Annotated in this window: 47 protein-coding genes, 1 tRNA gene and 1 pseudogene (2 of these 49 cut by a window edge); 12 read left to right on the top strand and 37 right to left on the bottom strand. The window is 65.7% G+C overall.

All coding sequences use genetic code 11. The annotated features are described in order from the left end of the window. The 10 genes from ACV17W_RS17800 to ACV17W_RS17755 form a co-directional block, all read right to left on the bottom strand. A protein-coding gene (locus ACV17W_RS17800; protein ID WP_462593680.1) for a fimbrial protein crosses the window boundary here: on the bottom strand, nt 1–462 show its beginning. Its footprint begins 651 nt before the window's first position; 462 of the gene's 1,113 nt are visible here — the first part of the coding sequence; it begins with the start codon at nt 460–462; its stop codon lies off the left edge, out of view. After that, complete coding sequence (locus tag ACV17W_RS17795; protein WP_462593679.1) at nt 449–3,058, bottom strand: fimbria/pilus outer membrane usher protein; 2,610 nt, start codon at nt 3,056–3,058, stop codon at nt 449–451. Before ACV17W_RS17795 ends, ACV17W_RS17800 begins: the two co-directional genes overlap by 14 nt. Continuing rightward, on the bottom strand, nt 3,031–3,831 hold the full coding sequence (locus ACV17W_RS17790; protein ID WP_462593678.1) for a fimbrial biogenesis chaperone: 801 nt from the start codon (nt 3,829–3,831) through the stop codon (nt 3,031–3,033). The genes ACV17W_RS17795 and ACV17W_RS17790 overlap by 28 nt, the downstream gene beginning before the upstream one ends. Before the next feature lie 70 nt (nt 3,832–3,901). Continuing rightward, nucleotides 3,902–4,444 (bottom strand): fimbrial protein, encoded by a 543-nt coding sequence (locus ACV17W_RS17785; protein ID WP_462593677.1) that lies wholly within the window; start codon nt 4,442–4,444, stop codon nt 3,902–3,904. A gap of 345 nt (nt 4,445–4,789) precedes the next feature. After that, complete coding sequence (locus tag ACV17W_RS17780; RefSeq protein WP_462593676.1) at nt 4,790–7,135, bottom strand: molybdopterin guanine dinucleotide-containing S/N-oxide reductase; 2,346 nt, start codon at nt 7,133–7,135, stop codon at nt 4,790–4,792. Nucleotides 7,136–7,192: 57 nt separating this feature from the next. Further along, nucleotides 7,193–8,185, bottom strand: coding sequence for a Bug family tripartite tricarboxylate transporter substrate binding protein (locus ACV17W_RS17775; RefSeq protein ID WP_462593675.1), 993 nt, complete (start codon nt 8,183–8,185; stop codon nt 7,193–7,195). A 66-nt stretch (nt 8,186–8,251) separates the two neighbouring features. Then, nucleotides 8,252–9,286 carry a M14 family metallopeptidase gene (locus ACV17W_RS17770; RefSeq protein WP_462593674.1) on the bottom strand — a complete coding sequence of 345 codons (1,035 nt, stop codon included), beginning with the start codon at nt 9,284–9,286 and terminating at the stop codon, nt 8,252–8,254. A gap of 16 nt (nt 9,287–9,302) precedes the next feature. Beyond that, entirely contained in the window at nt 9,303–10,508 is a 1,206-nt protein-coding gene (gene metC / locus ACV17W_RS17765) for a cystathionine beta-lyase (protein ID WP_462593673.1), read from the bottom strand. Between the two features lie 30 nt (nt 10,509–10,538). After that, nucleotides 10,539–12,122, bottom strand: coding sequence for a rhodanese-like domain-containing protein (locus ACV17W_RS17760; protein ID WP_462593672.1), 1,584 nt, complete (start codon nt 12,120–12,122; stop codon nt 10,539–10,541). 43 nt (nt 12,123–12,165) lie between these two features. Next, on the bottom strand, nt 12,166–12,753 hold the full coding sequence (locus ACV17W_RS17755; RefSeq protein WP_462593671.1) for a cysteine dioxygenase family protein: 588 nt from the start codon (nt 12,751–12,753) through the stop codon (nt 12,166–12,168). Nucleotides 12,754–12,856: 103 nt separating this feature from the next. Between ACV17W_RS17755 and ACV17W_RS17750 the strand changes: the two genes are divergently transcribed. Further along, entirely contained in the window at nt 12,857–13,738 is an 882-nt protein-coding gene (locus ACV17W_RS17750; RefSeq protein ID WP_462593670.1) for a LysR substrate-binding domain-containing protein, read from the top strand. A 40-nt stretch (nt 13,739–13,778) separates the two neighbouring features. Here ACV17W_RS17750 and ACV17W_RS17745 read toward each other — a convergent pair whose 3' ends face one another. Together ACV17W_RS17745 and ACV17W_RS17740 are read right to left on the bottom strand one after the other, a co-directional pair. Beyond that, nucleotides 13,779–14,963: an MFS transporter gene (locus tag ACV17W_RS17745; protein WP_462593669.1), complete on the bottom strand. Its 1,185-nt coding sequence runs from the start codon at nt 14,961–14,963 to the stop codon at nt 13,779–13,781. A 185-nt stretch (nt 14,964–15,148) separates the two neighbouring features. Then, nucleotides 15,149–16,066 carry a LysR family transcriptional regulator gene (locus tag ACV17W_RS17740; protein WP_462593668.1) on the bottom strand — a complete coding sequence of 306 codons (918 nt, stop codon included), beginning with the start codon at nt 16,064–16,066 and terminating at the stop codon, nt 15,149–15,151. A gap of 134 nt (nt 16,067–16,200) precedes the next feature. Here ACV17W_RS17740 and ACV17W_RS17735 point away from each other — a divergent pair, with 134 nt between their 5' ends. Beyond that, nucleotides 16,201–17,208: an NAD-dependent epimerase/dehydratase family protein gene (locus tag ACV17W_RS17735; protein WP_462593667.1), complete on the top strand. Its 1,008-nt coding sequence runs from the start codon at nt 16,201–16,203 to the stop codon at nt 17,206–17,208. On the opposite strand, the gene ACV17W_RS17730 is transcribed toward ACV17W_RS17735, so the two are convergent. From ACV17W_RS17730 to ACV17W_RS17710, 5 genes are all read right to left on the bottom strand, one after another. Beyond that, a complete protein-coding gene (locus ACV17W_RS17730; protein ID WP_462593666.1) occupies nt 17,193–17,960 on the bottom strand; it encodes an SDR family NAD(P)-dependent oxidoreductase in 768 nt (255 codons plus the stop codon). The genes ACV17W_RS17735 and ACV17W_RS17730 overlap by 16 nt on opposite strands. A 13-nt stretch (nt 17,961–17,973) precedes the next feature. After that, on the bottom strand, nt 17,974–18,738 hold the full coding sequence (locus ACV17W_RS17725) for a fumarylacetoacetate hydrolase family protein (protein ID WP_462593665.1): 765 nt from the start codon (nt 18,736–18,738) through the stop codon (nt 17,974–17,976). Nucleotides 18,739–18,749: 11 nt separating this feature from the next. After that, a complete protein-coding gene (locus tag ACV17W_RS17720; protein WP_462593664.1) occupies nt 18,750–19,169 on the bottom strand; it encodes a nuclear transport factor 2 family protein in 420 nt (139 codons plus the stop codon). Further along, nucleotides 19,144–20,346, bottom strand: coding sequence for an alpha-hydroxy acid oxidase (locus ACV17W_RS17715; protein ID WP_462593662.1), 1,203 nt, complete (start codon nt 20,344–20,346; stop codon nt 19,144–19,146). The genes ACV17W_RS17720 and ACV17W_RS17715 overlap by 26 nt, the downstream gene beginning before the upstream one ends. A gap of 73 nt (nt 20,347–20,419) precedes the next feature. Continuing rightward, entirely contained in the window at nt 20,420–21,295 is an 876-nt protein-coding gene (locus ACV17W_RS17710) for a TauD/TfdA dioxygenase family protein (RefSeq protein WP_462593660.1), read from the bottom strand. A 245-nt stretch (nt 21,296–21,540) separates the two neighbouring features. On the opposite strand from ACV17W_RS17710, the gene ACV17W_RS17705 reads away from it, so the two are divergent. Next, nucleotides 21,541–22,467 (top strand): LysR family transcriptional regulator, encoded by a 927-nt coding sequence (locus ACV17W_RS17705; protein ID WP_462593659.1) that lies wholly within the window; start codon nt 21,541–21,543, stop codon nt 22,465–22,467. Between the two features lie 46 nt (nt 22,468–22,513). On the opposite strand, the gene ACV17W_RS17700 is transcribed toward ACV17W_RS17705, so the two are convergent. The 10 genes from ACV17W_RS17700 to ychF form a co-directional block, all read right to left on the bottom strand. Further along, nucleotides 22,514–23,893 (bottom strand): amidase, encoded by a 1,380-nt coding sequence (locus ACV17W_RS17700; protein WP_462593657.1) that lies wholly within the window; start codon nt 23,891–23,893, stop codon nt 22,514–22,516. After that, a complete protein-coding gene (locus tag ACV17W_RS17695) occupies nt 23,886–24,092 on the bottom strand; it encodes a hypothetical protein (RefSeq protein WP_462593656.1) in 207 nt (68 codons plus the stop codon). Before ACV17W_RS17695 ends, ACV17W_RS17700 begins: the two co-directional genes overlap by 8 nt. A gap of 13 nt (nt 24,093–24,105) precedes the next feature. Further along, nucleotides 24,106–24,720: a nitrile hydratase subunit beta gene (nthB, locus tag ACV17W_RS17690; RefSeq protein ID WP_462593655.1), complete on the bottom strand. Its 615-nt coding sequence runs from the start codon at nt 24,718–24,720 to the stop codon at nt 24,106–24,108. 9 nt (nt 24,721–24,729) lie between these two features. Beyond that, entirely contained in the window at nt 24,730–25,353 is a 624-nt protein-coding gene (locus tag ACV17W_RS17685; protein ID WP_462593654.1) for a nitrile hydratase subunit alpha, read from the bottom strand. 84 nt (nt 25,354–25,437) lie between these two features. Further along, nucleotides 25,438–26,148 (bottom strand): ABC transporter ATP-binding protein, encoded by a 711-nt coding sequence (locus ACV17W_RS17680; RefSeq protein ID WP_462593653.1) that lies wholly within the window; start codon nt 26,146–26,148, stop codon nt 25,438–25,440. Then, nucleotides 26,145–26,894 carry an ABC transporter ATP-binding protein gene (locus tag ACV17W_RS17675; protein ID WP_462593652.1) on the bottom strand — a complete coding sequence of 250 codons (750 nt, stop codon included), beginning with the start codon at nt 26,892–26,894 and terminating at the stop codon, nt 26,145–26,147. Before ACV17W_RS17675 ends, ACV17W_RS17680 begins: the two co-directional genes overlap by 4 nt. Further along, the gene (locus ACV17W_RS17670) at nt 26,887–27,870 is read right to left on the bottom strand and encodes a branched-chain amino acid ABC transporter permease (RefSeq protein ID WP_462593651.1); all 984 of its coding nucleotides are present in this window, start codon (nt 27,868–27,870) and stop codon (nt 26,887–26,889) included. The genes ACV17W_RS17675 and ACV17W_RS17670 overlap by 8 nt, the downstream gene beginning before the upstream one ends. A 5-nt stretch (nt 27,871–27,875) precedes the next feature. Next, complete coding sequence (locus tag ACV17W_RS17665) at nt 27,876–28,778, bottom strand: branched-chain amino acid ABC transporter permease (protein ID WP_462593650.1); 903 nt, start codon at nt 28,776–28,778, stop codon at nt 27,876–27,878. 75 nt (nt 28,779–28,853) lie between these two features. Further along, entirely contained in the window at nt 28,854–30,092 is a 1,239-nt protein-coding gene (locus tag ACV17W_RS17660; RefSeq protein ID WP_462593649.1) for an ABC transporter substrate-binding protein, read from the bottom strand. Nucleotides 30,093–30,526: 434 nt separating this feature from the next. After that, entirely contained in the window at nt 30,527–31,618 is a 1,092-nt protein-coding gene (gene ychF / locus ACV17W_RS17655; protein ID WP_462593648.1) for a redox-regulated ATPase YchF, read from the bottom strand. A 577-nt stretch (nt 31,619–32,195) separates the two neighbouring features. On the opposite strand from ychF, the gene ACV17W_RS17650 reads away from it, so the two are divergent. From ACV17W_RS17650 to ACV17W_RS17635, 4 genes are all read left to right on the top strand, one after another. Further along, nucleotides 32,196–33,164: a Bug family tripartite tricarboxylate transporter substrate binding protein gene (locus ACV17W_RS17650; RefSeq protein ID WP_462593647.1), complete on the top strand. Its 969-nt coding sequence runs from the start codon at nt 32,196–32,198 to the stop codon at nt 33,162–33,164. Further along, nucleotides 33,165–33,836, top strand: a complete 672-nt coding sequence (locus ACV17W_RS17645) for a 3-oxoacid CoA-transferase subunit A (RefSeq protein WP_462593646.1) — start codon at nt 33,165–33,167, stop codon at nt 33,834–33,836. It begins immediately after the preceding gene. Further along, complete coding sequence (locus ACV17W_RS17640) at nt 33,829–34,527, top strand: 3-oxoacid CoA-transferase subunit B (protein WP_462593645.1); 699 nt, start codon at nt 33,829–33,831, stop codon at nt 34,525–34,527. Before ACV17W_RS17645 ends, ACV17W_RS17640 begins: the two co-directional genes overlap by 8 nt. Nucleotides 34,528–34,601: 74 nt before the next feature. Further along, entirely contained in the window at nt 34,602–35,573 is a 972-nt protein-coding gene (locus ACV17W_RS17635) for a Bug family tripartite tricarboxylate transporter substrate binding protein (protein ID WP_462593644.1), read from the top strand. A 33-nt stretch (nt 35,574–35,606) separates the two neighbouring features. Here ACV17W_RS17635 and ACV17W_RS17630 read toward each other — a convergent pair whose 3' ends face one another. From ACV17W_RS17630 to ACV17W_RS17585, 10 genes and pseudogenes are all read right to left on the bottom strand, one after another. Further along, complete coding sequence (locus tag ACV17W_RS17630; protein WP_462593643.1) at nt 35,607–42,491, bottom strand: hypothetical protein; 6,885 nt, start codon at nt 42,489–42,491, stop codon at nt 35,607–35,609. A 167-nt stretch (nt 42,492–42,658) separates the two neighbouring features. After that, nucleotides 42,659–46,159: a BTAD domain-containing putative transcriptional regulator gene (locus ACV17W_RS17625; RefSeq protein ID WP_462593642.1), complete on the bottom strand. Its 3,501-nt coding sequence runs from the start codon at nt 46,157–46,159 to the stop codon at nt 42,659–42,661. A gap of 167 nt (nt 46,160–46,326) precedes the next feature. Further along, complete coding sequence (locus ACV17W_RS17620; protein WP_462593641.1) at nt 46,327–47,100, bottom strand: CPBP family glutamic-type intramembrane protease; 774 nt, start codon at nt 47,098–47,100, stop codon at nt 46,327–46,329. 6 nt (nt 47,101–47,106) lie between these two features. Further along, the gene (gene pth, locus ACV17W_RS17615) at nt 47,107–47,703 is read right to left on the bottom strand and encodes an aminoacyl-tRNA hydrolase (protein WP_462593640.1); all 597 of its coding nucleotides are present in this window, start codon (nt 47,701–47,703) and stop codon (nt 47,107–47,109) included. Nucleotides 47,704–47,808: 105 nt separating this feature from the next. After that, complete coding sequence (locus ACV17W_RS17610) at nt 47,809–48,420, bottom strand: 50S ribosomal protein L25/general stress protein Ctc (RefSeq protein WP_462593639.1); 612 nt, start codon at nt 48,418–48,420, stop codon at nt 47,809–47,811. 139 nt (nt 48,421–48,559) lie between these two features. Continuing rightward, the gene (locus tag ACV17W_RS17605) at nt 48,560–49,510 is read right to left on the bottom strand and encodes a ribose-phosphate pyrophosphokinase (protein WP_462593638.1); all 951 of its coding nucleotides are present in this window, start codon (nt 49,508–49,510) and stop codon (nt 48,560–48,562) included. Between the two features lie 135 nt (nt 49,511–49,645). Beyond that, nucleotides 49,646–49,722, bottom strand: a tRNA-Gln gene (locus tag ACV17W_RS17600). Nucleotide 49,723: 1 nt separating this feature from the next. Next, nucleotides 49,724–50,662 (bottom strand): 4-(cytidine 5'-diphospho)-2-C-methyl-D-erythritol kinase, encoded by a 939-nt coding sequence (gene ispE / locus ACV17W_RS17595; protein ID WP_462593637.1) that lies wholly within the window; start codon nt 50,660–50,662, stop codon nt 49,724–49,726. A 9-nt stretch (nt 50,663–50,671) separates the two neighbouring features. Beyond that, nucleotides 50,672–51,229 (bottom strand): lipoprotein insertase outer membrane protein LolB, encoded by a 558-nt coding sequence (gene lolB / locus ACV17W_RS17590; protein WP_462596579.1) that lies wholly within the window; start codon nt 51,227–51,229, stop codon nt 50,672–50,674. A gap of 41 nt (nt 51,230–51,270) precedes the next feature. Then, nucleotides 51,271–53,156 (bottom strand): annotated as a pseudogene (locus ACV17W_RS17585) (tetratricopeptide repeat protein). On the opposite strand from ACV17W_RS17585, the gene mutM reads away from it, so the two are divergent. The 5 genes from mutM to ACV17W_RS17560 all read left to right on the top strand — a co-directional run. Then, the gene (gene mutM, locus ACV17W_RS17580; RefSeq protein ID WP_462593636.1) at nt 53,155–53,982 is read left to right on the top strand and encodes a bifunctional DNA-formamidopyrimidine glycosylase/DNA-(apurinic or apyrimidinic site) lyase; all 828 of its coding nucleotides are present in this window, start codon (nt 53,155–53,157) and stop codon (nt 53,980–53,982) included. The pseudogene ACV17W_RS17585 and the gene mutM overlap by 2 nt on opposite strands. Before the next feature lie 253 nt (nt 53,983–54,235). Continuing rightward, nucleotides 54,236–55,189 carry an MBL fold metallo-hydrolase gene (locus tag ACV17W_RS17575; protein WP_462593635.1) on the top strand — a complete coding sequence of 318 codons (954 nt, stop codon included), beginning with the start codon at nt 54,236–54,238 and terminating at the stop codon, nt 55,187–55,189. A gap of 95 nt (nt 55,190–55,284) precedes the next feature. Further along, nucleotides 55,285–56,961 carry an FAD-dependent oxidoreductase gene (locus ACV17W_RS17570; protein ID WP_462593634.1) on the top strand — a complete coding sequence of 559 codons (1,677 nt, stop codon included), beginning with the start codon at nt 55,285–55,287 and terminating at the stop codon, nt 56,959–56,961. Nucleotides 56,962–56,974: 13 nt separating this feature from the next. Then, nucleotides 56,975–57,184 (top strand): DUF2783 domain-containing protein, encoded by a 210-nt coding sequence (locus tag ACV17W_RS17565; RefSeq protein ID WP_462593633.1) that lies wholly within the window; start codon nt 56,975–56,977, stop codon nt 57,182–57,184. 311 nt (nt 57,185–57,495) lie between these two features. Further along, nucleotides 57,496–57,671, top strand: the 5' end (the start) of a protein-coding gene (locus ACV17W_RS17560) for a methyl-accepting chemotaxis protein (protein WP_462593632.1). 1,810 nt of this gene lie beyond the right edge of the window; only the first 176 of its 1,986 coding nucleotides appear in the window; its start codon is at nt 57,496–57,498; its stop codon lies off the right edge, out of view.

The following is a 57,671-nucleotide window of genomic DNA, read 5'->3' as shown; positions in this document are numbered from 1 at the left end:
CTGCCCGCCCGTGTGAATGGTCAATGGCTGCCAGTCGGACGCCTGGCCGTTCACCGTGTAGCGCCAGCGTGCGATGTAGGCGACCCTGAGGTTGTTCGTCTGGTAGACGCCGTAGGTCTGGCCGTCTACGTCCATGGCGCCGTCGCGCGCGTAGGGCGGATACCCCTGTACGACAAGCTGCACCGAACCGGCTTCGCGCAGCGCGGTGGTGGGTGTGCAACGCCACGCCGCCGGGTTGGCCGCCGTCAGCCAGGGGCCCATCACATCGCCGGCCTGACTGTCGCGCCCGACGAACACTGTCGCCGGCTCCACATATTGATAGTAAACGTGCCCGGATGCACTGGCATCGCGCTGGCAATCGGCCCAGCGGCCATCGGCTTGCGCCGCGCCCCCGAACAATGCCATCGCGAGCCAGGGGCCGCGACGCAGCAGTCTGCGCATTAGCGAATCAGGACGCAACATGTACCCCGGCTCCGTTCAGTATGCAGGACACGTCCAGTACGCGAAAACCCGCAGCCTGGCGCTCACCGCCCTGGCTGAGGTCGTAACTGGCCCGGCATGCATCGGCCGCGCCTTCGCCCCATCTGACCTGCAGCTCACCGGCCTGATCGGGCAGACGCAACAAAGCCTGCCCGGCCTGCGCGACATAGCCCAGCTGGCGGCCCTGCCCGTCGGATACCGTGGCGCCGAAAGGCAGCGCCTGCGCGGCGGGGTCGGTGAACGTCATCAATACCGAGTGGCCCTCCTCCGTGTCGAAATGCAGCAGCGCCACCGCCCCCGCGGTGGGCGCCAGGCGCCTGGCGGTCTGCTGAATGGCGACATCAGTGCTGACGCCCTTGGGATCGATTTCGACCAGATTCTGGCGATAGGGACTCAGATAAGGCACGATGGCTCGACCGCGGCCGTCTAGCCGCAACCCGCGGAAATGAGCCACCCGTGCGCCTTGCGCGCCCGGCGCTTCCACCAATGCGGTGGTTTCGCCCAACGTGGGGCCCAGCACCAGCCCGCCGCCATAGGCCACCATGCCGCCCGACAGGCTGGCGCTGTACTGCCTGTAGGCTTTGCCAGCCGACACGCTTGCACCCAGGTTCGCCGATGGCGCGAGCCACAAACCCGACGCGCCGGCCGTACTGGCGCGCGGCGCTGGCCCGCCCTGCGTCGTGCTCGTATACACGTTGTAGCCCAGCTGGTGGTCGTCTCCCGCCACGCCCGACAGCGCCGCCTGGGCGCTGCGCGCATTCCGGTCCCGGGCGACGGTGGTGCCCAGGCTGGGCGCCTTCACGCCCGACCCCATGGGCACCGACAGCGTCAGCAAGACCTGGTCGTTCCATTGCCCGGTTTCGAGCAGGCGGGTTCGCCCCGCGCTAATGCCGTAGCTCAGCCTGCCGGCGTGGTTGTTGTACTGAACCTGAAACTCGGTGTCGGCCCCGCCGCCGCGCCAATAGTCTTGCCGGGAGGCATTGGCGCTGAGCGTGCCCCAGTTGCCGGGCAGGTTCTGCGCCAGGCTTAGCTGAAAACGGTTGCGGCGGTTCGCCGCGGTGCCGGCGGCCCAGGGCGTGCCGCCGCTGGCGGAGTGACGCAGCATGAAAGCGTCGCTGGCGTCGTAAAAACCGGCACTGGCATAACGGTAAGTGGCCACCGTGACATGAGTCTGCGTCACGGGCAGCACCTTGGCGTAGCCCACCCGCACACTGCTGCCGGTGTGCCGGGCGCCCTGGCCCAGCTCGGTTCGGGCATAGGTGATGTCTGAAGACAGCGCGCCCCAGGCGGTGTTCAGGCCTGCGCCACCGGCCACGGCCTGATACCCCTGCGCCCCCAGTCCGCCCGTGTACGCGGTCAACTGGTTCGAGATACCGTGGCGCAGCGTGGCCATGAACAAGGCAGGCGTATCAGCCACTACGCTGTTGCGATACTGCCCTGCCGTCACGCTGTAACGCGTGACGCCGGGGCGCAGCAGTTCGGGCATGGCGGCATAGGCCACCGAAAACGTGTTCATGCTGCCATCGGCTTCCGTTACGGTTACCTGCAAGTCACCGCCCGCGCCCGAGGGATGGAGGTCATCGATGAGGAATGGCCCCGGCGGCACAGCCGTTTCGTAAATGACGCTGCCTTGCTGCTTGATGCTGACTCGCGCATTGCTGTTGGCGATGCCGCGTATCACCGGCGCGTAGCCGCGCTGCGAATCGGGATACATGCGGTCTTCGGACGCCAGCTGCACGCCGCGGAAACCCAGGCTGTTGAACACCTGGCCATCGGTGACGGCATCGCCCAGCGTCACCCGGCTGCGCCATCCCGTGATGCCGCGTTCAGCATACGCCGATATGCCCCGATATGACGTGGCGCGCCCTGCCTCGCCGTTGAGCGTACTGCGATAGCGCAGCCGCCACTTGCCCACGTTCAGGCCTGTGCGCAGGCCCAGATAGTGACTGGTGTCGCCGCCTGCGGCGCTCGCGGACTGATGTGCGTGGTAGGCCAGGTAATCGTATTGCAGCGTGGCCGCGGTGATGCCGTCGTCCCACAAGGCCGGGTCGACATAGCCGCGGGCCTGCCGGTTCATCAACGATTGCGGCACGGTGACGTCCAGCCGCAGCTGGCTGCTGTCAAAGCGCGCCTGTGCACCGGGCACGATGGCGCTCAGCGGTTCGCATACAGGCCCCTGCAACAAGGCAGCACGCATGGCGGGCGCGTAGGCTTCGTCAGCCAGGCCCAGGCCGCCCAGCAAAGCTGCGTCGAAACAGGGTTGGGCGCCGCGGGCGCCTGATGGCACAGCACGAAACCCGACCCGGTACCGGCCCTTCCAGGCGTCGTTCACGGCGATGTCGATACGATGCTCGCCCTCGGGCATGACCGTACCCTGGTTGAACGCGCGTATGTCCACCGGCGAGCGCAGAAACGCCTCGTCGAACTGGACCTCGTCCTGCGCGGCCACCGGCATGGCGTCGTCGATCCGCGCCCCCCCGATGGCGTACACGGTCATGGCGCAAGCCCACAACGTGAAAGCCACGCCGACGCGCAGCGGCCGGGTCGAAATCAGTGCGCGAGTGTTTCTGCCTGGCATGAAACCGCACTCTTGCGTTGGCCCGACGTAGCGCCGCCCTGGTCATTGATCACGGTGTAGCTCACACTCAAGGGCGTCGCCGCCCCGGCGGCCGGCATGGAGAAACTCCGTGCACTGGCCGGCGCCACCATGCCGTCTGCTCTGGCGGTCCAGGCGCCCGCCACGCGGCCGTCTGCGCGCTGCACCGACAGACCGCGGAACGTAATGTGAAAGGGCGTCGGGTTGCCGACCCGCAGTTGACCCGATTCGGGCTCATAGTCGAAACAAAGGCGTTCGTGAGCGCGGTCGGCCGAACCCGCCAGCGCCTGCGGCCGGTAGAACACCTTGATGCGCGTGCGGAACGAGAACAACAACATGTTGTCGCCCGCGGGCGGCGCCGCTTCGCCGCTGGCCTTGGACTTGGCGTTGGGCTTGGGAGGCACTTCGACGATATTCAGCCAATACAGGCTTTCACGCGCGTCGTGCGCAATGTCGCCGGCGCGGATCAGGCGCAAGGCCTGGCCCTGCCCCGCGTCGATGCGCGCCACGGGCGGCGTCAGCACAAACGGCGAACCGGCCTGCGTGGGCTCGGCCTTCGCGTCGCCCTGATCGATCCACGCTTGCACCAGCACCGGCTGATTGCCGCTATTGCGCAAGTGCACGGTGGCCTCGCCCGTTGCCGCGTCAACCACCACGCGCGTACCGTTGACCACCACCGCCGCCATGGGATCGCTCAAGGCGCAGCAACACAGCAGGGCCAGCGCGGTGCGCCGCAGATTCATACGAGCCTTCATCGTGGTTCTCCGGGTGGTTTGCGCGAGAGCCGGCCAGGCTGGCGCGTCGCGCCGAGGCAGGGTCAGGCGCTTACTGGTACTGAATGGTGTAGTCGATGCGAGACACAACGGTGCCGGGGCTGACGGGTGCGCCATGGGCGTAATACCGCGCGTAATAGCCCAGCGTGGCGCCGCCCGAGCCTATGTCCACCGGCACATCGCCCTGAGTGACTGCGCCCAGCCGCAACGGCGCCTGCGCGGCATTCAGCACTTCGATCTGTACCCCGCCCGCTGTACCCGCATGGTTGTCGAGCCGGCCGGTCGCGCCGTCTACCGACGGACCCATTTCAAAGTGCGCGCTGGCGGAATTCAGCGTGGCTCCCGAACATCCGGACAGGGTGATGGTGAACGGCGTAGTACCCGCGGTGGCGCCCGGCGCGTCCAGCACATCGGCCCCGATGGCGGGCAGGAACACCGTGCCATTGTTCGTGCCGGCGTTCACCGCCACGGCGCACGTAGTATCGGTGATCACGCCCTGGAATTCGATGGTGCCATCCGCGGCATGCGCGGTGGTGGCGAGCAGGGCCATGGCAGCGGTAACAGCAGCCGGGATAATGCAGGAGTGGAACTTCATCAAGGCTCTCCGGTGGACTCTAAGAGGCCCCCGGGCGCGCTGATACTTCGAATTCTGCTGGGCCCAGGGGTGGCGTGTCGTACGGGGAATCGAGAAAAGCCTGACTCGGATTCAAACGCTCGCATTCCGCCTGTACAGCCTCAGAATACGTAGCGGCATGGATGTGGGATTTGCGTCAAATCAAACGTTTGTTTGAATTCGGCTTGTGCGGATTTACAGAATCGAATATCGGAATAATTCGTCAGAGAATCGGGATATTGATTCAGTGCGTATACGCAATCGCGCCGGCCGAGGGCAACGCAGGTTGCGGAAATACCACCGTCAGCGGCCTGGGCGGGGCCGCCCCTAGGCGGACGGTGCTCCGACGATCGGCGGCGGCTGGTGCGCGCGCACTGCGGGCAGCGGCCCCTCGTGACGCACCAGTTGCACGGCCGTCAGTTGCCCGGTGCAACCCTGCGCCAACGATGAGGTCCCCACGTCGCGAGTCAATACATTCGGGTTGCCATGCACACACAAGGGCCGCTCGGCTGCGGGGTCCAGGGGGTCATACCAGGCGCCGGTGGGCAGTTGCACCACGCCCCGCATGACATCTACGGTGACGCACGCCGAGGCCAGGCAGGCCCCGCGCGCGTTGAAGAGCCGCACCACGTCGCCGTCGGCGATTCCGCGTGCAGCCGCGTCGTGAGGATGCACGCGGCACACTTCCCGCCCATTTCGCTTGGCGGCCGCGCTATGCGCCCCGAAATCCAGCTGGCTATGCAGGCGCGTGGCCGGCTGGTTGGCGACAAGGTAAAGCGGATGCTGGGCATCCGGAGCATCGGTCGGCGTCAGCCACGCGGGATGGCCCGGACAATCGGCGTAGCCGAAGCCAGCCACCACCGGCGAACTGATCTGCACCTTGCCGCTGGGCGTTGGCAGAGGTTGGGCTGCGGGATCATCGCGATAGGCGCGCAGCATGCCGCCGTCGTCTTCGGCCTGCGGCAGGCGTAGCTCGCCGCGCGCCCAGAAAGTGTCGAAATCGGGTGCGTCATGGCCCTGCCGAGCAAGCGCCACGCGCGTGGTTTCGTAAATGTGCGCCAGCCACTCGCGGCTGCTGCGGCCCTCGGTGAAGGCGTCCCGGCGCCCCAGGCGCTCGGCGAGGTCGGCGAAAATTTCGTAGTCATCGCGTGCCTGGCCAACCGGCGGAGCAATGCGCCGCATGGCCACCATGAGCGGATCGGTGGGCGTGGCGCCGATATCTTCGCGTTCCAGCGTCATGGTGCTGGGCAGCACGATATCGGCATGCCGTGCAGTGGCGGTCCAGACGCTTTCATGCACGACCAGTGTATCGAGCCGGCAGAAGGCCGCGCGCAAGCGCCCGAGGTCCTGATGATGATGAAATGGATTGCCGCCTGCCCAATACGCCAGGCGCACATGCGGGTAATGCAGGCGCTGGCCGTTGTAGTCGAAGGCCTGCCCGGGCTTGAGCAGCATGTCGGCGATGCGCGCCACCGGAATGTACGCGTCTACGCCATTGCGGCCCTGCGGCAGGGCCCCGATGGGCACGGCATTGTTGCGCTTGCCGTAATGCGCCAGGGTACCCAGCGCGTAGTTGTACCCGCCGCCGGGCAAACCGATCTGCCCCAGCGCGGCCGCCAGCACGACCCCCAGCCAGACCGGTTGTTCACCGTGCTCGGCGCGCTGCAATGAATGCGAAACCACGACCAGTACCCGCCGCGCGGGCAGCATGCGGGCCAACCGCAGGATCTCCGCTTCCTCGACGCCGGTAATGCCGGCGGCCCAGGCGGCGCTCTTCGGCTGCCCATCCACATGACCCATCAGGTAGGCGTGAAAGTCGTCCCAGCCGTCGCAATAGCGGGCCAGAAACTCACTGTCGTGCAGGCCTTCCGACACCAGGACATGCAGCAGGCCCAGCATGAACGCAGCATCGGTACCGGGCCGCACCGGCAGCCATTGCGCCCGCGCCTCGGCGGGAAGATCACCGCGAAGGGGGCTGATGCAGATGAAACGGCAGCCGCGCTGCGCGGCCTGCCCCATGGCATCGCGCTCGATGTGGCGACTGATGCCGCCGCTGGCAACCTGGGTATTGCGCAAGGCCATGCCGCCGAATGCCAGCACCACGTCGCTGTGCGAGACGATCTGGTCCCAAGTCACATTACGCCGCGCCACGGCGTCCAGCGGGCCCAGCACATGCGGCATGATGACCGCCGAAGCCCCTGCGCTGTAGTTATTGACGGAGCGCACATAGCCGCCCAGCGTGGTATTCAGGAAGCGATGCACCTGGCTCTGCGCATGATGGAAGCGCCCCGCGCTGGACCACCCGTACGACCCGCCAAAGATGCCTTCCGCGCCGTGCGCATCGCGCATCCGGCGCAGCTCGCCCGCGACCCTGTCCAGCGCCTCATTCCAGGACACCTGCACATACGTGTCGTCACCCCGCCTGGCATCCGGACCCGGCCCCCCGGCCAGCCATCCTCGCCTGATCATGGGCGCCGTCACCCTGGCGGGGTGGCGCAACGCGTTGGTGAAATTGCCGATCAGCGGACTGGGCTCGGGGTCGTCCGGATGCGGCCGCACGCTCACGGCCTGCCCGTCGAATGCGGCGTAGAAAACGCCCCAGTGCGAGCTATGCAGGCCTGCGCCTCGGCCGGGCGCGTCAGGCGGCTGCGGTTCTTCGGATAAGGAGCTCATGACGCGGGCCTGCACAATGAGAACAAGAAAGCGGGCCGGACGCCGGCCCGCGCGGGGTCATTCGGCGCGCATACCCACCTGCTGGATCAGCTTGCCCCATTTCGCGCGTTCGTTGGCCATCAGTTGCCCGAAGCCCTCCGGCGTGCTGGAAGTGGCCTGCATTCCCGCAGCGGCCAGGCGGGCCTGGATTTCAGGCAAGGCCATGGCCTCGACGAGCGCCCCGTTCAATTTCTGCACCACCGCGGGCGCGGTGCCGGCCGGCGCCACGATGCCATACCAGTTCATCAGATCGTACCCGGGAACACCCGCCTCATCCATCGTGGGCGTATCCGGGAACAGCGGCGAGCGTTTCGACGTGGTGACCGCCAGCAGGCGCAGCTTGCCTGAATCGATCATTCCCTTGGCCGACGGATCGCAGAACGTGAGCGGCACCAGTCCCGCCATCACATCGGTCAGCGCAGGCGTCGTACCCTTGTACGGCACGTGCGTCATCGTCAGGCCGGCCATCTGCTTGAATTGCTCGCCCGCGATCTGGCCGATGGTCGCCACGCCGCCCGAGGCGTAATCGATTTGCGAGTTTGGCTTCTTGGCCGCCTCGATCAGGTCTTGCACCGACTGATAGGGCGCATTGGGTGACACCACCAGCAAGTTGGGCATGGTGACCAGGGTGCTGATCGGCGCGAAATCCTTGCTGGGGTCGTAGTTCAGGGTGCGCAGGTTGGGCCAGATGGTGAATGAGCCCGGCGTGGCGATATACAACGTATAGCCATCGGGCGCCGATTTGGCCACGAACTCGGTGGCGGTCAGCCCGCCGGCGCCCGGCCGATTCTCCACAATGACATTGGCACCCAGCTTTTCAGCCAGTGCGGGCGCCACCGACCGTGCCAGCACGTCGGCCCCGCCGCCCGGCGGAAAGCCGACCACAATGCGCAGCGGACGGCCCTGCGCGGGAAAGTCCGCGGCGTGGGCCACCGACCCGACAGCGCCCAGCGAGGCCGAGAGCATGGTTGCGGCCAGCACGGCGCGCCGTGCGAACTTCAGGATCTTCATTGGTGTGTTCCCCGTGTTTATGGTGTGGCGCGATAACGCGGACCGCGCCCGATTGAAGTGCGCCATTCAGCGCCAGGATGGGGCCGGGGTAGGCAGGTCTTGCCATTCCCAGGCAACAAAAGCCAGGCGTTCGCCGGTATGGACCACCGGGTCTGAACGCAAGCCGATGAGAATGCCGTCGTGCGCCATGGGCTCGACTTCCGTGACGCTGCCGTCCAGCGCGATGATCTCACCCAGCGACGCGCCTTGCGGCACAAGATCGCCCGCACAGTAACGAGGCACGAACAGTCCGCCCTCGTCGGCGGTGATCCAGCCGCGCCGCGAGACCTGTCGCAACGTCGGCGCAAGATCTTCGGCCGCCGGCGCCCCGGGCAGAATGCCCATGCTGCGCGCCAAGGTGCGAAAGCCCATTTCGGCACGTTCGATGTTCTCCGGCTGGAAGCGATTGCCGGCCCCCAGCTCGAGCATGAACGCATTGATGCCCGCCGCCAGGCATTGATAATCCAGGGCGCCGGCGATATTGCCCGGCAGCTCTCCTTTGCCGCTCACATCCTGGCGGCATGCCAGAACGGGAAAGAAGGCGGCCATCGCGGCCATCAGGTCGTCTTCGCGCACCTGGCCGTTCGGCGGCGTCTTGTACACGCAGTAGGGCCGCGAATCGAACAGCGGATTCATGGTGTGCAGATTGATCAGCAGGTCGGCGACGCCGCGCACTTCCTGCATCAGCGTGTGCGCGACGCGCTCGCTGATCATGCCGCCGGCCTTGCCCGGGTAGGTCTGGTCCAGATCGAGTTCGTCGTAGGGATTGCGCTTGCGCCGCGCATCCAGCGCCTGCGGATTGCCGGTCGGAGTGACCACCAGATTGCCCGACATGTCGGCCGGGTCCAGGCTGTTTGCAAAACGCAGCGCGGCCACCATGCCGTTGATCTCATCCCCATGCACCTGCCCGTGCAGCCACAATGTGCGCCCAGGCCGGGCGCCGCGCAGCGCCACGTAGGGCAGCGCCACCTCCACGCCCGACGCCATGGACCCCACGCGCAGCTTGCCGCTGCAGCGCGCAGCGCCCTCTTCCTGCTTTAGCCACTGACCAATACTGCTCACGTTGTGCTCCTTGCTATCAGGGGTGCCGCCGGGCCGGATCGATGGCGGCGAACGCCTCATCCAGGTCGGCGATAAGATCGTCGGGGTTTTCAAGGCCGATATGCAGGCGCACGATGACGCCGCGTGTCGACCAGTCGGTCACACTGCGCGCGCCGGGCAAGTCGGCCAGCGTGACCAGGCTTTCGTAGCCTCCCCAAGAGGCCCCCAGTCCGAACAGCGCCAGGCTGTCTATCCACTGTTCAGCCTGAGTCCGATCGAACTCCGGCCGAAACTCGAACGACAACAGGCCGTTGGTACCGTCGCAATCGCGCTTCCAGATCTCGTGGCCCGGGTGCCCGGGCAGCGCCGGGCAGAACACCGTACGCACTTCGGGGCGGCCCTGCAGATAAGCGGCAACGCGCAATGCGTGGCGCTCGTGCATCTGCAATCGCGCCGCCAGGCTGCGCATGCCGCGCAATACCAGATAAGCATCGTCCGGGCTGACCGTCATGCCGAAGGCGTCGGACCGCTCGGACAGCGGCGCCCAGGCCGCCTGCGTAGTCGCCGCCGTGCCCATCATCACGTCGGAATGCCCGCTCAGGTATTTGGTGGCGGCCATGACGGAAATGTCGGCCCCCAGCGCCAGCGGCCGGTACTGGCGGCCCGAGCCCCAGGTGTTGTCGCAGGCCAGCAGCGCTCCGTGCCGGTGCGCGATCTCGGCCAGGTGCGGCAGGTCGCACATTTCATAGACCAGCGACCCGGGACATTCCGCATAAATCATGCGTGTGTGCGCTTCAATCTTGGCTTCGATATCCGAACCGTCGGCCGCGAAGAACGTGCAGCGGATCTGATAAGGAGCCAGGAACGTCTGCGCCAACTTGCGTGCCGGCTCGTACACCGCGTCCGACATCAACACGTGGTCGCCCGGCTTCAAGTAAGACAGCAAGGTCATGGCGATGGCCGCCAGGCCGGTGGGAAACAGCTTGGTGCGATAGGCGCCTTCCAGTTCACTGACCGCGTCTTCCAGCGCGAACGCGGTCGGGTTGCCGCGTGCGCCATACGTGAACAGCCGTTCGCCAGACCGCCGCGCGCGCAGGTCGCGCTGCTGCGCGACGCTATCGAACAAGACCGTGCTGGCGCGCACCACAGGCGGGTTGACGGCCTTGCCGCCGTCGTAAGCCGGCGCCTTGCCTGCCTGCAGCAGGCCGGTCTGCCAATGACGCTGCTTGGACGATTCTTTCATGGGTGGCTCGAATGCAGGAATGGGCGGGGCTCAGGTGCCGGCGGGGTGCGCAGGAAGACGGAAGTCGTTGCGCTCGAGCTCATCGAGTTGCGCCACGAGATTGACTTCCCATTCCAGATAACGGCGCGCCGCCTCTTTATTGCCGCTGTGCCTGTCATGCACGAAGAACAGATAGTCGATGCACTCGGCATCGGTCGGAACATCCGGGCTGGCCTGCACCGGCAGGCCGGCGTCCACCCATGCCTGCAGGCCGCCGGACAGCAGCTGCACGGGCACGCCCAGGTCGGCCAACTCGATCGCCGCGCACGCTGCCACGCCCGGCTCGTCGGCCACCAGCACCACGGGTTGCTGAGCTCCGCCCAGTGTCGTCGCCAGGCGCGGCCGGACAGACCAGCGCGAACCCGGAATGTGGCGCTGACGAAACCGCATGCTGGAGCCCACGTCGATGACCACGGGCGGCGCATCGCTGCGCAGCACATCGGCCAATGCCGCGGCGTCGATCTGCGGCGGCAGCGGCAATTCATGCCAGGACGGCGGGGCCGGCATCCGGCCCTGCCCGGCGGCCAGTCCCCCCTTCAGCACATAGGCCTCGTGCCCCATCTGCCTCAGCCAGCCAGCAACGACCGGCGCGCGCACGCCATCGTCGTCAAAGACCACCAGCCGGGCGCGACGCACGCCCACGTACTGGTCCGTGGCCTGCACCAGCTGGCCACCCGGCGTGTGCTGGGCGCCGGCCAGCGTGCCGGCCGCGTATTCCTCGGGGGTGCGCACATCGCACAGGAACAGCGTGCGTTGCGAATCATGTACCCAGCCTGCCACCTCGGCGGCATCCACCACCGGGACCTCGCAACGCTCTGCCCAGGCTTGCGCGGCCTGCCGCATCGGTCCCAGGTCTTGAGCCGGCTCAGCGTAGCGGCGCTCGGCTCCGTGCTCCAGCTGCAAGTCCGCCAGCATCCACCCCTGCGTGCCGCTTTGCAAAGCCACCACCGGGTTCGGCAGCCCAAGGTTGATGAGCGTCTGCGCTCCGATGATGCTGCGCGTGCGGCCCGCACAATTGATCACGATGCGCGTACGGTCGCTCGGCACCAGGCGGCGCACACGATAGGCCAGCTCGCCATTGGGGCAATTGGTGGCCGTGGGAATGGCCATCTTGCGGAACTCAGGGAACGGCCGTCCGTCCAGCACCACCACGTCCTCGCCCGCTTGCAGCATGGCGTTGAGTTCGGTCGCCGTGACGTGAGGCGTGTCGTAGATATGCTCGACCAGTTCACCAAAGGTCTTGGACGGCACGTTCACGCCGGCGTATAGCTGGTACCCCGCTGCGGCCCAGGCCTCTGTGCCCCCTTCCAGCATATGCACATTCGAGTAGCCCAGCGCTTCGAGGCGCTGCGCGGCAGCCGGGGCAACACCATTCGCTTCGTCGTACACCACCAGGCGCACCTGGCGGCGCGGCGCCAGCCGGGGCGCGTCGAGCTCGATGCGGCTGTAAGGCAGCGAGATGCCATAGAAAAGATGGGACTCGCCGTATTGCCCGTGCTCCCGCACGTCGAACAGCGCGATTTCGGCGCCGTCATGCAACCAGGATTTCAGGGTATGCGCGTTGATCAGATGCATTTGCCGCAATGGTGATGAATTGGAATAAAGACTTCTGGGGCCATCAACGGCGCGTCTGCACGCCGATCGACATGATTTCGCAGGACCCTTTCTCCAGGTCGTACGCCATGCGTTCAGTCAGTGTCTCCAGCGCGCGCCCATACATGTGCAGGTGCCGGATGACCTGCCCCGGAAGAATCTCCACCGAATGAATGTCGTCGGCCATCAGGGCAATGCCGGTGCCTGGTTCGACCATGACGCGACGCGTCTCGCGCAGTTGCGCCCGGCCGGGCTCGCTTCCGTCGTCCACGCGCTCGTAGACGCGATTGAGCTCGGCCCCCTCCACGGCGCTGATGCAGGCCCAGGTGGTGTGGTTGTGCGGCACGATGCGCTTGCCGGGGCGCATCACATTCAGATAGAGCGCGTAGCTCTGATCCGGGTCTTCGGAAATCAGGTAGCGGGCCTGCAACTCGCCTTCTTCGGGCGCGGCGAATTCCTGTTCGCTCCACAGCGCTTTCTGCGCAGCCAGCTGGTTCACCTGCGCCAGGATCTCCTCGAGTGAGCCGCGGGTGAGTTCCCCGGCCTGGGCAATCTGCTTGATGCGCCGTATGGTCTGCTGCACCGCCTCGGCGCGTTGTGTTGCTGTGCTCATGTCTGCCTCTTCCGTTTCCGTGCTTGAACCGTTTGCAATATAGGCACTGGGGGCGGACGAAACAATCTAGAATCGCGTCATAAACGATTAGCAAAACTGATATATGGAAACCTTGGACCTCGACGCGCTCAGGACTCTGACGGTGATCCAGGAGAAAGACGGATTCGCCGCGGCGGCGGTCCACCTGGGCAAGACACAGTCGGCCGTGACGCAGCAGATGCAGCGACTTGAAAGCCAGCTGGGCCGCGCCATCTTCGAACGCCGGGGCCGCCAGAAGCGCCTGACGCCGCAGGGACAGCGTTTGCTCGACTATGCCCGCCACCTGCTGGCGGTTAACGACGAAGCCCTGCGCAGCCTGCAACAAGGCAGCCTTGAAGGCGTGCTGCGCATCGGGGCGCCGCACGATGTGGCCGACAACATGCTTCCGCCCCTGCTGGCCCAGGTGGCTCGCGTGTCGCCATTACTGCAGATCGACATCCACGTCGGCCGCAGTCCTTTCCTGATGGAATCCCTGCATCGCGGCGAGATCGACATGACGATCTCGAACCGACACGATCCCACCCTGGAAGGTGTGGTGCTGCGCACCTCGCCCACGGTCTGGGTCTGCTCGGCGAGTTATGTGCACGACAGCCGCAAACCCATTCCGCTGGTGTTGGCCGATGGCCCCAGCCTGTTCCGGCGGCTGGCGCAGGAAGCGCTGGACGACGCAGGCGTGCGCTGGACGCCCAGCTACACATCATCGAGCCTGATAGGAATCAAGGCCGCCCTGAGGGCCGGCCTAGGAGTCACGGCGCGCGGCATCGAAGTCGTGAACACCGACCTGCGAGTGCTGGGCGAAAACGACGGCATGCCGCGCCTGCCCGACGTCGTCTACTACCTGTTCGTTCGCAACAACGTGGTGCGGCCGCTGACGCGGCGCGTATTCGATATGCTGAAAAGCAATATGCGCCTGCTGCGCAGCGCCGGCGGCGCCAGCGCGAGCTGAGCGGGCCCCGCGCGGCGCGGCCCGCCTGGTCCCGGCACGCTCAGCCGGCCGAGGCCGGGCCCGGACGTTTTTTCTGGCTATGACCCAGCCAGAACAGGCCCGCGCAGATCATCAGCAGCGGCAGAAGCGACCCCAGGTTCAGGATGTACCAGCCCTGGGTGGTGACCAACATGCCCGAGCTCAACGAAGTCAGGGCCATGACCGCGAACACGCAGAAGTTGATGGCCGCTTGCGCACGGTCTTTTTCTTCCGGCGCATAGGTGGTCAAGGCCAGCGTCGTGGCTCCCGTGAACAGGAAGTTCCAGCCCACGCCCAGCAAGAAGAGCGACAGGGTGAAGTGATGCAGGTCAGTGCCCGAGAGCGCGACCGCGATGCACAGCAGATTGAGCAACGCGCCCCATCCCATGATGGACAGCACGCCGAACCGCTTGATCAGGTGGCCGGTGAAAAAACCCGGTGCGAACATGCCGATGACGTGCCATTCCAGCACGAACGCCGCATCCGAGAACGGCAGGCCATGGTGCTGCATGGCCAGCGGCGTGCCGGCCATCAACAGGTTCATGATGCCGTAGCTGAGCGCCCCGGAGCCCGCCGCCACCAGGAAAGCCGGTTGCCGGGCGATCAGGGACATCGGACGCCCGCCTTTGCTGGCTGCCTTGCGCACCGGCTTGGGCGGGAACTGCACCAGGGCCAGCACCCCCATGGCCACCAGCGCCACGACGACCAGCGCCAGGTAGGCGGCCACGAAAGGCGTGGGCAGCAGCCCCTGTGTGTACGACGCCAGATTGGGCCCCAGCACCGCGCCCAGCAGGCCCCCTGCCATCACCAGCGAAACGGCCTTCTCTCGGGCCTGCGGCGCGGCCAGGTCGGCCGAGGCGAACCGGTAGAGCTGGCCGTTGGCCGAGTAATAACCCGCCAGGGTGGTCGCCGTACACAGCAGCCAGAAGTCCTGGATGTAGGCGGCAAAGGCGCACAGCAGCGCCGACCCGACTGCCACTGCCAGCCCCAGCATGAAACTCGTCTTGCGCCCATAGCGCGTCTGCGTCCAGGCCACCGGCGCGGTGCACAAGGCCCCGCCGACCACATAGCCCATGACCGGCAGCGTGGCCAGCCATCCGTACGGCGCCAGATCGAAACCCACCAGGCCGTTGATGGCGATGAAGGTGACGTTATTCGTCAGAAACAGGCCCTGCAGCACAGCCAACAGCCAAAGATCGCGGTTCATTCTGTTCAGATCGTCAAAGAGGGCCCGTGCATGCGGCTGCACGCCATGGCATATGCATATTACCAAAGGCGATTTGGGCGCAGCGGCACCCGCCGGCATGGAATCGCCGGCGGGAAACCGGACGACGTCCCCGCGCGTGCCGCCGAAACAGCGTCGCCTCGACGCGCGAGGCGGCCGGGCGATGATCAGTCGTGGTCGCCGCCGTGCTCGCGGCGGGATTCCACAACACGCGTCAGCCCCAGCAGGAAGGCCTCGGCCACGGGCGAAAGACTGCGGTCCTTGCGTCGCAATACACCGATGGAGCGCACGGTCGATGCATCGTCAATGACCCGGTATTTCAGGTCTTTCAGGCTGAGACGCGATAGCGACAGTCGCGACAGTATGGCAATGCCCAGGCGTTCCTGCACCAGGCGCAAGGCCGTCGACATGTGACTCACCTCGAAAATCGACGTCGCAGCGCCCAGCCGGTCCCGGACCGCATTATCGAACAGCGCGCGAGGCGCCGAACCTCGCGAAGTCAGCACCACGTCATGCTCGACCAGATCCGTCCAGGTCAACGGGTCGGGAAGGCCCGCATGGCGATCTGAAAACACCGCCACGAAGCAGTCTTGCAACAAGGGGGTGAAATGAAGGTCTCCCAGAGACGGGGAATAGGCGCTGATGGCGAACTCGACCTGGTTGGTTCGCAGCAGGCTGATCAGCTCATCGTTGTACGCCTCGACCACCCGTACCCGCAAAGACGGATGCTGCTTTGCAAACAGGCTCAACGCCGCCGGAACCAGCGTGACCGCGGCCGAATACAGCGATCCCAGCTGGATCTCGCCTCGGCGGCCTGCGGCCAGTTCTTTCATACCATGGTAGGCCTCTTCGAGCCCCGTGAGCGGTTGCCGGACCCGGCGATAGAACTCGGATCCCGCCGAGGTCAGCACGATTTTCCGGGTGCTGCGGTCGAACAGCTTCAGTCCCAGGTACTGCTCCAGGTCCTGGATGAGTGCCGTCAACGACGGCGGCGTGATGCAGAGTCTCTGGGCCGCCACGGCAAACGAGCCTTCTTCGGCGGCGAGCAGGAACGCTTTGACCTGGCGGTACTTCACATTAGGCATAGCCGAATAATTGGCCCTTAAAACCGAATTGTCTCGCACTCTGGCGCCTCGTAAGCTAAGCGATCCGGGCTGCCGCGCGCGCGCCGATCCCGGCACGGGCGCGCCAGCCATCACGAAGAAAAATGGAGTAGTGCATGGACATCAAGGGTGGAAGCTTCCTCATCACCGGGGGCTTCGGACTGCTGGGTTCTCATATCGCCGACCAGCTGCTGGCAGCCGACGCGGACAAGGTTCTGCTGTTCGATAATGGGGCGATCGGCTCGCAGGCAGGCGTCGCAGACCTGCTGGAGAATCCGCGGGTACACCCTGTGCGCGGCGACATCCTGCGTATCAATGAGCTCTACGATGCGCTGGAGGGCGTCGACGGCGTGTTCCACACCGCATTCTTCATTACGCGGCCGCTGGCCCAGAACCTCTGGGCGGGTATGGATGTGAACATCCGCGGCATCATGAACGTGCTTCAGGCGTGCGCCTGGCGCGGCATACCGAAAATTGTGTACTCGTCATCGATCTCGACCTATGGCAGCCATGCGGAGGGCTGCGTGACGGAAGAGGCGCCCTTCCACGGACATGGCGTGGCGCCGGCTTCAGCCCTGTACGGCGCGGGCAAAGTCGTGTCCGAACACCTATGCTCGTATTTCGAGCAGCAGCATGGCCTGGCTTATGTGGCGCTGCGGGTTTCCAGCGTGTACGGCGAGCGGCAACACGGTCGCGGCATGAACGTGCAGCCCATCCTGGACACTTACGACTGCATCCGGCGCGGCGAGCCGGTGGCGATCGGGGTCGACCCGGACGAGGTGCACGATTACATCTACGCCGGCGATGCCGCGCGGGCCCATGTCATGGCGATGGCCAGCAGCGTCAGCGGCCAGGCCTTCAATATCGCCTCGGGCATCCCCACCACTTATGCCGAACTGGTTCAGGCCGCGCTGGCCGCCTGCGGATCGGATGCTCCCGTGTCGTTCCGCGACGACCCTGGCCGACTGAAGTCGGCGCGGGTCTCCCGCAACAGCTTCAGCATCGAAAAGGCCCGGACGATGCTGGGTTGGCAGCCGGAGATGGACCTGGTGCAGGGCATCTCGCGGCTGATCGGCTGGCATTCCGGACACCGGCAGGCTGCAGCCGGTCAGGTCGCGCCATAGGCGGCACTGGTGCCGCCATCCACGGGAATCCAGGTGCCGGTGATGTAATTCGCCCCGGGCGACAACAGCAGCTTGATTGCCGCCACCACATCGTCCGGCTGGGCAACCCTGCCCAGCGGCGACAATCCCGAAGCCTTGTAAGGCAGTCCGCTGTCGGGCCGCATGGCGGCCTGGATCATGGGCGTATCCACGGTAGACGGCGCAACGCCATTCACCAGAATATGCTCACCGCCCAGCTCGGCGGCCAGCACGCGAACGATTCGGCTCAGGGCCGCTTTGCTCGCCGCATACGCTCCCCCGCCGACCTTGGGACGGATCGAGGCGATGGAACCCAGCATGACGATCCTGGCGGGCGCTTCGGGGCGTGCAGCGGCCCGAAGCAGCGGGTGCGCATACTTCGCGCACAGCCAAGGGCCCCGCGCATTGACCTGGAACAGGGCGTCGAAATCGGCCGTGGACATCTCAAGCAGCCGCCCCATGCGCAGCACTCCTGCCGAACAGATCAGTGCGTCGATGCGGGGGGCCTCTGCGCCGATGCGAGCGAACGTATGCGCCACGGCGTCTTCGTCGCCCACGTCGCAGACCAGGGACACCAGGCCGGGCCGTTCTTCTTCCACTGCAGTGCGATCGAGGGCAAAAACGCGCCAGCCATCACGCAGCAGGCTATCGACACACGCCTTGCCTATACCCGACGCCGCACCTGTCACCACCGCAGTCTGCGCATTCAAGCTGCCGTTGACGGACGGGTTCATTCGCTCTATCTCCTCAGGGTTCAGCAGAAAATCGATTGCTCAGCGTACCGAGCCCGGTGAGCGTAACATCGACCTGGTCGCCGGGCTGAAGATCCGGGGAATGGCCGTCCGTTCCCATCCAGACGATATCGCCGGGATACAGGGTCAGGTAGCGGCTCATGGTGCTGATGAATTCGTCTATGCCGAACAACATGTCGGCCGTGTCGAACCGCGTGCTTTCCACCCCGTTGACCGATACGACGGTCTGCATCGCGGCCAGGTTGGCCTCGGTGGAGATCCAGGGGCCCATCGGCTTGAATGTGTCGGCATTCTTTGCACGCCAGAACGTACGATCCGACCCCTGCCAGTTCCGCTCGCTGACATCGTTGCCGATGGTGTATCCCAGAATGCACTGTTTCACTTCGGCGGGCGAGATGTTCTTTACCCGCTTGCCTATCACCACCACCAGCTCGCCCTCGTAATGCACCCTGGTGGCATCGCGCGGGATGATCACGTCCCTGCCGTGGGCGATCAGGGCGTTGTTGGCGCGATAGCCCACGTCGGGCTTCGCAGGTATCGACATGCCCTCGGTGCTGATGTGCTTGACGTAATTCAGGCCCACGCAATAGAAGGTGGGCGGAACGACGGGAACCTCGATTTCGACATCCTGCATGGCCAGCCGGGTGGCGGTCGTTTCGTATCCATGAAACGGGCAGCCGTTCACGGCGGTGATCCTGTCGGAATCATCCAGAATGCCGTAACGGGTCTCTCCATCCAGGCTATATCGTATCCACCTCATCGTCGTCTTCCTTATGCTTGCTTCGCAAAAATCGTTTGCTCAACCGACAGCTCGCTGATCAGCCAGCCGCCGTCGCGCCGTTCGAGGCGGGCCAGCAGGTTGCGGACCGACTCGACGCCGTGCAACGGAAGCGGATCCGCCGTGAGCACACCCGGGTCGTGCCTGATGATGAGCATGTAGCCATGCACAGTGCATTGGTCGGCTGCGATGCTCTCGACGGCCAGGCTGGTGGCAATATGCGCGATGCGCATGGTGGGCGATCGGGACTGTACGGCGGCCAGGACCTGCGCCGGCCCCTTCAACACCTTACCCTGGCGATGCCAGATGCCATCAGGCGCCATGAGGCCCGCGAGAGACTCATAACGCCGTTCGTCCAGGTACCGGAAGAAGCGCAGCACCTGGTTTTCACAGACCTTCATATCGTTGTTCATGTCTCAACTGCCGTGTACGGAAAGATGACGTTGTCTCCACCATGGAAGCTTCGATGCCGGCCAGCGAGGCCGCGCCGCACAACTGCATGGTTCGCGTGAGTTCGTCTCGAAGAATGCCCAGGGCGCGATCAACCCCGCTATAGCCGCCGGCCAGCACGCCGAAGAGTGTGGCGCGTCCGAGCAGCACGGCGCTCGCACCCAGGGCCCGCGCCTTGAACACGTCGCTTCCGCGACGGATGCCGCCGTCCAGCAGCACCGGAACCCGTCCCCTGGCCTCTCTCACAATGGCCGGCAAGGCGTCCAGCGTCGCAATACCCGTGTCCAGCTGCCGGCCGCCGTGGTTGGAAACCACAATTGCATCGACACCTGCGTTCATCAGGGCGTCGACGTCCAGTGGATTGACCACCCCTTTGACGACCAGCTTCCGTGGCCAGCGATCGCGCAACGCGCGCAGGGCGTCCAGGTCGAACGAGGGATCGTAGTTGCGGCCGGCCACGCCCTGCATCTTGGACTTGTCGGTCTTGAGCGTGTTGAGCCCCTGCAGATTCGGCATGGTGACCGGCCCGCGCAGCAGCATGTCGAGCGACCAGAAGGGCTTGCACAGAAACTGTGCGATATTGCGATGGTCGAGCTTCATGGGGAAACTCAGGCCGTTGCGCAGGTCACGCTCTCGCTTGCCCCCCACGGGCAGGTCCACGGTGATGACCAGCCCTTCGTATCCCGCGGCCAGCGCCCGGTCGATCAACGCGTGCAGGCGCGCCTTGTCCTGAAGGATGTACGCCTGAAACCAGAGCCGCCCCGGCGCATGGTCCGCGATCTCTTCGATCGACGCCGTGGCCGAGGTAGACAGTGTGTAGGGAATCCCATGGTCGGCGGCGGCCCGGGCAAGGGCAAGATCGCCGCCGCGCCAGCCGAAGCCGACCGCACCGGTCGGCCCTATGATCAAGGGCGCGCTGATCGGGCGCCCGAAAAGCTCGGCCGAGGTATCGACGATGGACACATCGCGAAGCACACGTGGCAGCAGTTTCACGCGCTGGAATGCGCCGCGATTCTCCGCCAGCGTGACTTCATCCTCCGCCCCGCCGTCGTAGAAATCGAACACCCCGCGCGGAAGCCTGCGCCGCGCCATCAGGCGCAGCTGTTCGATACTGTAACCGTCATTCAAATCAGAAGGCATCGTCAACACCGATTTCCGGAAAGGAAAACTGAGCGCCCAGCATCCAGGGCTGCCGCGCCCGGCTGCTGCAGCCTCAGTACAACTCGGGGAAATACCGGTCGGCCATCACCTGGCACCGCTTGATGAAGCGGTGCTCGTCCGGCCTGTAGTCGGCCACCGCGTTATGGATGGTGCCCATGTTGTCCCACATCAGCACATCGCCTTCCGTCCACCGGTGACGGTACCGGTACTTGTCCTGTACCTGGTGCTGGAACAGGAATTCCAGCACTTCGTTGCTGCGCTCTTCCGACATTTCGTTTATTCGCATCGAATAGCCGGGGTTCGCATACAGCACCTTGCGGCCGGTGATGGGGTGCGTCAGAAACACCGGATGCGAGACAGGCGGCTTGCGCCGGCGCTGCTCTTCCGTCAGCGGCGGGCGGGTGCTGCCCTTTTCCCGGCGCATCATTTCCCAGAACTTGTTGAAATCGTGCGTGATCGTCATGTCCGCGAGCTCTTGCTTGAGCTCATCGGGAAGCCCTTCATAGGCCGCATGCATGTTGCAGAATTCAGTATTGCCCAGCGGCTCGCCATCGCGCCGCGGAATCTTGATGCCGTAGAGCACGTTGCTGAACGCAATGGTCTTGCTGTACGACATATCGGTGTGCCAGTCCTGCCCGGCGTCGCTCAAGCCAATCGGCTTTCCGTCTTCCTTCATGTTCGACAGGATCATGACTTCGGGATAGGTCTCGTCATGGAACATGTTTGCGACGTTGATTTCCAGCGTGCCGAATTGTTCGGCAAAGTCGCGCAGCTGCTTCGATGTCAGCTCCTGTTTCGGAAAGCTGATAACGCCGTGCTTGCCCAAGGCCTGTTCGATCGCTCCACGCAACTCAGAAGTCAGTGGCTGCGACAGGTCGACGTCGTGGATCGTGGCGCCCAGGCTTCCGTGCTGTGGCTCGATTTTCATACGGGTTCCTCCATCGGCTATTGGCGAGTGAATGCGGTCTATCTTGTCAATGGTTCCGAATTCTAGGAGGCCGCCCTTGATGTGGATACGGCGTTAAAACGAATTCACTATTTCCTCAAACGAAAAAACCCGCGCCCGCGGGCGTGCACCCAGGCCCCGGAACTCGGGGCCGGTTTCAGACTATGATCGCCGCGTGCGGAGCCGCCTCGGCTCGCACGTTTTCAGAAAGTTAATGAATGGCAAGCATGAACATCGTCGATTGCATTGAAGTCTTTGTGGAAGTGGCCAAGGGACTGAGCTTCACCAAGGCGGCGGAACGCCTCGGCACCAGCCGCTCGGTCGTCACCAAGAAAGTCGCCTGGCTGGAGCAGGCGCTGGAAACCCAGCTTTTGCAGCGCAATACCAAGCGTGCCTGCCTGACCGAGGGCGGGCAGATCCTGCTGCGCAATGCCGACAATGTGTCGCGGGCGATCAGCGATCTGAAAGACATGGTGCGCAGTACGGCGCAGCACCCCTCGGGGCGCATACGCGTCGGGTCGCCCCCCTCTTTCGCCGCGGCTCATCTTGCGCCCGTCCTGCAGAGCTACCTCGAGGCCTACCCAGACGTCCACATCACCTTGCAACTGGACGACGGCCGCAGCGACCTCATTGCCGAGAACATGGACCTGTCGATCCGCATCGCACCGCGACTGCGCGATACCAGCCAGATTGCCTACAAGATTGCCGTGGTGCCGCAGGTGATGGTGGCCACGCGCGCCTATCTCGACAGGGAGGGCGTGCCGTCCACGCCTGCCGACCTGAAGCGCCACAACTGCATGTTGCATACGCTGAAGGCAACGACCGGGACGTGGCAGCTGACCGGCGCCGACGGAGAGACCCACCAGGTTGCCGTCAGCGGCACCTTCAATTCGAACCTGGGCGAGTCATTGCTGCATCTTGCGCGGCGCGGCTATGGCATCTCGATGCATGCGCGGTATATGGTGGACGAACTCATTTCACAGGGCCAGCTCGTCATTGTTCTGCCCGAGTTCAAATGCCAGGGGCTCGACATCTACGCCGTCGTGCAGAGCAAACGGTATATGCCCAGCAAGGTGCAGCTGCTGCTTGACCACCTGCGGGCGCACTTCCTGCACAAAGACTGGGCGGCCCCCACGTTTGAAGGCCAGGATTGACCAGGGGGTCAGTCCTGGCCCGGGGTCCGGCGAGCCGGAGGCACGATCAGTCGCTGATTTCGGGCGGCAAGAGACCGCACCAACCGGATTCGCGCTCATAGGCGGCTGCCACGCCGTACAGCATGACTTCCTGCCATCGCCTGCCGACCAGCTGCATCGCCAGGGGCACACGGTCTTCGGAACTCAGGCCGCACATCAGCGACATCGCCGGATGACCGGATACGTTGAACGGGTAGCGCGACTGCCGGCCGTAGGTGTACGCAATCGCCTCTGGATCGTCCATGCGGCAGGCCGGGTCCAGCGTGGAGCTGGTGAGCAGCACATCCACATCGCGGAACACAGATTCGACCGCCTGCGTCAGTTCGGTGCGCCTTCTCTGAGCCTGCACATAGTCGACGCCCGACACCAGCAGACCGGGAAGCAGGCGCTGGCGGGTGTAGGCCGCGTAATCACCGGGCCGCTCTTTCAACCAGTGTTCGTGCACCGCAGCGGCCTCGGTTGTGAGGATGATGCGCCCCACGTATTCGAACTCGGACAGCGGCGGCAAGGTGACTTCAACAAGCGTCGCACCCGCCCTCGCCAGGCAGGCGGCGGCATCCTCGATAGCAGCAGCCATCTCGGGGTGGGCCACATAGTCACGGTTATAGAAGTGGCGGACCATGCCGATGCGCACGCCTCGCAGGTCCATGTCCAGCAGGCGCCGGTAATCGCTGTCGCGCCGGGGTGCGCTTGCAATGGCGTTGAGGACCAATGCGTTGTCCTCGACAGTGCGTGTCATGGGGCCGATGTGATCCAGCGACTGGGCCAGGGGAAAGACGCCCTGCGTACTGACCAGGCCATACGTCGGCTTCATACCCACGATGCCGCAATGGCTGGCCGGATGCCTTACCGACCCGCCGGTATCGGACCCAAGCGCGGCGGGCACCAGCTGCGCAGCAACCGCAGCCCCCGAGCCGGAGGATGAGCCGCCGGAATTGAACGGCAGGTTCCAGGGATTGCCGGCCGGCGGGAAAGGCAGGTCATAGCTGGGTCCGCCGAGGGCGAACTCGTGGGTGGCGAGCTTGCCCACAATGACCGCCCCCGCCGAGCGCAGTCCGCCTACTACTTCGGCATCTTCGCTGGCATAGTTGTCCAGAAGAATCTTTGAATGGCACGTCGTGCGTACGCCCGCCACGTCGATGATGTCTTTGATCCCTATGGGCACACCGTGCAACGCAGAGCGCGGCCCGGACGCAGCGATCTCATGCTCGGCTGCCCGAGCCTGGGCGCGCGCCGGCTCGGCAAGCACTTCAATGAACGACGCCAATTTCGGATCGACCTTCTCGATGCGGGCGAGCAGATGGTCGACATACTCGACAGGCGATAGCGTCCTGGCGGCAAAGGCAGCGGCCACCTGGGCCAGGGAAAGCTGGTGCAACTCAGTCATCGGCGCCATCGCGTGTCATCAAGGTGAAGGTCAGCGCCGGGGCCACCCGCGGATCGCTGGGACGGCTAAATCCACGGGTGATCAGAATCGCTGCCTGCATCGCGGTATTCACCTCGTGTTGGAAAGGCGCCCACGCCGGCGAACTGAAGTCCACGATCCTGTCCTGGGCGGGTATGGTCAAGCCTGTACGACCGCTCACCGGAATCTCCTGTTCATTGTTCAACCGGTTCAAGATAACTATGGAAGGCCGTGAAGTGCACCTGGGCGGCGTCGGCCGCGTCCGGCCACAGGTCGGCGGCCTCGAAGCGCACGTCGTACGTCATTTGCATCGGCGATTCCAGTCCATGACCCGCGGCATCGGGGAAATGGCAGATCGCCGATTGCGCGACGATGACCCCGCACTTGCCACGCGTGTAGGCGGGAAAGCGGGTATGGCCCGACACGAAGTCGGACTTGACCCTGACCTTCGTGCCTGCTGCGAACCACTGCCCGACTTCCGCCACGCGCCCGGGCGCGCTGGGCCTGGACACTGCAACCGCGCCCCCCGCCGCCGCCTCGAGTTCCTCGCGCGTGGCCAGGCCTTTCTCGATGAGCAGCGTGGTGAAGGCAGTCAACTGCCTTTCGTAATAGCTCGCGCGAACATAATGCCGCGCGTCCATGCGTTCGATGGCATGGCGCTGTTCGTCCGCATTCCAGCGCTGCGTGGTGAGCATGGCCGCGCCGATCGCGTGCACCTGGATCTCCCAGGGTTGCTTGAATGCCTTGTTCTGCGCTCCGTCCACGGGGCCGAAACCCTCGCGGCCGCCAAGATCGTGCATACCGTCCATGTTGGCTCCTTATTTGCCGATGGGGGCCGGCGCCGGTTGGGCGTAGGGCGCCTCGAGGCGTGCCACGCCGATGAGCGAGTCCTGGGTGACGAGGTCGCGCAACGCCTCCTCGGACCAGCCTTCGGTGTGAGGCGGACGCATGGGCAATACCATGTACCGTGTATCGGCGGTGGTATCCCACACGCGTATCGAGACCGTCTCGGGCAGATGCAGACCCATCTCGCGCAGGACCGTCCTGGATTGCCGGACCGCGCGCGCGCGGTAGTCGAGATCCTTGTACCAGCTGGGGGGCAGCCCGATAAGGGTGAAAGCCGTGCACGAGCAGAGGCTGCAGCAGATGACGTTGTGCAGGGTTTCGGTATTCTCGACCACGGTCAGCTGGCGATGGATGGCCGGCAACTCGAATCCGAGTTCCAGCGCGGCCGATCTGCCATCGGCCAGCAGCCTGGACTTGTAATCCGGGTCTACCCACGCCCTGGCTACCAGGGTGGCGCCGTTGCGCGGCACCCATTCTTCGGTGACCTTGGTTTCGAATTGCTCAAGGAGTTCAGCTTCGGCCAGGCCCTTTGCAACGATGACCTCGCGCACTGCACCCACCTGCGCCTCGACCGGAACGTACGGGGAACGTGACATGACAGTAATCCTCAATAATCCAAATGGCACGGCATGCGGCGGCGCACCGCGCTTTGCGCCGCGCCGCCGACCGAGACCGGCGACTCAGATGGCCAGGTAACGCTTCCAGATGGCCTCGTTGGTCCTGAGGTCATCGATGGTGCCTTCGTAGACCACTTCGCCTTTATCTATTACCACACCGCGATCGGCAACGCCCAGGCAGAAATGCATATTCTGCTCGGCAATCAACACTGTAGTGCCAATAGCGCGCAATCGGCGCAACAGCCTGCCGATCTGCTGCACGATGACCGGCGCCAGGCCTTCGCTGGGTTCATCGAGCATCAGCACCGAGGGGTTGCCCACGAGCGCCCGCGCAATGACCAGCATTTGCTGCTCGCCACCAGACAAGTTGCCGGCACGCCGCTGGCGCAGGGGCGCCAGGAGCGGGAATTCTTCGAACACCCGGTCCAGGGGCCAGTCGTCCTGTCCGCCGGGCCCCTTCTTCATGGCCACCAACAGGTTGTCTTCCACCGTCTGGTCGGGGAACACCTGCCGGTCTTCAGGCACCCATGCCAGGCCGGCAATCGCGGCTTCATGCGGACGGCTGGCACTGATGTCCTTTCCGTAGAGGCGGATTCCGCCCTTGCGCGACCGAAGCACCCCGGCAATGGATTTCATGGTGGTCGACTTGCCCGCGCCGTTACGCCCCAGCAGCGCCACCGTCTGGCCTTGCTCCACCTTGAAATTCACGCCGAAGAGCACCTGCGAGGTGGCGTAGGACGCGTACAGATCCGAAACTTCCAGGGCGGTCGTCATGCCGGCTGCTCCTCATGGCCAAGATACGCGGTGATCACGGCTTCATTGTTCCTGATTTCCTCGGGGCTGCCTTGCGCAAGCACTTTGCCATACGACAGCACACAGATTTTGGGAGCATATTTGAATACGATGTCCATATCGTGCTCGATGAACACCAGGGTCATCCGCTCGCTTTTCCAGAGGGCATAAACCTGCTCGATCATCTTCCATCGTTCTTCCGAGCCCATGCCCGCGATCGGTTCGTCCAGCAGCAGCACCCTGGGCTCGAGGGCGAGCGCCATGGCAATATCCAGGAGCTTCTGGTCGCCATGCGAAAGCTCGGATGCCACCACTTTGGCCTTTGCCGTCAGCCCCAGCATCGAAGCGACGTCCATCGCCCGCTCGCGTACCCGCGGCGCGGGAAAGGCGCCGAACACAGACCGGTATTGCCGGCGGTGCGTGGCCACGACGGCCATGAGGTTCTCTTCGACGGTCAGGGTCGGGAAAATGCGGGCCACCTGAAAAGCCCGCGCCATGCCCTTGCGGATCAAGGCCGCAGGCGGCAAACCGGTGACGTCCTCGCCGGCGAGCTCGACCGTGCCGCGATCGGGAGTGATCGCCCCGCTGATCAGGTTGAAGAATGTGCTCTTGCCCGCGCCATTCGGTCCGATGACGGCCGATATCGATTCGGATTCGAACGACAGCGTTACATCATCCATGGCGGCCACGCCGCCAAAGCGTTTAGTCAGATGTCGGATTTCAAGCATTGGTGCCTACCTCTTCCGGCCGCCCGTTGCGCTTGACGCGCAGCATGGCACCCAATCGAATAATGATGTCGACCACCCCGGTACGCAGACCGAGCACGAACGCCAGAATCACCAGGCCCAGCACGAGGCCGTAGTAGTCGGTGATGCGAGTGACCACGTCATTGAGCAGCAGCAGGATCGTGCTTCCGACTAGCGGGCCGAGGAAGGTGTTGACGCCGCCGAGCACGATCGAGAATATCGCCTGACCGGAGACGGTCCAGTTCGCAAGTTCGGGATAGGCGCCGGATATGAACAGTGCCATCAGCATCCCGCCGGTAGACGCAATGGTGGAAGAAATAATGAATGCCACCAGCTTGATGCGCAGAACCGGAACGCCCACGAAAAGCGCGCGCGGCTCGTTGTCGCGAATCATGCGCAGCGTGACGCCGAAGGCGCTGCGGGAAATGAAGCGCAGCAACAGGAGCGTACCGATCAGAAGACCCACCGACACCAGATAAAGGCCCGATCCCTGCCCCAGGTCGAGGCCGAAGATGTGGCGACGGGGAATGCCCCCCAGGCCCTGGTCGCCGCCCGTCCAGGACACGGCCGTGTAGATCATCGAGTAGAGCAACATCTGGAGGGCCAGCGTGCAGAAGGCGAAGTAGTGATCGCGCAGCTTGACGCAGATGGCTCCCACAATGGTCGCGCACGCGGCGGCTGCCGCCAGGCTCAGGATGAACACGGCGCCGAGCGGCAGCGTAGTGTTCTGCATCAGGTAGACCAGCGCATAAGCGCCCAACCCGAAGAACATCCCGTGGCCGAACGAAACCATGCCGGTCTGACCTACCAGCAGGTTCAAGGAGCTGGCGAAAATCCCCATCGCGGCGGCGCGTATCACGAAATCCGCGATCGCAGTGCTGGGGTAGGCAATATGCAGCGCGATCAGCAGCCCGGCTGCCGCCACGGCGATCGCAATGTCTTTCTTGAATGTGGTCATGCTTTCTACCTCGCCCCTTTACCAAGCAGACCAGAGGGCTTGAGCACCAGGATCAGAATCATGAATAGGAAGAACAGCTGGCTCTTCAACAGCGGAAATCCGACCGCGCCAAAGGATTGCACCAGCCCGAGGATCAGGGCAGCGATCAAAGCGCCGAGGATGGAACCCATGCCGCCGATTACGGTGATGACGAAGCTCTCGATCAGAATCGAAAAGCCCATGCCCGGCGTGAGCGCGCGCACCGGGCCGGACAATGCTCCGGCCAGCCCTGCCAGGCCGGCGCCCAGCGCAACAATGGATGCATACAGCACGACGGTGTTGACCCCCAGCGCGCTGACCATCGACGGGTTGTGCGCGGCGGCACGCACGATTTTCCCGAGCCGGCTGCGCTCCAGGCCCAGCCCCAGCAGCACCGCGATGACAATCGCGACCGCGCCCAGCATCAGATAGAACGGAGGAACGACGCCACCAGCGATGAAGAACGGCGGCAGCTGGAAGGCGGCGGGCATGCCCATGGAGAGAAACTCGGGGCCCCACACCATCTTGACCACATCGTCCACGATCAAGATGACGGCGTAGCAAACCAGAAGTTGCAGCATCACGTCAGCGCCGTAGATCCGGCGCAACAGGAACCGCTCGAAAGCAAGCCCTGCGATCGCCATGCCGACCGTTCCGCCCGCCACGGCCACGAAATAACTGCCAGTGGCCTGGAGCAGCGAGTATCCCAGATAGGCGCCGACCATATAGAAAGTGCCATGCGCGAAATTGATCACGCCCAGCACGCCGAAGATCAGGGTCAGGCCAGCGGCCACCAAAAAGAGAAGCAGGCCGGTGATCAGGCCTGCCGTGCCTTGTGTCACAAGGCATGATGAAGAAGCCAGACATTGGCTCAGTGCGTCGATATCCATCGCTGTGTCCGCTGAAAAAAAGGGCCGAAAAGCCGACGCGCCTGCCATGCCGGCAGGCGCGCCGGCGGCGCGACATTAACTGAAGCCCTGCTCGCGCTTCCACTGGGCCTCGAGTTCTTTGATGAGACCCCAATCAGCCGGCACCACTTCGGTGACGTAAGGCGCCTTCGGCACCGTGACGCCCCATCCGGCGGCGTAGTCCACGATGGTCTGATCGCCCGCGCGCAAGGTGATCTTGCCTTCCTGGCCGAACACGGAATCAATGGTCACACCCTCGGAGAGGGCCGTGGCGATCTTCGCGCCGTCGGCCGAACCGGCCAGGCGAGCGCCTTCTTCCAGGAACTGGATCGCCAGGTAGTTGCCCGTGCTCCAGATCGTGGGCTGCTGCTTGAACGCCGCGCGATACTTGTCCGCCCAGTCTTTGTTCTCTTTGGTGGCCGGGTAGGCGTCCAGGTAGCGCGATCCCGAATGAATGCCCGGGGGCAGCGACGAAATGGACGCCAGCACGTTGTAGTCGGCAAGGTTCACCGAGAACATCTTCGTCTGGCTGAACAACCCATAGACGTTACCTTGCCCGACGAAAGCCCCGAGATCGCCGCCCCAGAGCGCCGAGTACAGCGCCTGCGGCCGCGCCTGCAGGATGCGCGTGATCAGGTCCGCGAAGTCCGGCGTGCCCAGGCGAGGCCACACCTGGGCCTTGATTTCGACGTCAGGATGGAAATGCTTGAGCCAACGGAAGAACTGGTCGGTGGTTTCACGACCATAGGAATAATCAGGCGAAATGCTCGCCCAGCTCCGTATGCCGTCTTTCTTGGCGATGGCTGCCGCGTACGCGCCGCCAAGAATGGAATCATGAATGCCCTGACGGCAGGTACGGAACGACGTCGCCACGCGCAACTTGGGATCGGCCGTATACGACGTCGTTTCCGACGTCGTGTAGAGGCAGAGCACCTTCAGGTCGCGGATGACTTCCTGGATGGCCAGCGAGTTCGGATCGGCTGCGATGATCACATCGCAACCGTCGGTATTGACGAGTTCCCGCACCACGCGCGCAGCCTCTTGCGGCTGAGCCCGCGTGTCGCGCACGATCAATTCCAGTTTGCGGCCGTTGATGCCCCCGGCTGCATTGAGCTCTTCAATGCGCATCATGGCCCCCTGGCGGGAGCTCGCACCCAGCATGGCGGCCGTGCCGTGCAGCACCGTGGCCATGCCGATCCGGATGGGACGCTGCTGGGCCCGGAGGATCCCGGGTGCGGCCAGTGTCGCGCCAAGCGCCACGCTTCCGAGCAGCACTTGTCGCCTAGAAAGATTCATGCACGTCTTCATATTGAAATCCCCTGAATATTCACTTGGTATATGGGCCGACCCGCGCAGAATATGGCAACGCCCAAAGGCCGGGAAGCCCTCAAATCGGAAACATTAAGTTCTTGAATTAGCGCGTCCAAGTTACCCAGCGCCGCCCACCGAAAAGCGACCCCGCACCATATGGAACGGGGTTATCAATGGAAGGAAAATATGCATACGCAGGCATAAGCGGCCCACCGCCGGAAGCATTGCCAGGCTCCGGCGTGACGGCGCAAACGTAGCTGGGGGGGAGGCTTACTGCCCCATGCTGCTGAAGCCGGGCGGCTCCAGACCTTGGCGCCGTGTGACCGCGGCCGACATGCAAGGGGGCCCCGAGAGGCCGCCCTGATCGCGGCAGCGCCGGCTGCGGCGCCCGCTCGCGTTTGCCGCGGGCTACGCGGGAATCAGACGTTGAACAAGAAGTTCATCACGTCCCCATCCTGCACGACGTATTCCTTCCCTTCGGCCCGCATCTTCCCGGCCTCTTTGGCGCCCTGCTCGCCCTTGCAGGCGATGTAGTCGCCGAAAGCGATGGTCTGGGCGCGGATGAAGCCGCGCTCGAAGTCGGTGTGGATGACGCCGGCCGCCTGCGGCGCGGTGGCGCCAATAGGAACCGTCCAGGCGCGCACTTCTTTCACGCCCGCGGTGAAGTAAGTCTGCAGGCCCAGCAGCTTGAAAGCCGCGCGGATCAGGCGGTTCAGGCCGGGTTCGTCCATGCCCATGTCGGCCAGGAAGGCCTGGCGGTCTTCATCGGGCAGGTCGACAATTTCGGACTCGATGGCGGCGCAGATGGCCACCACGGGCGCGTTGCGCGAGGCGGCGAATTCAGCGAGCCGGTCGAGCATGGGGTTGTCGGTGAAACCGTCATCGCTGACGTTGCCCACGTACATGGCGGGCTTGGCGGTGATGAAGCACAGCTGCTTGATCAACGCCTGTTCTTCATCGCTGAGATCGACCGAACGCACGGGCTTGGCCTGGTTCAGCACGGCGATGCATTTTTCCAGCACGGCCACCAGGCGCTGAGCTTCCTTGTCGCCGGAGCGAGCCGTCTTTGAATGGCGGTGCAGGGCCTTTTCAGCCGTCTGCAGGTCGGCCAGGGCCAGTTCGGTTTCGATGACCTCGATGTCGGCGATGGGATCGACCTTGCCCGCCACGTGGATCACGTTGGGGTCTTCGAAGCAGCGCACCACGTTGACGATGGCATCGGTTTCACGGATGTGCGACAGGAACTGGTTGCCCAGGCCTTCACCCTGGCTGGCGCCGGCCACGAGGCCGGCGATGTCGACGAATTCCACGGTGGCGGGCAGGACACGCTCGGGCTTGACGATGTCAGCCAGCTGCTGCAGGCGCGGATCAGGCACCTCGACCACGCCCACGTTGGGCTCGATAGTGCAGAAGGGGTAGTTTTCCGCCGCGATGCCCGCGCGGGTCAGGGCGTTGAAAAGCGTCGATTTGCCCACGTTGGGCAGGCCGACGATGCCGCATTGCAGAGCCATGGAAGTCCTTGAATGATTGGCGTGCTTGGACCAAACCAAGGGGGCGGGCACGAGCCCGGTGTCGGGCGCGCCGGTGTAACCCGACACGCCACGCCCCGCAGGCCGGACGGGCTGTGCCGCCCCGCGCGCCTGCCTGGTCCAGATTTATGCCGATTGTAGCCGCCTGCCGGGTGAGCGCCCAATCAGCGGGGAATGCGGGAATCAGGCGGGGCGCCGCCGCGTAGGCGCCGGCTAAGCGGGCGATGCGGCGCGCGGCCGAGCGGGGCCGGGCCGACCCGTGGCCTGTCCCGGGCAAAAAACCCTGCAGGGAGCACCAGGGTTCACTTCACTGGAACATTGCCCTAAACAAATCAAGATTCCCGTAAAGGGTGGCGCGCTGCAGAATCCAGGCAGGGGGCGCGCCCGTCCTTCGATTGACCCGCAGCGTCACAGGGTCGCGGGTACGGATGGGTGCGCTACCTGGCCGGTTGAGCCGCCTCAGGGCACCGAGGCCGCACTCTAGAGAAAGCGCAATACCGTTGCACGCCATACCGGGCAAGCCTGGCCCGGCCGCGGCTGATAACTAGAGGAGACAGCATTGAAATTCCGCACCCTTTCTGGCGCGCTGCTGGCCTTTGCCGCGGCGGCGCCCCTGGCCGCTCAAGCCAGTTGGCCCGACCGCCCGATCACGATCGTCGTGCCCGCGTCCCCCGGGGGCACGACCGACATTGCAGCCCGCGCTATCAGCGAGACCATGGCGAAGCAGCTGGGTACGACGGTCGTCATCGAGAATCGCGCCGGGGCCGGCGGTATCGTGGGCACCCAGCTCGTGGCCCGCGCCACGCCCGATGGCTATACCCTCTTGATGGGCAACGTGGGGCCCAATGCCATCAACTACAGCATGTATCGCGAACTGCCCTATGCGCCGGACGATTTCAGGCCCATTACGCTGACGATTGCCGTGCCGAATGTGCTGGTCGTCAATGCCGACACGCCGGCATCTTCCGTCCAGGAGCTGGTTGCCCTGTACAAGAAAAATCCGGCAAACATCACGATGGGCAGTTCAGGCACGGGCCAGTCGCCTCATATGTCGGGCGAGCTGTTCAAGTTGCGCACCGGCATGGAAACGCCGCACGCGCCCTACAAAGGCGCGGCGCCCGCCGTGACGGCACTGCTGGGGAATCAGTTCACCTTCATGGTCGACAACCTGCCCAGTTCGCTGCCGCAGATCCAGGCGGGCCGGTTGCGCGCGCTGGCGGTCACCAGTGAAGCGCGCAATGCGCAGCTGCCCGACGTGCCGACCATGTCCGAGGCGGGCGTGCCCGACATGGTGGTCACGGCCTGGTTCGGGCTTTTCGCGCCCAAGGGAACGCCTGACGACGTCGTCGACAAGATCTACCAGGCGGCCAGGGACGCCATGCAGACCCCGGCAGTGCGCCAGCGCTTCGAGCAGCTGGGCGGCGTGGTCGGCGGCAATTCACCCGCGGAATTCGCGGCCTTCGTCGATGCACAGCGCGCGCTGTGGGCGGGCACCGTCAAAGCCGCCCGCATCACCGCGGGGAACTGAATGATCAACAAAATCAAGTCCTCGCAGGTTGAAGCGCTGGATGTGATCCGGGACGGCGCCTCGATCATGATCGGGGGTTTCGGCGACAGCGGCATTCCGTTCGAGCTCATCGACACCCTGCTGGCCATGGGCCCCGGAAACCTCACCATCATCAGCAACAACGCGGGCGCCGGCGAACAGGGCATTGCGTCGCTCATCAAGGCAGACCGGGTACGCAAGGTCATCTGCTCGCACCCGCGGCCGCCCCGTTCCGAGATATTCGCCGAAGCCTACCGGGCGGGCCGGGTGGAACTGGAATGCGTGCCGCAGGGCACCCTGGCCGAACGCATCCGCGCCGCCGGCGCCGGGCTGGGGCCTTTTTATACGCCCACGGGCTATGGCACGCGTATGGCGGAAGGCAAGCAGACCTGTGTCATCGACGGCAAGGGCTATGTGCTGGAACAACCGCTGCCTGCCGATTTCGCGCTGGTCCGCGCCCATCAGGCCGACCGTCTGGGCAACCTGATGTACCGGCTGGCCGCCCGGAACTTCAACCCGCTGATGTGCATGGCGGCGCGCCATACCATCGCGCAGGTCGATCAGATCGTGGAAGTCGGGGCCCTGGCGCCTGAACACGTCATGACGCAGGCCCTGTTCGTGAACGCCGTTGTGCTGGCAAAACCCAATGACTGAGCCCATTTCCCTGAACCGGCAGCAAATCGCGCAACTCGTCGCACAGGACATCCCGGAAGGATCGAGCGTCAATCTGGGGATCGGCATGCCGACCCTGGTGGCCGATTTTCTTCCGCGCGATCGCGAGATTCTGCTGCATAGCGAGAATGGCATCCTGGGCATGGGCGCCGCGGCCCAAGGCGATCAGGTCGACCCCGACCTGATCAATGCCAGCCGGGTGCCGGTGGTGCTGATCCCCGGAGCCTCTATCACAGACCACGCCACTTCGTTTGCGATGATGCGCGGAGGCCGCCTGGATTTCAGCATCCTGGGCGGGTTCCAGGTGGCAAGCAACGGCGATCTGGCCAACTGGCTGACCGATGCCCCAGACGCGATTCCGGCCATCGGCGGCGCCATGGACCTGGCCGTGGGCGCGCGCCAGGTGCTGGTCATGATGGACCATACGACCAAGTCCGGCGCGCATCGTCTGCTGGACCAGTGCACGTATCCTTTGACCGGCGTCGGCGTCGTCGACGCCGTGTACACCAACTACGCCATCGTCGATGTACGCGAACGGAGCTTCGTGCTGCGCGCCATCGTTGAGGGCATGCCGGTCGAAGCGTTGCAGGCCTTGACCGGCGCGCCGCTGCATATCGCCGCCCCCGTGCGCAGAATTCGCCTCGACGACAAGGGGGTTGCCCGCCTCGAATAAGCCCATGATTCCGGGCATGGGCCCGATGCAGCATCGCGCAGCCGCGCCATGACAACCCCGGAGGAGACACCCTCATGACCCCTCGCACAGCCCTGTGTGGCCTCGCATCGTTATTGGTGGCCGGCTTCATTGGCGCAGCCCATGCCGCTGATTTCCCGACGCAGCCGATCAAGTTGCTGATTCCGTATCCGCCCGGCGGCAGCGCCGACATGCTGGCCCGCCCTCTGTCCAACGAGCTGCAGAAAGAACTTGGCCAACCCATCGTGCTGGAATACAAGCCGGGCGCAGGAGGAACCATCGCGACTTCACAGCTCGCGCGCTCGGCGCCTGACGGATACACCGTGCTGATGGTGCTTGCCGCGCACGCAATCAACCCCAGCCTGTATCGCAATCTTCCGTACGATACCCGCGAGGATTTCGAGCCCGTATCGCTGGTTGCGAGCCTGCCCCTGCTCGTTGCCGCGCCCTTGGCCACCCCGGCCAGCAACATGCAGGAACTGGTGGCCTACGCCAGGCAGAATCCGGGCAAGCTCACCTTTGCGTCCGCCGGCAATGGAAATACCAGCCACCTGGCGGCGGAAATGTTCAAGTCAGTCACCGCCACAGACATGCTGCACATTCCATACAAAGGCAGCGGTCCCGCGGTGGTCGCCCTGCTGGCCGGCGACGTCTCGCTCATGTTCGACAGCATCTCGACTTCGGTGAGCCATGTGCAGAGCGGCAAACTCAAGGCCCTTGCCGTGACAGGCACCAGGCGTTCATCCCTGCTGCCCGACGTACCGACGGTGCAGGAGTCCGGGTTTCCTGATTTCGCGGTCACCGGCTGGTACGGCATCCTGGCACCCGCCGGTACGCCGCCGGCCGTGGTCGACCGTCTTAACAAGGCTTTTTCCAAGGCCGCGAAACAGCCGCAGATCGAAGCCCAGCTCAACGGCATGGGCTACGAAGTCATCGCGTCGACGCCAGCCGCCTTCGGCCAGCACATTGAAGAAGAAACCGCGCGCTGGCAGGAACTCATCAAGAATGCCGGCGTGCAGTTGCAATAAGGGCGTCGGCTCGCCGCCTGCGGGACAGGCGATTCAGAACCGCATCCCCAGGCGCAATTCGGCGGAATGGTCGCTGTATCCGTCTGCCAGGCGCTGGCGCCACACGGTCCGCATCAGCAAACCTTCCTTGGTCTCGACTTCCAGCCCCAGCTGGTATTCGCCGAACAGGTCCGGCAGGTCTTGCGACAGGCGGAAGCCGTCGTCGGACGGACCGTGTTTCAAGCGCGCATCGGTGTTCCATTCGTTGCCGGGCATCCAGCTCATGCCCACGCTCATGAAGGGCCGCAGCGCTGCCCCGGACACATCGAAGCGTTGTCCGATTTCGATCGAGGGGTTCACCATCGTGCGTACCTCGCTGGCACCGTCGAACGTCAGGTCGAAGGCGCCGCCGCCGCTTTCGCTATAAGCCGGCACACGCTGGTAGATCACGTCCACGTCCAGCGCCGGCCTCACATACAAGGACTCGGCCTGGTGGGTATAGGCAAGTTGCCCGCGCAGTGCGGCGAAGTAGGTCTTCCAGTCGGAACTGGGCAGCGCGGCGTCGCTGGCCGTGGCCACGGCGCGCGCGGTGTCATAGCTGCCATAACCGGCGCTGAGCGCGCCGGTATAGGTCCATGCGCCATGGTGCTTGCGCAGGAACGCAACGCCACTGACGCTGTGGCCGTTGGTGCGGACGCTGGCATCGTCTGCCTTGCTGCGCGCATCTTCGTACGACACCCCGCCGCCCGCGACCCAGCCGTTGCCCAGGGGACGCTGGCCGCCCAGCATGTAGCGCACCGATTCGTACATGAAGCCCATGTCGTCATGACTGTCGTGGCGATTCATACGGCTGCCGGTGACATCGCCCCAGGCGCAGGCCTCTGCTGGCTGCCCGCTTCGGGCGCCACTGGCGGTGGGGCACGACAGACTGCGATTGATGAACATGCGATGCGCAAGCGGCATGATGGCCACGGGCGCCTGCAAGGCATCGTTGGCGATCTGGTCCAATTGCTGCCCGTACGCTTTGTCGGACTTGGCCATGGCAATCGCATCGAATACGGGCGTAATTGCCGCCGCATGGTCGGCGCCCGGGGGTGCCGGCGACGCCGATACCGATGTGGCGGCCATGAGACGCGCGCCCGGTGCCGCAGGCGCGCCGGTATCGGCCCGTTGGCCGAGCTGCTGTTCCAGCTGCTGCCAGCGGCGGCCCAGGTACTTGGCCACCTCGGCCTGCTCTTCGGAGAGCCCCGGCAGGCTGCGGGCGAAATCGGCTTTCAGGCCCACCGTCAGCCGCTGGCCGTCCCAGGCCATCGGATAATCGAACACCGGCCCGCCTTCGGAATAAAAGCCCGCGTCGGTGCCCAGCTTGCCCTGGGCATCCAGCACCGGGACCATGCCGGTCGTGGGTTGGTGATGCAGGCCCTGCACTGCCAGCTTGCCCGCCAGCAAGGTGTCGCCTTCGACGGTAAGCAAATCGGCCTGGCCCAGCGCGTAATCGACGGTGGGCTGGTAACTGCCGCCGGCGTACTGCTGGTAATTGCCCTTCAACACCGAAGATGCGAGTTCTCGCCGTGCACCGAGGCCCAGGGCGCCATGATTGGAAAGCGTGCCACCCGCGAGGTCGAGCTCTGTGCCCGCCAACATCTGGCCCAGGTTCCGGACGCTGCCAGCAACGGACTGCCCCAGCAGGATGGAACCCTGCACGAGTCCTCGATTGACCACCTGCGTATTGCCGCCCAGAGTGCGCAGCGCAATGCCGGAGGCCGCCGACAGGCGCGCCTGTTCGTCGATCTCCACGAGGTTGTCGGACCCGGCAGACAGCTGCACGCCCGCGGCCGCGCCGCTGCCGCCCACGACACGTCCGCCGCCCTGCACGTGCACATGGATCCTGCCGGGGGCCGAGCCTGTACTCTGCGCAAAGATGCCCGCAGCGTCGGTGCCGAGCGCCTGGACCTGGCCCGATACCTTGATCGTCACCGGGCCGCCCGCGCCCGAACCGCTGAGTCCGGCGCGGCCCGCGATGCCGTCGGCCCATCCACCGCCGCCGCCCACGCTCTGCGCGAACAGCGCGGTAGCCTGTTCGCCGCGCGTGACCACCCTGCCCGCGACATCCACGTTGATGGCGCCACCTTTGCCACTGCCGGCGCGCACGCCGGCCAATGCGCCTTCGACGGTGGCGCTGGTTGCGCCCGTGCTGGCGTAGCCGCCGCCCCCGCCAATGCTCTGCGCAAATACACCATAGGCGTGGTCGCCCCACGTATGCACCATGCCGGATTCGGCCACGGCCAGGCGTACTTCACCGCCGTCTCCCTGGCCCGCGCGGCTTGCATTGAATGCTGTGTCCGCCCCTTGCGCGCCGAGCGCTCGCACCACCCCGCCCCCACCGCCGACGCTCTGCGCGAAGATGCCGTGAGCAAGCGCGCCATACGTCATCACCCGGCCGCCATGACCGATGTCGACCAGGCCTGCGTCGCCCGTACCGCCGCCCAGTCGCAGGGTGGTTGTATCGGCTCCCAGGCGATACACCCCTGCAGAGATGCCACCGCTTCCGCCGATGCTTTGAGCAAGCAGGCCCGTCGCGCCGTGCCCGCGCGTCGAGATCCTGCCCTCGGCCGCGTGCGTGGCCCTGACCTCGCCGCCGCTTCCGCCTTGCCCTGACGCACCGCCCACGGTGAACACCGCGGTGTCAAACCGGTACGCCGGTATCAGTCCGTCTTCACGGTTGACCGTGGGAACGAAACTGGATGCACCGATTCCGCCGCCGCCGCCGATGCTCTGCAGGCGGATGGCATCGCCCATGTCTCCGGTGGTGCGTATCCGGCCCTCTGCATCCAGGTTCCAGGCGACCGCGCCGCCATGGCCGCCGGCGCCGCCGCTGCCCCCTACCGCCACGGCGAGCTGCGAGACGGGCGCACTGATCACGCTGGTCTGGTAGAAGGTCGACGCCGTGCCGCCGATGCCACCGCCGCCGCCGATACTTTGCAGCGCCACACCGGCATTGTTGTCGCCTGCAGCGTGCACCCGGCCGCCATTGCGCACGTCGACAGCGCCGCCATCGCCGCCTCGCCCGCCGCTGCCACCCAACGCAACCGAGATCGCGAAACCGCGCTCCGGCGCGCTCATGTTCTTGACGTCGTCGAAACCGTCTGCATCCACGCCGGCTTGCACCGCACCGGCCATTCCGCCGCCGCCGCCGACGCTTTGGGCCACCAGGCCGTAACCCTGAGCCGCCGAGATGGCCCCGCCCTGGTACATCGTGATCGCGCCGCCCTTGCCGCCGTTGCCGCCGGACCCGCCCAGGGCCAGGGTCACGGAAATCTTGCTCGCCGCCTGGGTCGTCTCGCTGCTCGACGCGTTGCCGCCGCCCCCTCCGATACTTTGGGCAAGCACGCCGGCGCTGTCCATACCGCGCGTAATGATCGTCCCCGTCTGCTGCACGTTGAGGTCACCGCCGTCGCCGCCGCTGCCCCCCGATCCGCCCAGGGTCAATGACAAGGCCAGCGATCCACCCGGGGCCGAAGTTGCCGCCGACCCGGCCCGGCCGCCACCGCCGCCCACGCTTTGCGCGACGATACCGGCACTCTGGCGCCCGTAGCTCGAGATGGTGCCGTTCTGGAATACCGAGACTGCGCCGCCATGACCGCCGTCTCCGCCCTCGCCGCCGAGCGCCAGTTCAAAAGCGCCGGAGTACTTGGCAGGCGAAGGGGATCCGTCCCAGGGGGATGGGCTCGGCGGCCAGTTGGGCTGGTCGCTGTCGCCCAGAGCACTGCCATTGCCGCCCCCTCCGCCGATGCTCTGAGCAACGATGCCATCGCTGCTCATGCCGCGCGTGGTGATGATCGCCCCGGCGTCCTGCGTGATGGTCACGGTGCCGCCCTTGCCGCCGTCGCCGCCGCTGCGCCCCAACACAAGCGAGACCTTGCCCGAAGCTGCGTAAGTGTCGCCGTGGGTCAAGCCGCCGCTGCCGCCTCCCCCGCCCACGCTCTGGCCCAGGATGCCGATGGACGCCTGACCGGTCGTGCTGATGCGGGCTTCGTCGGCCTGGAGCACCGTCACCGTGCCGCCGTCACCGCCAGCCCCCCCTTTGCCGCCAACGGCCAGCGTGGCCGCAAACGACTGCGCACCGATCGCGACCGAGCGGCCGATGGCGCTGCCCCCGACGCCGCCACCGCCCCCGAGGCTTTGCGCGAGCGCCGCCACGGCATGGTCGCCGGCGGTGCTGAGCACGCCCGAATTGAGCAGATCGACTCTACCGCCCTGCCCGCCCGCGCCGCCCTGCCGGCCCAGTGCAATGGCAAGCGATACCGCCGTGCCCCCGGCGAAGCTGACGTCGATGGCATTGGCGCTGCCGCCCGCGCCGCCGCCGCCGCCGATGCTCTGCGCGACCAGACCGCGCGACCCGTGCCCGCGCGTCGTGATCGATCCAAAGTTGTTGCCTGTGACCTGACCGCCATTGCCGCCGTTGCCGGCGATGCCGCCTATGGCGGTGGCCAGGCTGCCCGCGTACGGATACAGAATGCCGAAATCGATCGTCGCGGCGTTGCCGCCGGCCCCGCCTCCGCCGCCGATGCTCTGCAGCAAAACGCCGTGGGCATCAGCGCCGCGCGTCAGGACCTTGCCCCGGTTGTCGTAGCTGATGACGCCGCCATGGCCGGCATCGCCGGCGTTGCCGCCCGCGCTATAACCGACCAGGCTCAGGCCTGCCGCCGTGCTGTTGCCGCCGATGCCGCCACCGCCCCCGATCGATTGCGCCACGACGCCGCCTGCGCCCTCGCCCGTCGTGTCGATCGTGCCCGAGGTGCGGATCCGCAGCCGGCCGCCGTGGCCGCTGGCGCCTTGCGATCCTCCCATGGCCGACGTCACAAAGTCGATCACGCCTGTCGATACCGCCTCGCCGCCGTCGCCGCCCCCGCCCCCGATGCTCTGCGCGACGACACCGGTGGCGTCGGCCCCTTTGGTCACGATGCGGCTGCTATCGTCCAGCTGTAGATCGATCTCTCCGCCGTCACCCGCCACGTTGCCCCGGCCGCCATAGGCCAGTCCGAAAATCACGCCATAGGCGCCCGAGTAGCCAGCCTTGCCGCCCCCGCCGCCGATGCTCTGGGCCTGTATTCCGTAGCCGAGCTTGCCCGTCGTGTAGATGGCGCCCGCGTTGCGTACGCGCACGGCGCCCCCGTTGCCGCTGGATGCGCCGTCGCCGCCGACACTGACCATGCCGCCGCCCGATCCGCCATTGCCGCCCCCGCCTCCGATACTCTGCGCCAGTATGCCGGCGGCAGTCTCGCCCGCCGTACGCAGGTCACCGGTGTTGGTCAGCGTCACCCAGCTGCCATGTGAGTCCGGGCTGTTGGAATTGCCGTCACCGCCCAGGGCGCCTTGCGTGGTGCCGCTGTGCGTGCCGCCATCACCACCGATGCTCTGCGCGAACAAGGCATGGCTGCCTGTGCCCCCAGTGGTGACCGAGCCGCGATTTGTCAGTTCGACAGGCGAGCTGGTGCTGTGCGCGCCTCCCTGTCCGCCTACCCCGACCAGGGTCGCGCCCTTGCCTCCATGACCGGCGGCGCCACCCAGGCTGGCGGCATAGATACCGAAGGCGTCCGCCCCTGATGTCGTGATGGTAGCGGCGCTCTCGACGCGCACTGCGCCGCCCTGCCCGCCCCGGCTGCCGGCGCCGCCCGCGTAGAAGACGCCGCCCTTGCCGCCGTTGCTGCCCCCGCCGCCCCGGCTGACGGCCTGCACGCCGGCGGCGTTGGCGCCGCTGGTCGTGATGCGAACCTTACGGCCCAGGTCGAGTTCAACCTTGCCGGCGTCGGCGCCCGAGCCGGCCTTGCCGCCGCGCGCCAGCGCCGAACCGCCTCCCCAGAACCCGTTGCCGCCAGCGCTCTGCGCCACCACACCGCTTGCACCCGCGCCATGGGTGGAGAGGGTCAGGTCGTCGAGCTTGCCGATGATGTCTCCGCCCCGTCCGCCATCGCCGCCGTCTGCGCCGTTGAGCCAGCTGGTGCCGGTGATGTGGCCGCCTTCACCGCCCTGACTGAGCAGGCGCACGGCGTGGGCATCCTGGGCGCGAGTCGTGATTTGCGATGCCGTACCATCAGTGCGACCCGTCAGCACAGCGACAATATCGCCGCCCTGCCCACCCCGGCCGCCGGCGCTGTGCACCGTCTGGATAATGCCGCCGTTGATCTGCCCGCCCGATCCGCCTCGCGAGATGACGTCGATGCCTTTGCCCTGGGCGTCGACCGAACCGTTGAACAGCAGGTTGGCGTTGCCGCCGGCCCCGCCATGGCTGCCCGAGGACCGAATGCCCGCGGCCTCGTATCCGCTGTTGCCATGCCCCCCCTCCGAAGTGATCAGCAAGCCGGTGGCAGTGGCGCTGGAGGTTCTGATATCGACGCTCTTCAGATTGGCGATCACCATGCCGGCCTGCCCGCCGCCATCCCCGCCTTGCATGCGCGCGCCCGCGTGGCCGCCCGCCGATGACAGCATCACACCATGCGCGTTGCCGCCCGTGGACAGATTGCTGATTGCGCCACTGAAGGCCGCCGTGACGACTCCGCCGTTCCCTCCTCTCGAGCCTTTGCTGTCCCACACCAAGCCATTGAACCCCTCGCCCCCTTTCCCGCCGATGGAACTGACGGCCAGCGAGGCCTTGTCTTTATCGGTGGCCAACACGAAGCGTGCGTCTTGCGAGTAACTGGCTTTGTCGGCATTTCCGCCTTTGGACGAATCGGAGAACCGGCTCGCGTTGCGACCATCGCTGCCGCTCTTGCGCACTTCCACGGGCGGAGAAACGCCCTGGGCTTGCGCGGCCTCCGGCAACACCCACAATGCCGCCGCGATGGCGTGCAGCAGAAAGGGCAGGCGGGGGAAGGTTCCACGCCCATATGCGGGCGCGGGCAACAACGACGGGACAACTGCTGAGCGGTTCTGCGACATTGGATTCTTGCGCCGCTGTGGCGCCACGGATAACGGTATGGGGGGAGACTGTACGGCGCGGCTGCGCATGAAGCGTTTAATGCCACGAGGAGCAACAGAGAGACGGAGGTCGAACTTAAACGCTACTTAAACGACCCCGGCCCGAGGCGGTAACATGCGGCGGGGCGTCACGGTTGCATGGCGGCCTGCACCGCGTTCAGGCGGGCCTCGGCCCAATCCACATACGGCCGCTGCGCCATCGCGACGGCCTCATCGCGGGCGTGGCGCCAGTGGGCCTGCGCGCGGAAGTCGTCGCCCGACAGGGCCCGCGCGTCGCCACGCAGGCAATGGATTTCGGACGTCAGGCTGCTTGAACCATGTGCGCTGCCCAAGGCCTCGGCTTCGTCCAGCAGCGCTTCGGCGCCGTGCGCGTCGCCCATCGCGATGCGCGCCCGGGCAAGCAGGCACAAATGCCCGTCTACAGAAACGGGGAGCCCGACTCGGATCAGTGGCAGCGCATCTTCCATGGCTGCTAACGCGGATGGATCGCGCGACGCCAACACGCGCGCCAGCATGGCGTAGCCTGAGGCCACGGCACGCCAGGCGGTCAGCTCGTCTGCAGACCGCGCATGCATGACGACTTCGTCGGCCAGTTGCCCCGCGCGCTGCCAGCCGCCTCGCAGATAATGGATGCGTGCCTCGGCCAGGCGGCAGAGCAACACCACCGCCCAGGCCTGAGCCCGCGTCGCCTGCACTGTCGCGCGCGCAATCGCGTCGAAGGCCTGCTCGTACTTGCCCTGCAGTCCGTAGGCCAGTGCCAGCGACGCCGGAATCAGCGCGCTGGTTTGCCCGACGGCGGGCTCTGGCGGAGCGGGCACTTCATCAAGCAGGGCCTCGGCTTGCAGCAGCAACGATTCGGCCTCGCCGCCCACGCCGCGCCAGAGATAATGCTGAGCCACGGCATAAGAAGCCCAGGCCTGCGCGCCTGCGTCCTGAAACGACATGGCAGTCTGCAATAATTGCTGGGCCAGCTTCAGCGCTTCAGCGTGCGCGCCGGCATTCTGCGTGGTCATCCATTTCGCCCACAGGGTCTGGACCATGCTGCTCAAGTCGCCCGCAGGCCGCAGACCGGCCGCCAAGCCGAACGAAGATGCCGCATCGGGATGCGCGGGCCCCGACGTGGCGGCAATGATGGACCCCCGCAGCATCTGGCAGTCGAAGACCAGGCGTTCGCGCTCGGCTTCGTCGCGAATGTCGGCGCTGCTGCGCAAGGCCCGCTCGACCAGCTCCGCGGCTTCGCGCAGCGCACCTGCCTGCATGGCATCGGCGGCCGCTGCCTTCCACCAGGCCGGCGCGCGAGCGTCGCCCGCCCGGTGCAGAAACGCCGCGATCCGCCGCTTGGGCGGGTCCAGTTCCAGCAAGTGCTGCGCAATCGTCAAGCTCAGGGCAGCGGCTACGCCTTGCGGCATCAGGTCGCTGATCGCCGCGGCGATCAATGGGTTGCATCGCAGCAGCTCGGCCGATGATGTTCGCAGCACGCCTGCCCGGCGCAAGTTTTGCAAAAGGGGCTTGAGATCGGATTCGGCCCGGCCCAACAGTGCCGCGGCCTGTCCCGCCGACAGCGGCGCATCGTACAAGGCGCACAGATAGGCCAGCCGTCGCGTGTCCGGATCGAGTTCCAGCAACAGGGCACAGACACGATCGCGCAGCGCGGGCGGCCGACTGATATCCTGCCCGTCGACAGCCAGGTCCAGCATCATGCACATCAGCGCGGGATTGCCCCCGCCCTGCCGGCCGATCTCGGCCAGCACCTGCTTGCCGAGCGCCGAGCCGCGGCAGTGGTGCGCCAGCAGACCGGCCCTTGCCGCGTCCTCCAGCGGCTGAAGTTGGTAATGCAGGCCGCGACGCCGCTCCACATCTTGTGTGCGATGCGTGCTCAACAGCATGATCGGCCGGCCGAAACTGCAACGGGGCAAAATGGCCAGCCATTGGTGCGTGAGTGTATCGGCCCATTGCACGTCATCAACCACGATAAGCAACGCCCTGTCAGCATGCGCGGCATGCTCCATCACCTTGCAGGCGGCGTCGAGCGCATCCTGGTCCATGGTCGCGGGCACCGGGTCGGCGCCCAACTGCAATAACGCCAGCAAGCCCGAACACTCGCCCAACGGCATGCCCAGCAGGTGGGCCATGTCGGCGGGGCTCGCCAACGCGGCGGGCGGCAGACGATCGAGTAACCACAAACGCAGCGGATGCAGCGGCTGATCAGACAGATCCTGCATGCATTGCAGCCAGACCACTTCGCCGCCACACTGCTGCGCTCGCCTGGCCAGGCTGGCCGCCAGCACCGACCTGCCCATGCCGGGCGCGCCATACAAATCGAGGTCGACATTGCGGCGCGACTCTACACATGTGTTCCACGCATCCGCCAGCGCCGCGAACGCGTCGGCCCGCCCGTGCATGCGCGGCAGCGCCACCGGTCGTCGGGGCCCCAGCAAGGGCAAGGCCTGGTCATGGCGCTGTACTGAATGGACCTCGAATTCAGGCAAGCGCGCCACCGCGGCGGGGCTCAACAGTACCTCGCCGGGCCGGGCCTGAGCGGCCAGCGCCAGTGCGATCTGGGCCAGCAGGCTGCCATTGTCCGGTCGCACGCCGCGCGTGCATGGCGCAATGCCGGCATGCATACCGACGCACAGCGTCAGGCGGCTTGGCAATGGCAGCCTCTGAAGGGCCTGGGCCAGTGCCGCGCCGCGCCGTGCCGGCGTTTCCGACACATTCGGGAATCCCAGGTAAGCAATGAACTGATTGCCGCCGGCCGGGGCCAGCCAGGCGCCGTACTGCCGCATGTGGCGCCTGATGGCGGCGCTCAGGCGGTCCAGGCCCTCCAGATCGGCGGCGCCCAACTCATCGCTGCCACTGCCGATGCGCCAGCTCAGGGTCACGGCTAGCACGGCAAGCGGCCGCCCCTGCGGCCGTTCACCGTCGTCACCGCCTGCATCGCACAGGGCATTCGAGATGGGCAGGCCCGCAACCAATTCTTCCGTCTGGGCGTCCGGCGAGACCCCCAGGCCGCTGGCAAGCGCCGCCTTGCACGCCGCATAGGCCTGCCGCGCCTCATCATGCCGCGCGCTGCGCGCCAGCACGTCGATCAGGATTCGATGACAAGCCTCGTCGTATGGCCAGACCTCCACCCAGCGACGGGCATGCCGTAACGCATCGCGCAACTGATTGCGCGCCACCCACCTGGAAACCAGGCGTTGACGGCAGTGCGCCAGGCGTCGATGCAGGCGCTGATCCCAATGTTCAACCCATTCCGCCAGGCCCTCTTCGATGCGCGACCGCAAGTCGGCGAGCAAAGGGCCGCGGTAGATCGCCAGGCACATCTCGTCTTCGAGCGCCGCCTCGCCATCCGCCAGGACCGCCAATGCGTCGACCTGGACCGCCGCAGCGGGCATCGCCAGGCGATCCGTGTCGATCACCAGCGCGTCGGGGCAGTCGGCAAACACCTGACGCAACACGTGCAGCGCGTGGCGCATGCGTGCCTTGCCTTGCGCCTCGGATATGTTTGGCCACAGCAGCTCGACCAGCCGCGCGCGCGACCACGGCTCGCCGCCAGCGAGCGCCAATAACGCCAGCAGAATGCGGGGCTTGTCGTACGTCAGCAGATGCGTACGGTGCTCGCGATGCACCGTTAATTCCAGAGGCCCTAACAGCTGCAGCTGCACAGTGGGGGAATGCGGTACCGCTGTAGCAACTTCCTCGAGAATCATTAAATGCGGAGATGGATACAGAAAACGCTGTGAATATTACATTTTTACTTATTCATTCACAGCATCTTTCTGCCCCGCTGTTGGCGTCATACGTCAGCCGGGCCGCCGCCGGCCAGCACCAGGATGATCAGCAGCATAGGTCCGGCATTGAAAATGCCGTGCAGCGCGACCGACGCGCCGATGCCGCGCCGTACTCTCATCCACCCCAGCAACAAGCCGGTGGCCCATTGAGGCAGCACCAGCAGCGGCAGCATCCAGTAAGCGGTGTCGGCCAGCACGAAGTTGTTCAAGTGCACAATGGCAAACCCCAGCGACGACAGGTGAAACACCCAGCCGAAGTGCAGGCGGTAGTGCCGCCGCCAATCCATGCGCCAGCGCGTGCGGCTGATGCGGCCGCGCGCCAGCGGCCAGCTGGCCAGCAGCAGCACTGCCGCTGCCCACGCCAGCGTCCACCCCTGCACGCCCCACAACAGCGGCGGCAAAATGGCCGGACACACCCACAGCGCCTGCACGGGCCGTCGCAAGCCATAGCGGAACAGCGTTTCTTCGATGAGCGGCGCCCATAGTACCGCCGTGAGCCACGGGATGGCGGCCGGGTCGAGCCGATGGGCAGCGCCTGCTGCCCCGGCCACCGTGACCGCGATCGGCCCCAGTGCAAACAGATTCAGCCCCCACAGCAACGCCGCCCACGCCAGCAGGCGCGTGACAGGCGCCCCCGGCAGCCAGTCACTGCCCAGGCTGCTGCCCGCACGGCGGTTCGGCAGGCGGCGCAGGTCGGGCTGGCGCAGGAATCGCCAGAAATCAGCGAGCTCGTGTCGGAATGGCAAGTTTTGACGCCCTTTGGTGGATGCCGGAGACATGCGGCGTCAGGCCCCGTTGCCGCTGTGCAATTGACGTGTGGCCAGCGCGAAGTCGCCGTCCAGCATGGCCGGCACGACGGCGCGGCAGCGATGGATGACCTCGTCGATGGCGCTCTGTTCTTCGCGGCGCGGCGGATGCAGTACAAAATCGGCGACCTGCTGGGCCAGACCCAGTGTGCGCGGATGACCGATGCCGATGCGCAGACGCCAGAAATTCGGACTGCCCAGGGATGCCTGGATGTCTTTCAGGCCGTTGTGGCCCGCATGCCCGCCGCCCTGCTTGAGCTTGACCTGTCCGGGCAGCAGATCCAGTTCGTCATGCAGCACCAGCACCTGTTCGGGCACGAATTTATAGAAGCGGGCCAAGGCCCCGACGGACTGGCCCGAACGATTCATGTAGGTGATGGGCTTGGCCAGCAACACACTGTCGCCGGCATGGCGCGCTTTGGCGACCATGCCGAAAAAGCCCTTTTCGAGCGTGAACGATGCGCGCAGGTCGTCGGCCAGATGATCGGCCAACCAGAAGCCGGCGTTGTGGCGGGTGGTTTCGTAATCTGGGCCCGGGTTACCCAGCCCCACTATCAGGCGTATGGCGATAGACATGATGCCTTACTACACAAAAAACCCTGCGCATGCAACCGCACACGCAGGGTTCTGGCGAAGCGCCCGGCGAAGCCGGGCACCAGCGACGATTTGGATACCAACCGCTTAAGCGGCCGGAGTGTCCGCAGCGGCGTCGCCTTCGTCTTCAGCGGCACCACCCTTGACCACGGCCGAAGCCAGCAGCGGGTTGGCCTCGCCGCCATGGGGCACGTAGGTCACGCCCAGAGGCAGCTTGATGTCGGCCAGGTGCACCGAGCCGCCGCCGATCAGGCTGCCCAGGTCGACTTCGATGAACTGCGGCAATGCCGAGGGCAGGCAGGTGATTTCCAGTTCGGTCAGCACGTGGCTGATGATGGCGCCGCTTAGCTTGACGGCAGGCGAGTTCTCGCCATTCACGAAGTGCAGGGGCACCTTGGTGGTCAGGGCCTGATTGGCATCGACGCGCTGGAAATCGACGTGCATGACTTGCGGCTTGTAGGCATGCCATTGAACCGCACGCAGCAGCACAGGCTCTTCCTTGCCTTCGAAGACCATTTGCAGGATCGAGGCGTGAAATTCTTCCTTGCGCAGGGCGTGGAAGATCTCGTTGTGGTCGAGTTCGATGTTCAGGGGGGCAGCCGTTCCGCCATAGACAATGGCGGGAACGCGGCCCGCGCGGCGCAGGCGGCGGCTCGCACTCGAACCCTGGACGCTACGCGCAGTGGCATTGAATTTCATGGATAACTCCAGACAATCTGGCAACCGTGGGGTCGCCGGTTAATGGCACGGCGCGCAACATGCGCACCGTGTTGTTTGCCCGTCTGCCGCGACCAGCAGGCAGGCAAATACGGGAATTTCGGGGCTGGCGCCGGCGTGCTCAGTCGACGAACAGCGAGCTGACCGATTCGGCATTGGAAATGCGCAGAATGGTCTCGCCCAGCAATGCCGCGCACGACAGCTGGCGGATTTTACCGCTGCCCTGGCCCTGTTCGGACAGCGGAATGGTATCGGTGACGACGAGCTCATCGAGCTCGGAGGCCTCGATGCGATCGATGGCACCGCCCGACAGCACAGGGTGCGTGCAATAGGCGTAGACGGCACCGGCGCCGCGGTCTTTCAGCGCCTGCGCAGCCTTGCACAGCGTACCTGCCGTGTCGACCATGTCGTCCATGATGATGCAGGTGCGGCCATCGACCTCGCCGATGATGTTCATGACTTCGGACACATTGGCGCGCGGACGCCGCTTGTCGATGATGGCCAGATCGGCCTCGAGCTGCTTGGCGAGCGCCCGGGCGCGCACCACGCCGCCGATGTCGGGCGACACGACGACCAGGTTCGAGAAGTTGCGGCGCCAGATGTCGCCCAGCAAGATCGGACCCGCGTAGATGTTGTCGACCGGAATATCGAAGAAACCCTGGATCTGGTCGGCGTGCAGATCCATCGTGAGCACGCGGTCGACACCGGCGACCTGCAGCATGTTGGCCACGACCTTGGCCGAAATGGCCACGCGCGCCGAGCGCGGACGGCGGTCCTGGCGCGCATAGCCGAAGTACGGAATGGCTGCGGTGATGCGCCCGGCCGAGGCTCGGCGCAGTGCGTCGACCATCACCATGATTTCCATCAGGTTGTCGTTGGTGGGCGCACAGGTGGGCTGCAGCACGAAAACGTCTTTGCCGCGCACGTTCTCATTGATTTCGACCATGACTTCCCCGTCGGAGAAGCGGCCCACCGTCATCTTGCCCAGGGACATATCGAGATGATTGACTACGTCTACGGCCAGGCGTGTATTGGCCGTACCCGTGAAGATCATGAAGCTGTCGTTTGCCATGATGGAAGCTGCGATGGTCGTTTGTCGTTTGGAACGCTAACGTGAGCTGCATGCCGGAAAACCGGCAATAAAAAAAGCTGCTGAACCGAGGCCAGTGTCTGACGGGCGCGTTCAACAGCTTTTTTATTTGTAGGGTGGCTGGGGAGGAAGGATTCGAACCTTCGCATGCCGGAATCAAAATCCGGTGCCTTAACCAGCTTGGCGACTCCCCAACTATCTTGCAATCCAGTTCCGCAACGGGTGTTCGGCCAAACCGGGACATGCCCGCAATAACCGGAACCCTGGCTGCGTGTTGCCGGTTGATTCACCAGCGACGCGCATTGTAGCGGTAATTTCCTGCTGAGCCAAAACGGCCTGCTGCATGGTGGCGTACTGCGCGAACAAACAAGCGCCGGACCCCGACATGCGGACATGGATACCATGCCCCGACAGCCACTGCGCAGCCCTATGCACTTCAGGGTAGCGCCGGTAAACCACCGGTTCCAAGTCGTTTCTGCCAAAAAACCTGCCAAGATGCCCCGCGCGGCCTGCATCGCAATCTGCGCGAAAATCTTGCAAGGCAAGAAAGTCCGCTATTGTGACTGAAGGTGTGTCGCGTGTCAAATCGGGGCTGGAAAAAACGCCAGCCGTGGGCACGCTGGCATCAGGCTGGGCGACAAGGTAGGCCGCCGGCGGCAATTCGACCGGGCTCAGCTGTTCGCCTATGCCTTCGGCAAAGGCCGATTGGCCGAAGACGAACACCGGCACGTCGGCACCCAGCGGCAGCGCCAGCGCCATCAATTCGCGGCGCGTCAGCCCCGTGGCCCACAGCCGATTCAGCGCGATCAGCGTCGAGGCCGCGTCGCTGGACCCGCCGCCCAGGCCGCCACCCTGCGGTATGCATTTTTCGAGCGTGATGGTCACGCCCTGCCGCGTGCCGGTCGCCTGCTGCAGCGCGCGCGCGGCGCGCAGGCTGAGGTCGTGCTCGGGCGCGACGCCCGGCAAGTCGTGGGCTCGCTCGATGCGGCCGTCGGCCCGCAATTCGAAATGCAGCGTGTCGCACAAGTCAATGAAGCGGAAGACCGTTTGCAACAGGTGGTAGCCGTCAGGCCGGCGCCCGACCACGTGCAGAAAGAGATTCACCTTGGCCGGTGCGGGAACGTCGTAGAGCATGGCGGAAGATCAGGGCTGGCTGACTGCCAGCCGCACCATGATGCGGCGGCCCGGTTCGGCACGCTGCAGCACCAGCAGGCCAGGTCCCTGGTCGTCGTAGCGCGACAGGCGAGCCTGCCATCCGTCTTGTTCGAACGAAACCGGGCGCCCCTGGGCATCGCGTTCGAGGCGCGTCACGGCAGCCCCTTCGGCGACCCGGCCGCGCAGCCAGTCACGCAGGCTGGCGACCGGCACGGGGCCGCCCAGCGCTTCTTCAGCCAGCGCGTCGGGCGTTTCGGCCCGCAGCACCGTGCCGTCGGCCTTGGTCAGCGTGGCATGACCGGGGCGGCCTTCGACGCGGGCCTCGGTAGAACCCAAGGGGTTGGTGAGATCGAGCTGATAGCGCTGCCCGTCGTCGCGCCAGGTGAACCCGCCTTGCACGGCCTGCTGCTGGCCGGTGGCTTCGGTGACGGTGACGGCAAACCGGCCGCCACGCGCGAAGGCATCGGTGTGCATGCCCGTCGGCGCATCGGGTACGCTCGCGCAACCCGCCAGCAACGCCACGGCGCCGGCCGCCAGCCAGCCCAGCAGGCGCCCGCCGGCCCGAACCGGGTTTCCGGCAACGGCCGTCACAGCGACACCCCCAGCCGTTTGGCCGTGTCGAGCAAGGTGCTGTTGGCCGGGTCTTTCTGGTGGCCCGCCTGAAGCATCTTGAGCGCTTCATCGCGCTTGCCTTGTGCGGCAAGCACTTCGGCCAGGTGCGCGGCGATGTCGGCCTCGGGACGTTGCGCATAGGCGCGCGTCAGGTACTCGAGCGCCGCCGGGTGGTCGCCCATGCGGAATTTGACCCATCCCATGCTGTCCAGAATGAAGGGGTCATCCGGCAGCAATACGAGCGCCTGCGTAATGAGATCAAGCGCCTCGGGAAGGCGTTGATTGCGGTCTGCCAATGTATAGCCCAGCGCGTTGTAGGCGTGGGCGTGTTCGGGGTCGATGGCGATGACCTGCCGCAGCTGCGTTTCAAGGTCATCGTAACGCCCCTGCCGCTCGTACAGCATGGCCAGCTCGTACTTGATTTCCGTGATGTCGGGCTGCGCGCGGTTGGCGGCCTCCAGCGCCGCCACGGCCTGATCAGTACGGCCGGCGTCGCGCAGGATCTGCGCGCGTGTCAGCACGCCCTGCACCTGGTCGTCTTCGTCTTGCGGCTGGGCCGCATCTATCATGGCCATGGCCTCATCGATGCGCCCTTGCTTGGCGCGCAATGCCGCCTGGCGCATCTGGGCCGAATAACGCAATGCGGGATCTTCGATCTGGCCCAGCTGGGCAACGGCTTCGTCCACGTCGCCCTGGTCTTCGGCGATGCGCGACAGCAGCACGCGCGCGTCCGCCTCTGCGGCGGCGGCGTCGCTGGCTCCCGGCGCCAGCGACTCCTGGCGCTGGTTCTGCACGTCGAGATACTGCTGAACCAGACCGCGCGCCTGGTCTTTGCGCCCCGCCTTGTAGGCCAGTTGCCCTTGCATGAAGAGCAAATCGAAGTCTTCGGGTGACCGGCGCGACATGGATTGCAGCTCGGCCAGGGCGGCATCGTAATCGCCGCGATCGGCCATCAGCCCTGCCAGCGACAGCTGCAGCTTGCGCGCGTCGGGATGCCTGGCCAGGAAGGCGCGTGCTTCGTTTTCGGCGCGCTGGGCGTCGACCCGTGCACCGTATTCCAGCGCGCGCTGCGCCGCAGGCTCGGAGCGGGGGTCGGCCGCCAGTGCGGCACGCGCTTCGTCGGCAGCGCGGCGGTCATCGCCGGCGGCCTGGGCCACATCGGCCAGCGCCAGGCGGGCTTCGGGCAGCCTGCGCACGGCGGGGCTGAGCGAATCGTCGAGAATGCGCAAGGCGAGCCGGCGGTCGCTCAGGCGGCCCAGTACGCCCAGCGCCTGCGCGATGGCGGCCGGCTTGTCGGCCGCCGCATCGATGCGCGCGCGCAGCGCGGTGGCGAGGCCAGCCGTCTGCCCATTCGCGGCCGCCAGGGCCAGTTCGGTCGACGAGGCCTCGATGTCGTTGGGCGCCAGGCGCGCCCATTCGCGTGCCGCATCGAGCGCGCCCGTCAGGTTGCCGCCGGCCAGCTGAAACTCGAGCGCACGCCGGGCCAGACGCGGGTCGCCGGTTTCGCGCGCGAGGCTCGTCAGCGTGGACGCGGCCGTACTGTACATACCCCGCTGCGCGGCGATCTCAGAGGCCAGCACACGGTAGAAAACGTCAGCCGTCAGTGTGACCAGTGGCGCCTGGCCCGGCCGCAGCCGGATGACCTGGGTTTCAGGCGTACGCGACTGGGGCACCAGGCGCGGCCCGGTGGCATCGCCCGGAAGCCGGTCGGCCGCCAGTGCCGGCAAGGGCTGCAAGCCAGCCAGCGCAAGAGCCAGCATGGCAACGACGGGATGAACTTGATTAAGCAACGACTTCACGCGGCCTTGTCCGGTTGATGGCACAATCATCTCTATACTGCGATCATCTTACACTGGCTCATGCCGGAACTCCCCGAAGTCGAAACCACGCGCCGCGGCATCGACGCCGTCATCACGGGCAAGACCCTGCGCCGCCTGCTGGTGCGTGAACCGCGCATGCGCTGGCCCATTCCCCAGGACCTTCCCGACCTGCTCAGCGACCGTGCCGTGCTCGAATGCGCGCGGCGAGGCAAGTACCTGCTGCTGCGCTTTGAACACGGCACGCAAATCGTGCACCTGGGCATGTCGGGCTCGCTGCGCAGCGTGCCCGCCGACGAAGCGCCCCGCAAACACGATCATGTCGACTGGGTCTTCGACCATGCCGTCCTGCGTCTGCACGATCCGCGCCGTTTCGGCGCGGTGCTGTGGCATCCCGGCGACGCCGGGCCGGTCACCTCGCACCCGCTGCTGGCTCGCCTTGGCATAGAGCCCTTCGATCCGCGCTTCGACGGCGCCTGGCTGCACAGCCACTTCCGCCATCGCACGATTGCCGTCAAGCAGGCGCTGCTGGCTGGTGACGCAGTGGTGGGCGTGGGCAATATCTATGCTTCGGAAAGTCTATTCCGCGCCGGCATCGACCCCCGCACGCCGGCGCGCCGCGTGTCGCCGACGCGTTGCACGCGTTTGGCCGATATGGTGCGCGCGACCCTGGCCGACGCCCTGGCCTCGGGGGGCAGCACGCTGCGCGACTACGTGGGCGCCACCGGCCAGCCCGGCAGCTACTTCGAGATCCACGCCGCCGTCTACGAACGCGCGGGCCTGCCATGCCGTGTTTGCGGCACGCCCATCCGCCGGCTTGTGCAGGGCCAGCGCGCCACCTATTTCTGCCCCAGCTGCCAGCGACGCTGACTGCAGCAACCTTGTGCAACCCCGCCTGCCCGCGCCCGTCCGGGCTGGACCGCGTATACGCGAGCCGCCCGCCGCGCGGACTAAATTCGTCTATAGCAAATGAATTGCATAAAAACGAACCAAAGACTATAGTCGATATGCATACGGGCTGGCCCCGGCAGCAGCAGGGGCACCCGCACGATCGTGGCGCCGCTGCGCTTGCCCGAGCGGCCCGCGTTGAAAGCCGGCCGCGAATCCATACACAGGAGACACCATGAGCAAACAGTTCGCGTCGCACGCCGACCTCGCCGACAAGGTCGTGTCGTTCGAGAAGTTGTCCGACAATGCCTATGCCTACACCGCCGAGGGAGATCCCAACACCGGCGTCATCATTGGCGACGAGGCCGTCATGGTGGTGGACACGCAGGCCACGCCCGTCATGGCGCAGGATGTGATACGCCGTATCCGCGAAGTCACCGACAAGCCGATCAAGTACATTCTGCTGTCGCACTATCACGCGGTACGCGTGTTCGGCGCCTCGGCGTATAACGCGCAGGAAATCCTGGCCAGCCGCGACACCTACGACTTGATCGCCGAACGCGGCGAACAGGACAAGGCAAGCGAGATTGGCCGTTTTCCGCGACTCTTTCGCAACGCCGAATCGATTCCGCCCGGCCTCGTGTGGCCCACCATGACGTTCCAGGGCGCCATGACGGTGAACCTCGGCAATCTCGAAGTCCACCTGCTGCAGGTCGGCCGGGGCCACACGAAGGGTGACACCATCGCCTGGCTGCCCGACCAGAAAATCCTGTTTGCGGGCGACTTGGTCGAATACCAGTCCACGCCATACTGCGGCGATGCCTACTTCCGCGACTGGCCCTCCACACTGGACGCGTTGGCGAAGTTCAATGCCGAGAAGATGGTGCCCGGGCGCGGCCCTGCCCTGAAGAACGCCGCCGAAGTCCGGCAGGGGCTCGCCGGTACGCGCGCCTTCCTGACCGACCTGTACGGCGCGGTAAACCGCGGCGTGGCCGACGGCAAAGACCTGAAAGCCCTCTACCGTGAGGTCTACGACTTCATGCAGCCGCGCTACAGCGACTGGGTCATCTTCGATCACTGCATGCCGTTCGACGTATCGCGCGCGTACGACGAGGCCACCGGCCACGATCATCCGCGAATCTGGACCGACCAGCGCGACCGCGAGATGTGGCAGCAGCTCGAGGGCTGACCCGCCCCCACTAGCCGTTCCGGCTGCGCCAGCGTCCCGGCAGAGGACGCCACGGCGCGCCATGGCGGGTCGCGCCCCGCCCCAGGAGACAACGCGTGACGCACATCGATTACCAGGCGCTGGAATTCGCCTACCAGAAGCACGCCGACCAATCGTGCCCCAGCCCTGCCACGCATCGCGTGGTGGTGGTGGGCGCGGGCCCCGTCGGGCTGACCACCGCGCTCGATCTGGCCCAACGCGGCATTCCCGTCGTGGTGCTCGACGATGACTACCGGCTTTCGACCGGATCGCGCGCCATCTGCTTCGCCAAGCGCACCCTGGAGATCTGGGACCGGCTGGGCGTGGGCGAGCGAATCGCTGCAAAGGGCGTGTCGTGGCACGTGGGGCGCGTCTTCTTCCGCGACCAGGAGGTCTGGCGCTTCGACCTGCTGCCCGAGCCGGGGCACCGCCGTCCTGCCTTTGTGAATCTGCAGCAATACTATGTAGAAGGCTATCTCTATGAAGCGGCCTGTGCGCACCCGCTGATCGACCTGCGCTGGAAAAGCAAGGTTGCGGGGGTTGCGCAGCGCCCGGATGGCGTGGCAATAACCATCGAGACGCCGGATGGCCCCTATGCGCTGGGCGCCGAGTGGCTGATCGCGTGCGATGGCGCCCGTTCGCCCGTGCGCAAGCTGCTGGGCCAGGAAAGCCACGGGAGGATCTTCAAGGACCGTTTCCTGATCGCCGACGTGCGCATGACGGCCGACTTCCCGGCCGAGCGCTGGTTCTGGTTCGACCCGCCATTCCATCCCAACCAGTCGGTACTGCTGCACATGCAGCCCGATAATGTCTGGCGCATCGACTTCCAGCTGGGCTGGAACGCCGACCCTGTCGAAGCGGTCAAGCCCGCCAACGTTCTGCCGCGCATCCGTGCCCTGCTGGGTGCCGACGCGCAGTTCGAACTCGAGTGGGTCAGCGTTTATACCTTCGCCTGCGAGCGCATGGATGCATTTCGCCATGGCCGGGTGGTGTTCGCGGGCGACGCTGCGCATCGGGTGTCGCCATTCGGCGCGCGAGGCGCCAACAGCGGCGTGCAGGACGCCGAGAACCTGGCCTGGAAGCTGCACGCCGTCCTCGCAGGGCAGGCTCCCGAAGCCTTGATCGACACCTATGCCATCGAACGCGAACAGGCCGCCGACGAGAACCTGTTGAATTCCACGCGATCTACCGACTTCATCACCCCAAAGAGCGCGGCCAGCCGCAACTTCCGCAACGCCGTGCTGAACCTGGCGCGCGACCATCCGTTCGCACGCGGACTGGTCAACAGCGGCAGGCTTTCGCTGCCCAGCACTTATACCGACACGCCCCTGAACACGCCGGATGTCGAGCAGTACGCGGGCCGGCTGGTGCCGGGCGCGGTGGCGCTGGACGCGCCCGTGCGCGACGCGGACGGCGGCGACGCATGGTGGCTTTCGTACCTGGATGGCCGCTTCGTGCTGGCGCTCTTTTGCGGAAGCCGCCTACCCCCTGACGCCACCCTGGCGGCCCTGATCCGGCTGGCCAGCGGACTGGTGCCCGTGCGCGTGATTCTGGTGGGCGACGGCACCGCGCTGGATGCGCCCGCCTCGCTCACGGTGGTGCACGACACACAGGGATTTCTTGGCCAGCGCTACGACGCCCAGCCTGGTACCTGCTACCTGTTGCGTCCCGACCAGCATGTCGCCGCGCGGCGCCGATCATATGACTCGGCCACCATGGCCGCCGCGCTGGCGCGCGCGCTGGGCAACGCCTGAATGAGTCGACACCATGCCCCTGATCATTGATCCCAATCTCCCGGCTCCCGATGCCTTCTACGAAGCGCTCATCGACGCACATCGCGATCTCGACGATACCCAAAGCGCCGAGCTGAACGCCGCCCTGATCCTGCTGCTGGCCAATCACATCGGCGACATGGACGTCATCGGCGACGCGCTGGAAAGGGCTCGCCGGTCCGTGCGGGCCGATCGGCCTGCATGACACACTGAAGGGCTACGCAAGGGCCGGTCGCAGCCCCCGGACAGGGCTGTGCATCTGACGCCACGACGGCCCAGCGCGCCTTGGCTGCGCCGGGCCGCACGCTGCCTAGACGCGGCCCGCACGACCGGCCGCCGCATTCCTGTGGCCCGGTCCGACCCGGCCGGCAACACGACGGCCGCTTGACCTTGCTCAAGCCTCGCGCACACCGCTCTCTATAGGCCGCGCCCGCCCTGCCGTAAGCCAGCCGAAGGAGCAATGCCCGGCACGTCCCCGCCGTTCAAGGCGGCACCGCGGCAAGATAGGCGAAGGTCATGATGCGATTACTGGGCATGCTGTCACTGCGGCGCAAATTCATCTTGCTGGGCGCACTCAGCCTCACGTTGTTCGCCCTGCCGCTCATTCTTTATGGGCAAGCGGCATGGCAGGCAGTGGCGCACAAGCGGCTGGAAGCCGCCGGCACCGTCCCGATCAGCAGTCTTCTGCAGAT

The organism is Bordetella sp. MIP270_01_BMS (genome assembly GCF_054958705.1).
Note: the sequence above shows the minus strand (reverse complement) of the source record. Positions and strands in the feature narration are given on the sequence as shown.

Coding starts and splice junctions, on each gene's coding strand:
- ACV17W_RS17795 (WP_462593679.1), bottom strand. CDS start 3,058: ATGCCAGGCAGAAACACTCGCGCACTGATTTCGACCCGGCCGCTGCGC.
- ACV17W_RS17790 (WP_462593678.1), bottom strand. CDS start 3,831: ATGAAGGCTCGTATGAATCTGCGGCGCACCGCGCTGGCCCTGCTGTGT.
- ACV17W_RS17785 (WP_462593677.1), bottom strand. CDS start 4,444: ATGAAGTTCCACTCCTGCATTATCCCGGCTGCTGTTACCGCTGCCATG.
- ACV17W_RS17780 (WP_462593676.1), bottom strand. CDS start 7,135: ATGAGCTCCTTATCCGAAGAACCGCAGCCGCCTGACGCGCCCGGCCGA.
- ACV17W_RS17775 (WP_462593675.1), bottom strand. CDS start 8,185: ATGAAGATCCTGAAGTTCGCACGGCGCGCCGTGCTGGCCGCAACCATG.
- metC (WP_462593673.1), bottom strand. CDS start 10,508: ATGAAAGAATCGTCCAAGCAGCGTCATTGGCAGACCGGCCTGCTGCAG.
- ACV17W_RS17760 (WP_462593672.1), bottom strand. CDS start 12,122: ATGCATCTGATCAACGCGCATACCCTGAAATCCTGGTTGCATGACGGC.
- ACV17W_RS17755 (WP_462593671.1), bottom strand. CDS start 12,753: ATGAGCACAGCAACACAACGCGCCGAGGCGGTGCAGCAGACCATACGG.
- ACV17W_RS17750 (WP_462593670.1), top strand. CDS start 12,857: ATGGAAACCTTGGACCTCGACGCGCTCAGGACTCTGACGGTGATCCAG.
- ACV17W_RS17745 (WP_462593669.1), bottom strand. CDS start 14,963: ATGAACCGCGATCTTTGGCTGTTGGCTGTGCTGCAGGGCCTGTTTCTG.
- ACV17W_RS17740 (WP_462593668.1), bottom strand. CDS start 16,066: ATGCCTAATGTGAAGTACCGCCAGGTCAAAGCGTTCCTGCTCGCCGCC.
- ACV17W_RS17735 (WP_462593667.1), top strand. CDS start 16,201: ATGGACATCAAGGGTGGAAGCTTCCTCATCACCGGGGGCTTCGGACTG.
- ACV17W_RS17730 (WP_462593666.1), bottom strand. CDS start 17,960: ATGAACCCGTCCGTCAACGGCAGCTTGAATGCGCAGACTGCGGTGGTG.
- ACV17W_RS17725 (WP_462593665.1), bottom strand. CDS start 18,738: ATGAGGTGGATACGATATAGCCTGGATGGAGAGACCCGTTACGGCATT.
- ACV17W_RS17720 (WP_462593664.1), bottom strand. CDS start 19,169: ATGAACAACGATATGAAGGTCTGTGAAAACCAGGTGCTGCGCTTCTTC.
- ACV17W_RS17715 (WP_462593662.1), bottom strand. CDS start 20,346: ATGCCTTCTGATTTGAATGACGGTTACAGTATCGAACAGCTGCGCCTG.
- ACV17W_RS17710 (WP_462593660.1), bottom strand. CDS start 21,295: ATGAAAATCGAGCCACAGCACGGAAGCCTGGGCGCCACGATCCACGAC.
- ACV17W_RS17705 (WP_462593659.1), top strand. CDS start 21,541: ATGAACATCGTCGATTGCATTGAAGTCTTTGTGGAAGTGGCCAAGGGA.
- ACV17W_RS17700 (WP_462593657.1), bottom strand. CDS start 23,893: ATGACTGAGTTGCACCAGCTTTCCCTGGCCCAGGTGGCCGCTGCCTTT.
- nthB (WP_462593655.1), bottom strand. CDS start 24,720: ATGGACGGTATGCACGATCTTGGCGGCCGCGAGGGTTTCGGCCCCGTG.
- ACV17W_RS17685 (WP_462593654.1), bottom strand. CDS start 25,353: ATGTCACGTTCCCCGTACGTTCCGGTCGAGGCGCAGGTGGGTGCAGTG.
- ACV17W_RS17680 (WP_462593653.1), bottom strand. CDS start 26,148: ATGACGACCGCCCTGGAAGTTTCGGATCTGTACGCGTCCTACGCCACC.
- ACV17W_RS17675 (WP_462593652.1), bottom strand. CDS start 26,894: ATGCTTGAAATCCGACATCTGACTAAACGCTTTGGCGGCGTGGCCGCC.
- ACV17W_RS17670 (WP_462593651.1), bottom strand. CDS start 27,870: ATGACCACATTCAAGAAAGACATTGCGATCGCCGTGGCGGCAGCCGGG.
- ACV17W_RS17665 (WP_462593650.1), bottom strand. CDS start 28,778: ATGGATATCGACGCACTGAGCCAATGTCTGGCTTCTTCATCATGCCTT.
- ACV17W_RS17660 (WP_462593649.1), bottom strand. CDS start 30,092: ATGAATCTTTCTAGGCGACAAGTGCTGCTCGGAAGCGTGGCGCTTGGC.
- ychF (WP_462593648.1), bottom strand. CDS start 31,618: ATGGCTCTGCAATGCGGCATCGTCGGCCTGCCCAACGTGGGCAAATCG.
- ACV17W_RS17645 (WP_462593646.1), top strand. CDS start 33,165: ATGATCAACAAAATCAAGTCCTCGCAGGTTGAAGCGCTGGATGTGATC.
- ACV17W_RS17640 (WP_462593645.1), top strand. CDS start 33,829: ATGACTGAGCCCATTTCCCTGAACCGGCAGCAAATCGCGCAACTCGTC.
- ACV17W_RS17635 (WP_462593644.1), top strand. CDS start 34,602: ATGACCCCTCGCACAGCCCTGTGTGGCCTCGCATCGTTATTGGTGGCC.
- ACV17W_RS17630 (WP_462593643.1), bottom strand. CDS start 42,491: ATGTCGCAGAACCGCTCAGCAGTTGTCCCGTCGTTGTTGCCCGCGCCC.
- ACV17W_RS17620 (WP_462593641.1), bottom strand. CDS start 47,100: ATGTCTCCGGCATCCACCAAAGGGCGTCAAAACTTGCCATTCCGACAC.
- pth (WP_462593640.1), bottom strand. CDS start 47,703: ATGTCTATCGCCATACGCCTGATAGTGGGGCTGGGTAACCCGGGCCCA.
- ACV17W_RS17610 (WP_462593639.1), bottom strand. CDS start 48,420: ATGAAATTCAATGCCACTGCGCGTAGCGTCCAGGGTTCGAGTGCGAGC.
- ACV17W_RS17605 (WP_462593638.1), bottom strand. CDS start 49,510: ATGGCAAACGACAGCTTCATGATCTTCACGGGTACGGCCAATACACGC.
- ispE (WP_462593637.1), bottom strand. CDS start 50,662: ATGCTCTACGACGTTCCCGCACCGGCCAAGGTGAATCTCTTTCTGCAC.
- mutM (WP_462593636.1), top strand. CDS start 53,155: ATGCCGGAACTCCCCGAAGTCGAAACCACGCGCCGCGGCATCGACGCC.
- ACV17W_RS17575 (WP_462593635.1), top strand. CDS start 54,236: ATGAGCAAACAGTTCGCGTCGCACGCCGACCTCGCCGACAAGGTCGTG.
- ACV17W_RS17565 (WP_462593633.1), top strand. CDS start 56,975: ATGCCCCTGATCATTGATCCCAATCTCCCGGCTCCCGATGCCTTCTAC.